This window comes from Mesorhizobium sp. CA6, assembly GCF_020165035.1.
GTDB lineage: Bacteria > Pseudomonadota > Alphaproteobacteria > Rhizobiales > Rhizobiaceae > Mesorhizobium.
Window position 1 is genome coordinate 110,506 of the sequence record NZ_JAIUHI010000012.1, and the last position, 57,671, is coordinate 168,176.

The window sequence follows — 57,671 nt, forward strand, 5'->3', positions numbered from 1 at the left end:
CGCGGCATCGGCATGGTGTTCCAGGAACTGAACCTGTTCGGCAACCTCACAGTCGCCGAGAATATCTTCGCCACCCGCGAGCTGACCAACGCCTTCCGCAAGATCGACCATAAGGCGCAGGAGCGGCGCGCTGCCGAGTTCCTCGAACAACTCGAAGCCGGCATCCGGCCGGACATGCCGGTCGAGGATCTGCGCATCGGCCAGCAGCAGCTGGTCGAGATCGCCAAGGCGGTTTCGCTCGACGCGCGCGTCCTGATCATGGACGAGCCGACCTCGGCGCTGAGTGCGGCCGAGGTCGAGATCCTGTTCAAGGTGATCGCCGATCTCAAGGCGCGCGGAGTCGCCATCGTCTACATCTCGCACCGGCTGGAAGAGCTGATCCGCATTGGCGACTACATCACCGTGCTGCGCGACGGCCGCATCACCGGCCAGGAGGAGATGAAGAACGTCGACACGCAGTGGATCGTGCGGCAGATGATCGGCTCCGACGCCAAGGATTTCGCCAAGGCCGATGGTCATCAGCCGGGCGAGGAGATCTTCCGCGCCGAGGAGATCTGCCTGCCGCGCGTCACCGGCGGATTGGCGGTCGACCATGTCTCCCTGTCGCTGCGCGCCGGCGAGATCCTAGGCATCTACGGCCTGATGGGCGCCGGGCGCAGCGAACTGTTCGACTGCATCATGGGTCGCCACGGCCAAGCCAGCGGCAGGATCTTCATCGACGGCAAGCCGGTCAAGGAGCGCGACACGACGCGGCGCATCCGGCGCGGCCTGGCGCTGATCCCGGAAGATCGTCAGCGCGAGGGCTTGGTGTCGATCCTGTCCGTCGCCAGCAACCTAACCTTGGCCAGCCTGTCGCGCTTCGTCAGCCTGTTCCACATTCGCGGCGGCGCCGAGAAGCAGGCTGTCACGCAGATGGTGCGCGAGCTGGCGATCAAGGTGGCCGACCCGGCGCAGGAGGTGTCATCACTGTCCGGCGGCAACCAGCAGAAGGTTGTGATCGGCAAGGCGCTGCTCACCGGACCGAAAGTGCTTTTGATGGACGAGCCCAGCCGCGGCATCGATGTAGGCGCCAAGGCCGATGTCTTCCGCACGATGCGCAAGCTTTCGCGCGACGGCCTGGGAATCCTCTTCGCCACTTCGGACCTCGACGAGGTGATGGCATTGTCCGACCGCATCGCGGTGATGAGCAACGGAAAATTGACGGGAATGTTCAACCGCGCCGAGGCGACGGAAGCGGCGATCGTCGCCGCATCAGCGCTTGGCCATGGCCCCGTACACGGAGAGCAAACCCGATGACCGACATCCCAGCCAAGGCTGCCGCGCCATCCGTATCGAGCGGCTCCATGCTTTTGACGCTGATGAAGCTCCGGACCTTTATCGCCCTGATCGCCGTGCTGGTGTTCTTCTCGATCGCGGCGCCGAATTTCCTCTCGGCGGGCAACCTCATCCTGATGGCCAAGCACGTGGCTCTCAACGCTTTCCTCGCCATGGGCATGACCTTTGTCATCATCACTGGCGGCATCGACCTGTCGGTCGGCTCGATTGTCGGCCTGTGCGGCATGGTTGCCGGCTATCTGGTGCTCAACGGCATCGACTTGCAGATCGGTTACACCGTCTATTTCAACGTCATCGAGATCGCGCTGATCACGCTTGGCGTCGGCATCCTGATCGGCGCCGTCAACGGGCTACTGGTCACCAGGCTCAACGTCGCGCCCTTCATCGCCACGCTCGGCACGCTCTATGTCGCGCGCGGACTGGCGCTCTTGTCGTCGGACGGCCGTACCTTCCCCAACCTCGTCGGCAAACCGGAGCTCGGCACCACCGGGTTCGGTTATCTCGGCGCCGGCAAACTGTTCGGCCTGCCGGTCTCGATCTGGATACTGGTCGTGGTGGCGCTGGGAGCGGCCTATCTCGCCCGCTATACGCCGCTCGGCCGCCACATCTTCGCCGTCGGCGGCAACGAGCGCGCCGCGCGGATCTCGGGGGTGCGGGTCAATACGGTGAAGATGTTCGTCTACATGTTCTCCGGCCTCTGCGCGGCGATCGTCGGCCTCATCATCTCGTCCGAGCTGATGGCCTCGCATCCGGCCACGGGCGAAAGCTTCGAGCTCAACGCCATTGCGGCGGCGGTGCTTGGCGGCACCTCGATGTCGGGCGGCCGCGGCACGATCGGCGGCACCATCGTCGGCGCCTTCGTCATCGGCATCCTTTCCGATGGGCTGGTGATGATGGGGGTGAGCTCGTTCTGGCAGATGGTGATCAAGGGTCTCGTCATTATCGTCGCCGTCGTTGTCGACCAGGCGCAGCGCCGGCTGCAGAGCCGCGTGACATTGATGCAGATGGCGAAGGCGGGTTGAGCATGGCTGAGTTGCGTGGAGCGCTGATCGGCTGCGGCTTCTTCGCCGTCAACCAGATGCATGGCTGGCGCGATATAGACGGCGCCTCGATCGTCGCCATCTGCGATCGCGACCCCGAGCGACTACGGATCGTCGGCGACCAGTTCGGCATCGAGCGGCGCTATGGCGATGCGGCCGCGATGTTTGCCGGCGAGACGCTCGACTTCGTCGACATCGCCACCACCGTCGGCAGCCATCGGCCGCTGGTTGAGATGGCTGCGGCCAACCGCGTGCCCGTGATCTGTCAGAAGCCGTTTGCGCCGTCGCTGGCCGACGCCAAGGCCATGGTGAAAGCCTGCGCGGATGCCGGCGTGCCGCTGATGGTGCACGAGAACTTCCGCTGGCAGTCGCCGATCCAGGCGGTGCGCGCGGTTGTCGACGGCGGTGACATCGGCAGGCCGTTCTTCGGGCGCATCTCGTTCCGCTCGGCCTATGATGTGTTTTCCGGTCAGCCTTATCTGGCGACGGGCAAGCGCTTCATCATCGAGGATCTCGGCATCCACATCCTCGACGTCGCACGCTTCCTGCTCGGCGACGTATTGAGCCTCACGGCGCGTACTGCGCGCGTCAATCCAGCCATCGCCGGCGAGGACGTGGCGACGATGCTGATGGATCATGAGGGCGGCGCAACCTCCGTGGTCGATTGCAGCTATGCGACGAAGCTTGCCACCGAGCCGTTCCCGGAGACACTGATCGAGCTTGACGGGACGGACGGCACGATCCGCCTGGCGCAGGGCTACCGCCTCACGGTCACCGGCAGGAGCGGCACCAGCGTCACCGACGTGTCGCCGCCGCTGCTTTCCTGGGCGTCGCGGCCGTGGCACAACATCCAGGAAAGCGTCGCGGCGATCCAGAAGCACTGGGTGGACTGCCTTGCCGCTGGCAAGGAACCCGCCACCACCGGCGCCGATAACCTCAAGACATTCGCGCTGGTCGAGGCCGCCTATGCCGGTGCGGCCAGCCGGCAACCGGTACGGATCAACGAGCTGCTCAAATGACCGCTGATCCGTTCCTGCTCTACGGCACGCACGCGGTCGAAGCCGAGCCTGTCAGGCTCAGCGCAGGACCGCTTAGCGCCGATTTCGTCAATGGCAATCTGCGCACCATTCGCCACGCCGGCACCGAGGTGCTGCGCGCCATCGCCTATATCGTGCGCGACCGTGACTGGGGCACTTATGAACCGGCGCTGGCGGATCTGGCCATCGAACAGAAGGACGACCATTTCTCGGTGCGCTATTCGGCAAGCTGCGAGGGGCCGGACGGAAGCAGGCTCGGCTTCCAAGCCGCGATCGACGGCCGTGCGGATGGCCGGCTCAGCTTCGATGTGACCGCCCTGCCCCAGAGCGATTTCGAGACCAACCGTTGCGGTTTCTGCATCCTGCATCCGATCGCCGACCTCGCCGGCAGCCCGGTGAAGGTCGAGCAAACGGACGGCACCATCGTAAATACCAAGCTGCCGCTGCTGATCGACCCCTGGCAGCCTTTCAAAGACATGCGCGCCATCACTCATCAGGTGCGGCCGGGCGTTAGCGCCGAATGCCTGATGGAAGGCGACATTTTCGAGATGGAAGACCAGCGTAACTGGTCGGATGCCTCCTACAAGACCTATGTGCGGCCGCTCGCTCTGCCATGGCCCTATATGCTGCCGGCCGGCCAGCCGATGCGACAGACGATCGGCCTGCGCATCACCGGTGGCTCCAAGGAGACTGCCAAGGCAATAGGCGCCGAGCCGATCCGCATCGAACCAGGCGAGACCGGCGCGAAGCTGCCCGATGTCGGCGTGGTCATTTATCCGGAAGATGTCGAGGCGGCGCAGGGCAACCTTCCGCTGCTCAAGAAGCTTGGCCCACAGCAGTTCCTCCTCTATTACGATCCGACACGCGGCCACGGCCGGGACGCCTTGCAGGCTCATGCCAGGCTCGCCGCCGCATATCCGGCCTCCACAATGCTCGAATGCGTGGTCGCCTGCGCCGGCGATCTCGAAGCAGAACTCTCGGGTGTCGCCGACATGGTGCGCCGGGCGGGCCTGCGGCTCGATGCCGTCGCTGTGTCGCCGTCTGTCGACCGGCAGTCGACGCCGCCCGGCAGCACTTGGCCAGCCTGCCCGCCGCTGCAGGACGTCTATGCAGCGGCGCGACGCGCCTTTCCAGACCTCCGTCTCGGCGGCGGCATGTTCAGCTATTTCACCGAGCTTAACCGCAAGCGCGTTCCCGCCGGCCAGCTCGATTTCATCACCCATTGCACCTGCCCGATCGTGCACGCAGCTGACGATCTCAGCGTCATGCAATCGCTGGAGGCGCTGCCCTTCATCACCCAGTCGACAAGGGCGATCTATGGGGCGAAGCCTTATCGCATCGGCCCGTCGACGATCGCCATGCGGCAGAATCCTTATGGCGGCGCCACCAAGGACAATTCAAACGGCCAGCGCATCGCAATGGCCAATCGCGATCCGCGTCATGCCGGCTTGTTCGCCGCCGCGTGGACGATCGGCTACGCCGCGCGTGTCGCGCCGGCCAAGTTGGAGATGCTGACGCTCTCCGGCTTCACCGGGCCATTCGGTGTGCTGGCGACAACCGGCGAGCCCGCCGAGGAGGGAAAGCCGCGACCGATCTTCCACGCGATCCAGGGTCTTGCCGCGCTGGCCGGCCACACGCATATCGCTATGCGCTCAACTGATGAGAACCGTGTGGCGGTGCTTGCAGGACGTTCGCCGGCTGGCGCCATCACAACTTGGCTGACAAACCTCACACCGGACAATGTCGCGGTCGATGTCTCGCCGGTTGTCGGCCAAGCGGGAGGGCCGGTCAGCGTCTGGGACGCTGCGGGCGAGCACACCCTTGAACTTAGCGCGCTTTCAGGGCGCTTCACCATGCCGGCTTACGCAATAGCCCGGATCGGCTGAGCGAGGTTACTTCTCGGAGCTCATGACATAGAGGGCGCGTGAGCGCTCGAGGTGCTTGATCATCGCCTTCTCGGCGCCGTCGGCGTCCCCCTTCTCGATGCGGCCGATGATCTCCTCGTGCTCGGTCAGCGTGAACTTTTCCTTGCCGGTCCAGATCAGCATTTCCGTATGGTATTCCTTCAGCCAGCCGAGCATCGCCTCGCTGACCGCGACATAGATCGGATTACCGGAGATCGCCGCGATCTGGGTGTGAAGCTTCATGTCGGCGGAGATGAAGGCCTCGGCATCCCCGCGCGCGCCACGTTGCTCGGCGACGGTTGCCCTGAGCCGCTGAACGTCCTCGGGCGTGGCCTTCTCCGCCGCTTCCCTGACCATGCCGCGCTCGAAGAAGATGCGCGCGCTCTTTAGATGCTCCAGCGTGTCTTTCGATGACGACAGAATGATCTTGGCCGCGCCGTCGACCTGCTTGATGATCGATTTGGCGGTGAGCTGCAGCACCTTCGCGCGCTCGCCATGCGAGATGGCGACAAGGCCCATATTGCTCAGTGCTTGCATCGCTTCACGAATCGCCGGCCGGCCGACCTCGAAGCGCTCCATCAGTTCGCGCTCGGACGGCATGTCGTCGCCCGGCTGCAATTCACCGCTAGTGATCAGCCGCTTCAGCCTGGCAAACACTTCATCGGAAAGCTTGCGTCGGACGATCGGTTCCGAACGGTTCATCGCCGCGAATCACTCCCTTGGCCCTGCTTCCAATCTAGCACCGTGACCGCAATTTCCGGAATGTCCATCGTCCTTTGGCGCCGCGCCAGCCAGGATATTGCTTGCAATGCTTATGTACTCATTATACCAGATTTTGGACCCAGGGAATTCTTTTCCTGGCATTTCGACTGGGTATTGCCGGCCATGATCACCCTCACCTATCGCATCGAGACCTCGGGGAGCATCGAGGGACTGGCGGCTAAGATCGCTAGCGACCAGTCGACCGGCACCTTCGTCGCGCTGCCGGGTGAAACCGAGGAGTTGAAGGCGCGCGTGGCGGCGCGCGTGCTGGCGATCCGGCAACTGCCGGATACGGCGCAACCTTCCATTCCCGAGGCCGGCAGCGGTCCCTTCAAGCGTGCCGATGTCGACATCGCCTTCCCCTTGGACGCGATCGGCACCGATCTCGCGGCACTGATGACGATTGCGATCGGCGGCACCTATTCGATCAGGGGCCTGTCCGGTATCCGGGTCATCGACATGAAGCTGCCGGAAGAATTCAAGGGCGCCCATCCCGGCCCGCAATTCGGTGTCTCCGGCAGTCGCAGGCTGACCGGCGTCGAAGGCCGCCCGATCATCGGCACCATTGTCAAGCCGGCGCTTGGCTTGAGGCCACACGAGACGGCCGCGATGGTGGGCGAGCTGATCGGAGCCGGCGTCGACTTCATCAAGGACGACGAGAAGCTGATGAGCCCGGCCTATTCGCCGCTGTCGGAACGGGTGAAGGCGATCATGCCGCTGATCCTCGACCACGAGCAGAAGACCGGCAAGAAGGTGATGTATGCCTTTGGCATCTCGCATGCTGATCCGGACCAGATGATGCGCAACCACGATCTGGTGCTCGAGGCCGGCGGCAATTGCGCGGTGGTCAACATCAACTCCATCGGCTTCGGCGGCATGGCTTTCCTCAGGAAGCGTTCCGGGTTGGCGCTGCATGCGCATCGCAATGGCTGGGACATCCTGACCCGCCACCCCGGCCTCGGGATGGATTTCAAGGTCTGGCAGCAGTTCTGGCGGCTGCTGGGCGTCGATCAGTTCCAGATCAATGGCATCGGCTCGAAATACTGGGAGCCGGATGACTCCTTCATCCGCTCTTTCGAGGCGGTGACGACGCCGGTGTTTTCGCCTGAGGATTGCGCGCTGCCTGTGGCCTGCTCCGGCCAATGGGGTGGACAGGCGCCGGAAACCTATCGACGCACAGGGCGCACGATCGACCTGCTTTACCTCTGCGGCGGCGGTATCGTCAGCCATCCGGACGGGCCGGGCGCCGGCGTGCGCGCCGTGCTGCAGGCCTGGCAGGCAGCGGTCGAGGGCATTCCGCTGACGGAATTTGCCAAAGCCCATGTGGAACTGGCGCGCTCGATCGAGAAGTTCGCCGACGGCAGGGCGGCCTGAGCATGCAGAACCTGCTGCTCAGCTACTACGGCGACGACCTCACGGGCTCGACCGACGTCATGGAGGCGCTGGAACTCGGCGGCGTGCCGACCGTGTTGTTTATGCACAAGCCGGATGCCGGACTGATGGCGCGCTTCGCGCATTGCCGTGCCGTCGGCCTTGCCGGCACCAGCCGCAGCGAGTCCCCGCGGTGGATGGACACGCATCTGACCGACGCCTTCTCCTGGCTGAGGTCGCTTCAAGCCGATATCTGCCATTATAAGGTCTGCTCGACCTTCGATTCCAGCCCGACGATCGGCAGCATCGGCCGGGCGATCGAGATAGGCCGCGCGGTGTTTACGCAGGATTGCGTGCCGCTGGTGGTCGGTGCGCCGCAACTCAAGCGCTACACCGCCTTCGGCCATCTCTTCGCGGCCTATCGCGACCGGTACTACCGCATCGACCGCCACCCAGTGATGAGCCGCCATCCGGCGACACCGATGGATGAATCCGATCTCCTGGTTCATCTGTCCCGCCAGACGAACCTTGCCTCGGGACTGCTCGACTTGGCGACGCTGCAATCGACATCACGGTCGGAGGCCCTGGACCGCCTTGCCGGGGACAACAGCATCGTGCTTGTCGATGTCGACAGCCGTGAAACGCAGGCGCTAGGCGGCAAGGAAATATGGCAACGCCGCAAGCCGGGCGGGTATTTTGTCGTCGGCTCCTCCGGCATCGAATATGCGTTGCTCGCTGAATGGCAGGGGAATGCATTGGCAAGCGTGAGCTTCCCGCCGCCTGGCGCCACCGACCGCATCGCGGTGGTGTCCGGCAGTTGCTCGCCGACGACGGAGCGGCAGATCCGGCATGCGATGAGCGACGGCTTCGACGGCATCGAGGTCGACCCGGTCGAACTTGTCTCCGAGCATTCCGAAAAGGCGATCGCACGCGCGGCAACGGCCGGTCGCGCCAGCCTGGAAGCCGGGCGCAGCGTCATCCTATACACGGCGCTCGGACCTACAGCCGACCGCGGCGCCGAGATCGACCGCCAGTACGGCGCCCGCCACAAGCTCGGCCGCGGGCTTGGCGAACTGCTTCGCTCATTGACCGTGGAGCAGAGATTGAAGCGCGTGATCATCGCCGGCGGCGACACGTCCAGCCATGCGCTTGGCCAGCTCGGCGTCGACGCGTTGACGGTGAGAATGCCGCTGCCGGCGTCGCCCGGCTCGCCGCTTTGCGTCGCCTATTCCAGCATCGAGGCGATCGACGGGCTGGAGGTCGCGCTGAAGGGCGGACAAGTCGGAACGGATCGCTATTTCTCGGCCATCCGTGACGGTCTCGGGGATTGATAGCCCGATGCTGCATTCGACCCGCTGCCACCAGGAGACTGACCGATGACGCAGACGCCGCAAGTCTGGATCGGCACCAGTTGGAAGATGAACAAGACGCTGGCGGACGCGCGCGCCTTCGCCGGCGGGCTGCTTGCCGGCCCGCAAGGCGATGCTCGTATCCAGCGCTTCGTCATCCCGCCCTTCACGGCAGCCCGAGAGGTCAAGGCGATGCTGAAGGATACGTCCGTCAAGGTCGGAGCCCAGAATATGCATTGGGCCGACGAAGGGGCATGGACCGGCGAGATCTCGCCGGTGATGCTGAAGGACTGCAATCTGGATATCGTCGAGCTCGGCCATTCCGAGCGCCGTGAGCATTTCGGCGAAACCGACGAAACCGTGGCCCTCAAGACGGAAGCCGCGGTGCGCCACGACCTCATTCCGCTGATCTGCATTGGCGAGACATTGGCCGAACGCGAGTCCGGCCTTGCCAGCGAGGTTCTCGCCAGCCAAGTGCGCGGCGCACTCTCCAAGCTCGGCGCCACGCAGAAGAGCGCGCCGATCCTGCTCGCCTACGAGCCGGTCTGGGCGATCGGTGCAAACGGCATTCCAGCAACCTCGGATTATGCCGACGCTCGCCAGGCGGAGATCGTCGCTACTGCCCAAGACGTGCTCGGGCGCCGTGTCCCTTGCCTCTATGGCGGTTCGGTCAATCCCGGCAATTGCGCCGAACTAATCGCATGCCCGCATATCGACGGGCTGTTCATCGGGCGCTCCGCCTGGGCTGTCGAGGGTTATTTCGACATCCTGTCCAGATGCGCCGCAACATTATGAAGGAGACGATCATGAAGCTCGCGGTTGCAGGCGACAGCGCCGGCGAAGGCTTGGCCAAGGTTCTCGCGGATTACCTGAAGGACAGGCACGAGGTGTCGGAGGTGTCGCGCACCGGGGCCGGTCCCGATCTATTCTACGCCAACCTGTCAGACCGGGTCGCGAGCGATGTGCTGGCCGGCAAATATGACCGGGCTATCCTGATCTGCGGCACCGGCATCGGCGTCTGCATCTCGGCCAACAAGGTGCCAGGCATCCGCGCGGCGCTGACCCACGATACGTATTCGGCCGAACGCGCCGCGCTGTCGAACAATGCCCAGATCATCACCATGGGCGCGCGCGTCATCGGCACAGAACTGGCGAAGTCGATCGCCGATGCCTTCCTGAAGGAGACGTTCGATCCGCAGGGGCGGTCGGCAGGCAATGTTGCCGCTATCGACCAGGTCGACGCAAAGTACAACGCCCGCTGAGACTTCGCGGCTTCATGCTTCGCGATCTTGGTTGGACCAGAAGAAGACTGTTTCCCCGCCGTCGCGAAAAACTCTAGTCTCACGATCGGAGACGATACAGGGAGACACGAATGAGCCTGACGCAGAAGCTGATCAACGACGGCAATGCCGCCGTGGACGAAATGCTGGTTGGTATCATGGCCGCGCATCCCGAGCATCTCTGGCGTCCTGACAACGCCCCGCGCGCGGTCGTTGCCAAACACGGTCCGCGTACCGGGAAGGTGGCGCTGGTCATCGGCGGCGGCTCAGGCCATGAGCCGACCTTCCTGGGCTATGTGGGCAAGGGACTGGCGGATGCCGCAGCGATCGGCAACGTCTTCGCCTCGCCGCCGCCGCAGCCGGCGGTTGACGCGGCGATCGCTGCGAGCGGCGGTGCAGGTGTCCTGTTCATGTATGGCAACTATGCCGGCGACGTGATGAACTTCGACATGGCTGCCGAATTGCTGGAGATGGAAGGCATTGAGGCACGCACGGTGCTGACCACCGACGACATCGCGTCGGCGCCGCGCGACCAGCAGCAAAAGCGCCGCGGCGTGGCCGGCAACGTGTTCATCTTCAAGGCCGCTGGTGCTGCCGCCGACATGATGATGCCGTTGGACGAGGTGGAGCGGATCGCCCGCCACGCCAACGACCGCACCTTCACCATGGGCGTGGCGCTCTCGTCCTGTTCACTGCCGCAGACGCGGAAGCCAAGCTTCGATCTTCCCGTTGGCGAGATGGAGATCGGCATGGGCATCCATGGCGAGCCTGGCGTGCGGCGCGGGCCGTTGCGTCAGGCCGACGATGTGGCCGACGAAATCATGGACGCCATCCTGGCGGAAATGAAGGCGCCGGCCGGCGATCGTGTCGCGGTGCTGGTCAACTCGCTCGGCGCGACGCCTCTGATGGAACTCTATATCCTGAACGCGCGGATCGCGGAACGCCTGAAGGCCGCCGGGCTAGTCGTCCACAAGACCCTTGTCGGCCCCTATTGCACGTCGCTCGACATGGCCGGAGCCTCGATCACCATCATGCATCTCGACGAGGAATTGCAGCGCATGATCGATCATCCTTGCGACTGCGCTATGTTCCGGAGCTGAGCGAGATGGAGTTCACGATCGGGGATTTGAGAGCCCTTCTTCGCGCCTTCTCCCAGCGGATGGCGGCCGAGCGCGACAGGCTTTGCGCGCTTGACGGGGTGATCGGCGATGCCGATCACGGCATCGCCATGGAGCAAGGCATGAAGGCTGCGGCCGATGCGGCGCAAGCGGCCGAAGGCACGCTGCAGGACGTCTTCAATGCCGCTGCCAAGGGCTTTCTCAATGCAGTCGGCGCCTCCTCAGGGCCACTCTACGCAACCGCCCTTCTGCGCGCCGGCAAGGCGGCGGGTTCACGCGCAGCCATGCCGAGAGCTGAGTTGCGGACGATTATTGTGGCGATGCGCGATGGCATCGCCCAGCGTGGCAAGGCCGAACCCGGCCAGAAGACAATGCTCGATGCCTGGGGGCCGGCCGCAGACACCGCAGTGGACGGTCAGAGTGCCGATGCCATAGTCGCAGCAGCCCAGCAGGGAGCAGAAGCGACACGCAACATGGTTGCGACTGTCGGTCGTGCCGCACGTCTCGGCGAGCGTTCTTTGGGCCACCCAGATCCGGGCTCGATTTCGGCCGCTATGCTGGTCGAAGAAATTTGCAATGCGATGAAAGCCGCTTGACCGTCCTTTAGTCGGCGATGAGCTCCCGGCGAATGGGCTGACTGGCACCGCAAGCCCAGCCGTATCTAAGCTATTGTCGTTTGTTTCTGGTTCTGAAGCGACTTCGACCTACCCGTATGGTGTCCGGCAATGTCTGCTTCCGGGAAAAGGCGAGGCGAAGATCTCTGCCCGACATCAGGCGCATAGCTGTCGTTCATATGGGAAATGTGTGATGAAGCGCGTTATCCGAACAGCGCCCATATCATAAGCCGGTGCCTTATAAACCGACCAAAAATCGAACCTAATACCCGCTTTGTCCATAAGCACCCGCAATTCGGGCTGAGGTGCGACCCAGATTCGGAAAGTTCCAGGAACCCCAGAGAAATTGGATGCCGCATCGGACTTTAAGGCCCATGGATATCGCAGCGAACGTTCGCGATGGAACGGCCAACATCGGTGGCAAGAGAACGTCCGAATGGGACTGTCGGCGGCTCCGTCGTGGGAACGAAAAAAGAAGAGAAGCAGAACGTTTGTGTGCGATTTTTGCACACGGTTTCCCGCAACTGTCTGATATCACTTAGCTATCTGCCCGATCCATCATTGGTGCTATGGCGAGCGTCGTCTGCATAAGCCTATTCAATGCTGTTTGCCCTGTCATAATCAAATCTGTCAGCGCAATATACCGCATTCTCTTTTATTTTCAGATACTTCGACGACAGGGACATAAGTCCCATTTCGAGAGGGACCATTTTCCCAAGTCACATAGTTATTAAAAAATCAATAGTCCAGTTTTAATTTTCCACAAATAAGAGTAAACATTAGCTGCTCATAATATGAGCAGTGGAGGCGTGCAGGCAGTCATGCCTGTTGGGGAGGGGCGGTTAGTATGCCCTCATCATTTATCTTCGGCGCCCGCCGTGGGCGGATTGCCGATGCGCACAGGACGCATCCCCCCAGCAATGTCTGACGGGGCAAGGAGCGGAGGATCAGCGGCGGCTCCTCCGAACCCCCTCTACCCCTCCCGAGAGTCAATTCACCACTCCAGCTTTCTTTAACGATGGCGCGTAGCGCTGGCCTGGCCAGCGGATGTGCGTCCGTGCGGCCGGTTGCCAGCGTTGGGGCTGAAATCGCGCTGCCGCATTGAAACCAGGGAGAATTTCCAATGGCACTCGATATCACAGCTCAAGACATCATCATCGACGAGACCACCGGCCCGCAGGATGACGACATCAACCCGGCCCTTCCGCCGCACAGCACCAACGACACGCTTACCTATCTCTTGGGCCTCGACGGTCCGGGAGGGCTGGCCTCACCCGAGGTCGCCTTCCAGAGCGACTTCGTGATCGCCACGGCAAATGCGGGCGAAACCATCACCTCGGTTATTCTCACGCAGAATGCCTCCGGAACTCCGTTTTCGACCACCGTCGGCGTGAACAGCGGCATCCGGACGGTCGATGGCAATTATGTCTGGCTGTTCCAAGATCAAACTCACCCAAACGTTGTGATCGGCGTCATTGGGACCTCAAACGCGGCCACCATGCCCGCCCCGACCGGCCCACTCGCCTTCTCGTTTGGGCTGGCCAGCACCAGCGCCACCAATGCAGACCTGTACCTGGTTCAGTATGTGCCGTTGTTCCATCCGGATGGAACTAACCCGAACGACCAAATCGATCTGCTCAACAAGGTGTTCGCATCGGTCACGGGAACGACCGTGCTCAATTTCAGCCAGCTCGGCGACGCCCCTCCCGGACACAACAATTGGTACATCCTCGACGCCGACGTCGCGAGCTCACAGAAGATCCTTGTCACCGCTCACGACAATGGGGTGCAGGCTGAAGTCAACGTCAGCACGCAAGGCCTGGGCGTCTCATCCCAGGATGTACGCTTCGGCCGTGAGCTTCAGATCGATCTGATAAATGGCGGCACCCAGAGCGCTGGCAAGAACTTTACCGACACGCCGCTCGCGCCCAACTACACCGACCACATCGAGAACGTCTCCGGCGCAGGTTTCTCGATCTCGCAGTCCACACCCACCAACACCGTGGCCGATATTGAGGTCCACGCCTACAACAATAACGACAACGCGAAAGGCTCCGTGTTGCCGGGTGACGACAACGATACCGAGATCAATATCACCGGAGTGACGTTCAAGCTGAACGGCGTCGCGACGACGGCCGCCGCCCTGGGCATTACAGTTGATCTCAGCGGCACCGGAATGGTCCTGCACAACGTCCGCGAGGGCGTGACTGTCGATTTCACGACCGCGGGCGGCTCGGGCGGAACGTTCGACCGATTCACCATCAAGAATATCGACACGGAGAAGGACTATTTCGACGTCAAGGAAGTGCACTTTGCTGGGAACGTGGCCAACGCCTACAACGAACAAGTCGGCTCTTTCATCAACTTCAACGACGATGGACCAAGCATTTCGACGACCGGCACCGAGCCGACGCTGACCGTTGACGAGACGATTCTTGGCACCAACGACACGAAGAGCTTTGCCGCCAACTTCAGCCCGGTCTACGGGGCAGACGGGGCGGGCACGGTGACCTACGCGCTTAGCTTTACGGCAGGTTCGACCGGACTTGTCGACACCGCGACTGGGCAGCCTGTCGTCCTCTCGCTGAGTGGCGGCGCCATCCAAGGTCGCACAGCCACGAGCAACGACCTCGTGTTCACGGTCTCTGTCGACGCTTCGGGCAACGTCACCCTCGATCAGATCCGCGCGGTGGTCCATCCCACCAGCGACCCGGACGAGAGCAAGACTCTGGCAGCCGACAATTTGATCCAACTCACCGCGACCGTCACCGACAAGGACGGTGACCACGCACCGGCCACCCTCGACATCGGCCAGAATCTCAACTTCAAGGACGACGGGCCGAGCATCTCGACGACCGGCACCGAGCCGACGCTGACTGTCGATGACACGGTTCTTACGACCAACGACACCAAGAGCTTTGCAGCGAACTTCAGCTCGGCCTTCGGGGCAGACGGAGCCGGCACGGTGACCTATGCGCTCGGCTTTACAGCGGGCTCGACCGGACTTACCGACACCTTAACCGGTCAGGCGGTCGTCCTCTCGCTCAATGGTGCCATCATCGAAGGTCGCACCGCCACAAGCAACGACCTTGTGTTCACAGTCTCCGTTAGCGGTACCGGTGGCGTCACCCTGGATCAGCTCCGGGCAGTGGTCCATCCGACCAGCGACCCGGACGAGAGCAAGACGCTGGACGCGGATAACCTGATTCAACTCACCGCGACCATCATCGACAAGGATGGCGATCAACAGGCGGCCACACTCAACATCGGCCAGAACCTCGTCTTCAAGGACGACGGGCCGACGATCACGGTGCCGTTCGACGGGGACCCCGTTACCCCAGGTATCCAGCACGAGACGCTGGCCAACACGCTCAACGCGTCGGCCACCGGGGCCTTCGGCTACGATGTTGGCGCGGATGCCCACCCAGCCGCGTTCTACGACACCACGCACTCGGACTTTGTCGACCAGGACGTCGTGGCTACCGGCATCCAGCTCAGCCTTGGTGGCAACCTCACAGGTCTTGTCCCCAACACGCAGACGCCGTTCATTAGCTCGTCCGCGACGCTTCAGTCGGAAGACGCCACCCAGGCAACGTTCAACTGGCAAATCTCGTACGACAGCGACCCGAATACGGCCGGCGACCAAACGGCCACGGCGGGCGGTACCCTAGTCTTCAACAAGGATGCTGACACCTACACCATCACCTTGAACGACGCGGTGGAGGGCTTCACCAAAGACATCCTGCACACCAATGAGCTTCTATCCAAGGAGCCCACGAGCAATGTCGGCCACCCGAACATTGTGGTGGAGAAGCTCTTCGAGGCGGACAGCACTCCCGAAACGACCGACCGGGACTTTTTCGTGCAGTTCACGGCGAACTCGGTCACCAATACCATTAAGTTCGGTCTTAACTCCACCGGCGACAGCGACAACGCGACACCCACCGACACCGCGTGGAACCCTGGCGATCTGGTCACCAACAACCACGAGGACTGGGTGTCTGCCACCCAGAGCACGAACGGGGTCGCGGGCGACACCATCCAGAAAGGCGAGTTGCTGACGCTGCGGTTCTTCGACACCAGCCCTGGCATCGGCACCGAGATCGTCACCCCCAGCCAGACGGCGGCCGACATGGCCATCAAGTTCGACGGGATCGGCACCAGTGAGGACCTGATGGTCATCCTTCAGCTCGTCAGCAGCACGGACAGTAGCGTGCATACCACGAAGGCGATCTACATCGAGAACGCCGACATCTACAAAATGGGGCAGGTGCCTACCGCATACGCAGCGGACTTCCCACTCGATAATAACGACGGCCTCATCATCATCGAGAGGAACGACTACAATGGTGTCGGCGAGAATTGGGTGATCCAAGGTGCCCAGATCATGCAGTCCGGCAACGGAATCACCGGCGACGGCACGGCGATCGACCTGAACCGAGCCACTGGCTCAGGTGGCGGCAGCTCTCAAACCACATTGGTGAACTGGGACCCGACCGACAACGACGTCTTGAAGATCGTGGACCTCGGCTTCACCTCGACGCAGACCACGACACCGGACGCGCACCTCGACTTCGGCGTCCAGATCGCGGACGCGGATGGCGACACGACAGCGGTGCAGCACATTCTGGTCGACATCGCCTGACGCCCGCCTTACGGGGGCAGCCGATGCTGCCCCCGTAACGACACCGGCCCAGGCGCCAATTCAACGCCGGGGCCGGGCACTGACAAAAGGCATCGAAGCGGGGGGTCCGTGATGCAACCAAGACCGCAATTCCAGGAAGTGATGCATCTGGCCCGCCATCAGGTGCCCGCCCTCCTTCTCTTCAGCCTGCTTACCAATCTCCTCCTGCTCGCCAGCACCGTCTACATGCTGCAGATCTACGACAGGGTGCTGTCGAGCGGGTCGATCGACACGCTGCTATGGCTTACCCTTGCCGTCATCGGCGCCATCGCCGTCTATGGCCTGCTGGAACACGCCCGCCGGATGATGCTCGGCCACATCAGCCAGTGGCTGGACGACCAGCTCAGCGTTCCGGTGATCGAACGCGCGATGGAGGCGCGCCTGGCCGGCAGCAACCTCGAAACCGGCCTGAAGGACGTGGGCGATCTGCGCGGCTTCATTGCCGGCGATGGCATACTGACTTTCCTCGACGCGCCATGGACGCCGGTCTTCCTGGCATTCATGTGGTTTCTGCATCCGGCATTGGGTGTAGTCGGCCTTGCCGGCGCCGTGCTCCTGTTCTGCGCCGCGCTCGCCAACGATTTCCTCACCCGCCGCAAAGGCCAGGATGCGGCAGCGGGGCTTCGCCGCAGCCAGGCCGCCGTCGGTCAATTTGTCGACGGCGCCGAGACATTGCGCTCGCTCGGCATGTCCGAGCCGGCGCTGCGGCGGTGGGAGCAAAACCAGCAATCGCTGATCGACATCCAGACCCGGATTTTACAGCGCACCACCATCATCGGCAGCCTGTCGCGTTCGCTGCGTCTCGCCCTTCAGGTGGCCGTGCTGGGGCTAGGCGCCTATCTCGTCCTGCGCCGCGAGCTGACGCCGGGCTCGATGATCGCGGCTTCCATCCTGCTCAGCCGCGCGCTGGCGCCGATCGAGCGCTCGATAGGCGCCTGGCGCAGTCTGGTCAGCGCGCGGACCGCGCGCCGCAACCTGATGAAGCTTTTCGCCGAGACCAGGTCGATGCAAACAGTCGGCGTCAGCCTGCCCCGCCCGCAAGGCCGGCTGATGCTCGAAAACCTGCATTATTGTGCGCCAGGGACGTCGCAGGCGCTGCTGAACGCGATAGGCTTCGGCGTCGAACCCGGCCAGACCTGCGGCGTGATTGGCCCATCCGGCTCGGGCAAGACCACGCTCTGCCGTCTCATTGTCGGCACGCTGCGGCCCTCGCTCGGCCACGTCCGGCTGGATGGCGCGGAGGTCTGGAACTGGCCTGCGGAGGAACTCGGTCAGCATATCGGATATCTGCCGCAGCAGGTCGAGCTGTTCCCTGGAACGATCGCCGAGAACATCGCCCGCCTGCGTGACGTCGACAGCGAAGCGGTCATAGCCGCGGCACAACTCGCCGGCATCCACGAGATGATCCTGCGACTGCCGAGCGGCTATCGCACCGAAGTCGGACCGCATGGGGCCCGGATATCGCGCGGCCAGCGCCAGCGCATCGCGCTGGCCCGGGCGCTATTCGGTGACCCGCCGCTGATTGTCCTCGACGAGCCGAACACCGGCCTCGACGGCGAAGGCGAAGTGGCGCTGTTCAACGTGCTCCAGCAGCTCAAGGAGCGGGGCCGCACGGTGGTCGTCATCAGCCATCAGACCAATCTTCTGCGCACTGCCGATCATATCGCCCTCATCCGCGACGGATCCCTTTCGATGTTCGGCACGCGCGACGAGGTGCTCGGCGCGCTGGCAGGCCAGTCCAGGCACATCCCGGTGCCGGCGGCCATACGGGACAAGATCGCCGCCAATGCGCCAGCAAACCGGAAGGCAGGGGAGTGAGCCATGGGCGGTGATCGATTTGGCGACTTCTCGACGATGCTGGACAGGCTGATGGATAGCTTGGGCGCGTTGGCGGACAGGCTGTCCATTTCCGCAGGCGATCTGGTCGCCGCGGCATCGATTTGGTTCCGCGGCCTGAACCAGCCGACGCGCATCACTATGATTGCGGCCGCGGGCGTGCTCGTCCTGCTGCTGGTTTCACGCTTGGTCCGGCGGTCACCTGCCCTCCGCGCCAGCGGCCGCGACCTGAACCGACGGACGCGGCCAGCGCGCATGCTGGGCTATGTGTCGGCGATCGTCTTCGTGGGCGGCACCGCCGCGTGGTCAAGCGTCGCCCTTCTGGCAAGCGCTGTCGTCGCCAACGGCGTTGTCAGCCCCGAGGGCTATCGCAAGACCGTTCAGCATCTGGAGGGCGGCATCATCGGCGCGATCCACGTAAAGGAAGGCGACAAGGTGAGCGCCGGCCAGGTGCTGATCAGCCTGAAGACGACCGACGCCCAAGGTCGCTATGACGAGTTGCAAGGCCACTATATCCGACTGTTGGCGACCGAAGCGCGCCTGGTCGCGGAGCTTGCCGGGCAGGACCGGATCACCTTCCCCAAGGAGCTGACATCGATCGACAGCGAGACGGCGCGAAAGGTGGTCGCCGAGGAACAGGCGCTGCTCGACAGCCGCCTGGCGACCCGTGCGGGGCGCACGCAAATCCTCAACAAGCGCATCGCGCAAATCCAGGAGCAAAGTACAGGATCGAGGGAGGTGATTGCCGCCGAGGCCGAGCAGCTCAGGCTGATCGACCAGGAGATCGCCTCAGCGCAGGAAATGTACAAACAGGGACTGGAGCGGCTGCCGCGGATACTGGCGCTGCAGCGGTCCCAGGCCGAGATCCGCGCCAATCAGGCGTCGAACCGCGCGCAAGTGGCACACAACGACCAGCAGATCGGCGAGACCGAGTTCCAACTCCTCAACCTGCGCCAACAGGACAGCGAGAGCGCCAATGAGGATCTCGCAAAAGTGCGAGGGGACCTGGCTGAACTGCGCAGCCAATTACCTTCGCGCCAGGATGTGCTGGCCAGGACCGACATTGTCGCACCAATCGCCGGAACGGTGATGAACCTGCGCATAACGACCGAATCGGGCGTGATCGCAAGCGGCCAGGCGCTGCTTGATATCGTTCCCAACGAGCCCAATCTGGTCATCGATTCACGCATCAAGCCGGCGGATATCGACGTGGTACATCCTGACATGCCGGCTCGCGTGGTGTTGTCGGCCTATCCGAGCCGGCATCTGCCGCAAATCCATGGCCTGCTCACATCGGTGTCGGCCGACCGGCTGACGGACGAAAAGACCGGCGAGCCTTATTTCCTCGCCAAGGTCAAAGTCGACACCGCCGATCTCGCAGAGCTGCATGACGTGCACTTGTCGCCCGGCATGCCGGCGGAGGTCATGATCCTGACGGGAGAGCACACTTTGCTCGACTATATGCTGGCCCCGGTGCAGGCTTCGCTCACACGCTCTTTCAAAGAAAACTGAGCCGACAACAGCACAGCGACGTCGACCATAAGCCGACGCCTCATCGTCGCATCTTTCAGCGCAGCCGCGGGGGCGTGACGGCGCTAGCGCCTCAGGGCGTGGACATTGTCCATCGATGCGCCGCCCAGCGGCAGCGCCATGTCGTCGTCGAGCAGCCGGGTGATGCGGGCAAAGCCGACAAAGGCTTTGCGCGCTTCCTCGGCCGACATCTTGCCCGACAGTGCCGCCGCACAGCAATTCAGGGCGCATTGATAAACCGGGCCGCGCCGTCCCGTTGGCCACTTCCGCAGGAACACCATCGCCTCGGAGACGCTATCGACTTCCTCCACAGGGTATCCCTGCCCACGCGCAATTCGCACTGGGGTAAAGAAATGCAAGCGATCCATAATTATCCTCCCGGTCGACCGCAGCGCAGTCGAACCGCAATAAACGCACGTCCCGCGAATCGGTTCCAAACAAATTTGGTTGCCGATGGAAAAAGTTCGAAACGCGGGCCCGCGCCTGACATGCGCGAAAATCAATTGGCGACTCAGCCAATGCAGGCCTGGAGCCGTCGGATAACGGCGATTCTCATTGAATATCTTTAAGGCGAAAGCCGGCAAATGGGTTGCTTGCCGGTTACCCTGCGTCAGGCTTAACCTCCGCGGTCACCGCGTGAGGGCGCGTTTGCAAAAAGGGGAACACTTGCAATGACCATTCAAGGCGCATCGCCTGACCTCTACAATGAGGATCTGGCTCCCGCAACGGTCAGGAACTGGGGACCGTTTTCGATCTTCAACGTCTGGACCTCCGACGTCCATAGCCTCTGGGGCTACTACCTGGCGGCAAGCCTGTTTCTGTTCTGCGGCGGCTTCGTCAACTTCATCATCGCCATCGGCATCGGCTCGCTGATCATCTATGCGCTGATGAATATGGTCGGCTATGCCGGCGTGAAGACCGGCGTGCCCTACCCCGTGCTTGCCCGCGCCTCCTTCGGCATCTGGGGCGCCAACGTCCCGGCGCTGGTGCGGGCGATCGTCGCCTGCTTCTGGTACGGCGCCCAGACGGCCGCGGCGTCGGGCGCGATCGTGGCGCTGCTGACGCGCCTGCAATGGTTCGACGAGTTCAACAAGAGCTCGCACCTTCTGGGACACTCGACGCTGGAGGTGATCTGCTTCGTCATCATCTGGGCGCTGCAGTTGCTGATCATCCAGAAGGGCATGGAAACCGTCCGTCGCTTCCAGGATTGGGCCGGCCCGGCCGTGTGGATCATGATGCTGATCCTGGCCATCTATCTTTGCGTGAAGTCCGGCACTTTCGCCTTCACCAGCGACATCCCGATGGATGTGCTGCTGGACAAGACCAAGGACGCCGGCGTTCCGGGCGAGCCGGGATCCTGGACCGCGCTGTTCGCGGTGGCGGCGATCTGGGTGACCTATTTCTCGGCTCTCTACCTCAACTTCTGCGATTTCGCCCGCTACGCGCCGGACAATGCGGCCCTGCGCAAGGGCAACATCTGGGGCCTGCCGGTCAACCTCATCCTGTTCTCGCTGGTCGCCGGCGTCACCACGATCGCCGCCTATGACGTCTACCATGAGGTGCTGCTGCATCCCGACCAGATCTCGGCCAAGTTCGACAGCTGGTTCCTGGCCGCTCTCGCCGCGCTGACCTTCGCGGTGGCGACGCTGGGCATCAACGTCGTGGCGAATTTCGTCTCGCCGGCGTTCGATTTCTCCAACGTCTTCCCGCGCCAGATCGACTTCAAGAAGGGCGGTTACATCGCGGCGCTGATCGCCCTGGTGCTCTATCCCTTCGCGCCATGGGAAGGCAGTGCGGCTTCCTTCGTCAACGTCATCGGCGCGACGATGGGACCGATCTTCGGCGTGATGATGGTCGACTACTACCTGATCCGCAAAAGCGAGGTCGACGTTGAAGCACTCTATCGCGAAGACGGCGAGTTCCGTTTCCAGAGCGGGTGGCATGTCAACGCCTTCATCGCTGCCGGCATCGGCGCCATCTTCTCCTCGATCCTGCCCAACTTCACCAACTGGCTGCCGTCCTGGTGGGGCGTCTATGGCTGGTTCTTCGGCGTGGCCATCGCCGGCGTCGTCTACTACGTGCTGCGCACCATGGCGCTCGGCGCAGGTGCGAAGGTGGCGAAGGCCTGAAACAAGGCAGTAGGCAGTAGGGCTTAGGCAATAGAGAATGCCACCCTACTGCCTACTGCCTACTGCCTACTGCCTACTGCCTACCATCTCCGCCAGACGGCGCACCGTGTTCCAGTTGCGCGACGTGCCGATGCCAAGGCGTTTGTGATTGGCCGCGGCAAGCAGCCGCGAGCTCGGCCGCTCACGCGAGAAGACAAGCCAGATATCGCCGTCTACCACCTGCACCAACTCGTCGTCGGCTGCATAGGGCTGGAGGGCTTCGACGGTGTCCGCCGGCAGCGGCTCGCGCATCACGCGCACCGCAACCTGATCGGCCGCGTCCGCTGATTCGCCCGGAAACGGATTGGCGGCGGCAAGCTTCAGCCAGTCCTCGGCACCGCGCACGATGATGTCGACATGCCGGCCGAAGCTTTTCTCGAACGCCCTTTCCAGCCGGCCCTCGAGCTTTGAAAGCTCGCCTGTGCGCGCCTCGAACACCAGATTGCCTGTCGCAACCAGCGTGCGGACGTTTTTCAGCCCGAGGCTTTCCGCCATGGCCTTCAGGTCGGACATGACCACCCGCCGCCCCTCGCCCAGGATGATGCTGTAGAGCAGCGCGACATAAGTTTGCATTACGGTCCGCATAGCTGGCACGCAGGCCGGAGCTAAGGCGTGCTGAGATTCAGGTCAGGCCGAGTCGAAAATGGTGGGTTCCGAGAACCGGAGCGGAACGTACTTGAAGTACGTGAGCACCGGAAGCGCAGGAAGCCGCCATTTGCAGGCCGGCCTCACCTGAATATCAGCACGCCTAGACGAGCCGCGACTGATCCACTGCAGCCGAGATAAAGCTCGCGAACAGCGGATGCGGGTCGAGCGGGCGGCTCTTCAGTTCGGGGTGATATTGCACGCCGATGAACCACGGGTGGTCAGGATATTCGACCGTCTCCGGCAGCACGCCGTCGGGCGACATGCCGGCAAACACCAGGCCGCAATCCTCGAGCCGCTGCTTGTAGTCGATGTTGACTTCGTAGCGGTGACGGTGGCGCTCGGAAATCTGCGTGTCGCCGTAAATATCCGCTATCTTCGAGCCCTTGGCGAGCTCGGCCTGATAGGCGCCAAGCCGCATCGTGCCGCCGAGATCGCCTGCGGCCCTGCGCTTCTCAAGCATATTGCCCTTCAGCCACTCGGTCATAAGGCCGACGACGGGCTCGTCGGTGGGGCCGAACTCGGTCGACGACGCATGGTCGACACCCGCCAGCGAGCGGGCCGCCTCGATGCAGGCCATCTGCATGCCGAAGCAGATGCCGAAGTAAGGCACCTTGCGCTCGCGGGCGAACTTTGCCGCCAGGATCTTGCCTTCCGAACCGCGCTCGCCGAAGCCGCCGGGAACGAGGATGCCATGCACCTTCTCCAGCCACGGCGCCGGGTCTTCCTTCTCGAAGATCTCGCTTTCGATCCAGTCGAGCTTGACCTTGACGCGATTGGCGAGGCCGCCATGCGACAGCGCCTCAATCAGCGATTTATAGGCATCCTTGAGGCCGGTGTATTTGCCGACGATGGCGATCGTCACCTCGCCTTCCGGATTGTGGATGTGGTTGGAAAGCTTCTGCCACGGCTCCATGCGGGGCTTCGGCGCCGGGTCGATACCGAAGGCCGCCAGCACTTCCGAATCGAGGCCCTCCTGGTGATAGGCCAAAGGCACGTCATAGATATGCGGCACGTCCAGCGCCTGGATGACGGCGCTTTCGCGCACGTTGCAGAACAGCGAAAGTTTCCGGCGCTCCTCCTTCGGGATCGGCCGGTCGGCGCGCACCAAAAGGATGTCGGGCGCGATGCCGATGCCGCGCAGTTCCTTGACCGAATGCTGCGTCGGCTTGGTCTTCAGTTCGCCGGCCGTCGGGATGTAGGGCATCAGGGTCAGATGCACATAGACGGCGTTGTTGCGCGGCAGGTCGTTGCCGAGCTGTCGGATCGCTTCCAGGAACGGCATCGCCTCGATGTCGCCGACCGTGCCGCCGATTTCGCACAGCACGAAATCGTAGTCGTCATTGCCGTCCAGTACGAAATGCTTGATCTCGTCGGTGACGTGCGGGATCACCTGCACGGTCGCGCCGAGATAGTCGCCGCGCCGCTCGCGCTCGATGATGTTCTTGTAGATGCGGCCGGTGGTGATGTTGTCCTGCTGGTTCGCCGAGCGCCCGGTGAATCGCTCGTAATGGCCGAGATCGAGGTCGGTCTCGGCGCCGTCATCGGTCACGAACACTTCGCCGTGCTGATACGGCGACATCGTCCCGGGATCGACATTGAGATAAGGATCGAGCTTTTTGATCCGCGCGCGATAGCCTCGCGCTTGCAGAAGAGCCCCAAGAGCTGCTGCGGCGATGCCTTTTCCGAGTGAGGAAACCACGCCGCCTGTGATGAATACATATCGCGCCATGGGAGTCATCGCTTAACGCGGCCTGATTGATTCCGCCAGAGAAAAAACCGCCGCGAAGGCTTTTTCCCAAAATGGCGACGGGGCCCGCACGGGCTTGGATTCAGTCAAAACAAAAGGGCCGGCGATGCCGGCCCTTTCGGCAGTTTGACGGAAAAGCCTTAGATAATAACAACCTTCGTGCCGATCTTGACGCGGCTGTAGAGGTCCATGACGTGCTCGTTGATCATGCGGAAGCAGCCATTGGAGGCGCTGGTTCCGATCGACTGCGGCGCGATTGTGCCGTGGATGCGCAGATGCGTGTCCTTCTTGCCGTCATAGAGATAGATGGCGCGCGCGCCGAGCGGGTTCTCGCCGCCGCCGGGCATGCCGTCCTTGTATTGGCCGTAATGCTTCGGCTCGCGCTTCTGCATGTCGAGCGTCGGTATCCAGCGCGGCCATTCCTGCTTGTCGCCGACGGCTACCGTGCCCTTGAACTGCAGGCCTTCGCGGCCGACCGCGATGGCATAGCGGCGTGCCGTGGAAAACGACTCGACGAGGTAGAGGCGGCGCGCGCTGGTGTCGATGACGATGGTGCCCGGCTCATAACCGGTGAACGTGACGTCCTGCGGCACGAATTCCGGCTTCACCTTGAACGGCCGCTTGGCGGCCTTCTTGGCCAGCGCCGAATCAAGCGCACGGGTCTCGGGCAGGTAACTGATCGAGCTCACCGACGAGCCGCCGAAGAGGCCGGCAAACAGCCCGCCGCTGCTCGTCTGCTTCTGGCCGGGCTGCTCACTGCGCAACTCGCCATTGTTGCCGGTAGCGGTGATGTTCATGACCTCAGCCGGGATAGGCTCCTCGGCTTTGACCGGCATGATCTGCGCCACCGGGTCCAGCGGCGCGATGATCTTGGTGGTCTTCTTGGCCGGTTTGGCGTCGGCGACCTCAGCCGTCGCGGCAGTGCCCTTCTTGGCGAGCCATTCCTGGCGCGCCGCGTCAGCCTTGGCCTTGGCGGCCTCGCGCATCGCCATCTTGCGAGCTTCGAGCGCCTTATCGTTTGCCGCTTGCTTGTCGGCAGCGATCTTGGCCTCGAGCTTGCCGATCTGCGCGAGATCGTCCGAGGTCGGATTTTTCTTCTTCTTGAGAAGCCTCAGCTGCGATGCGTCGCTCTTGGCGGCGGCAACGGGAATGGCATCGGTTTTCTCTACCGACGGGGAGGAGACCATAGTTGCCGGTCCGGCAAGGGCCGCGGAACCCATGCCGAGGACGGCACAGACTCCCAAAATGATGAAGCTGCGAAGCTGCATGGCGAAGATCCGATCGTTCAATGCGTGTTGCCCACGGCGTCGCCCGGCGCCCCCCAAGGACGCCAAAAGTGCCGCGCGCAATCTATAATCGATTAGCTGTCATCGCCTCAAGCTGAGGCAGGCGCCACGCCCGGTTGAATCTTCGTGATCGGGCGCGCATTTGCCGCGACTGTGTTCAAAGAACAACAGATCGCGGCAGTGCTTGTCCGGCTACTGGTTCGGAACCTGAGGGGTGACCGGCAAGGTGACGCCGTTGGTCGCCGGCGCGGTGCTCGGATTCGCGGGCGCCGGAGCAGGCGTTGTGGCCGGAGCCGGCGCTGTGGCGCCGTTGGCAAGCGGCGTGGTGCTCGTCGCACCGCCAGCCGGAGCCGCGGGAGCAGAGCCGCCGGTCGGGGCTGCGGGCTGCGAGCTGCCCACCGGTCCGTTCGATCCCGGCAGCTGGTTGAGCACGCCGTTGCCCTGGCTGGACGTTGCCGGGCGGTCGAGGATGTCGATCGGCTTTTCGCCGTAGCGGGCAAGGATCGACAGCGCCAGCGACGTCACGAAGAAGGCTGCCGCCAAGATCGCGGTGGCGCGCGTCAACGCGTTGGCGGCGCCACGAGCGGTCATGAAACCGGAACCGCCGCCGATGCCCAGGCCGCCGCCTTCGGAGCGCTGCAGCAGCACCACGCCGACGAGGGCGAGCACGACCATGAGGTGGACGACGATCAGTACGGTTTCCATAATTTATCCTGGCGAGGCCTTGCGCGAGCGCGCATACGACCGATGATTTGGAGGCGGCTCCTTACAATGCTTTGGCGGCATTTCCAAGCCCGTGGCCGGGAATATGGGAACCAATGCGGCCATTACAACGATTTAGCCCACGCGAGCCCGGGAGACGGCTAGGGTGTGTTGAGATTCAGGTCAGGCCGAGCCGAGAACGGTGGTTTCCGAGAACCGGAGCGGAGCGTACTAAAGTACGTGAGCACCGGAAGCGCAGGAAACCATCGTTCGCAGGCCGGCATCACCTGAATATCAACGCAGGCTAAGCCATGTTCATATAAGCTTCCGCTATGGCCAGGAAGTCGGCTGCCTTCAGGCTGGCGCCGCCGACCAGCGCGCCGTCGACATTGTCGACGCCGAGCAGTTCCACCGCGTTGGAAGGCTTGACCGAGCCGCCGTAAAGAATGCGCGTCCTGGCCGCGGCATCGCCGAGCAGCGCGGTCAGCTTGCCCCGGATATGCGCATGCGCCTCGGCGACATCGGCGGCGGTCGGCGTCAGGCCGGTGCCGATCGCCCAGACCGGCTCGTAGGCGATAATGGTGTTGGCGGCGGTGGCGCTCGCCGGCACGGAACCGTCAAGCTGGCGCGACAGGACGTCAAGGGTGGCGCCCGCCTCCCGCTCGGCGCGCGTCTCGCCGATGCAGATGATGGCCACCAGCCCAGCCCGCCAGGCTGCCGACGCCTTGGCATGGACCATTGCATCGTCGTCGCCGAACAGCTCGCGGCGCTCGGAATGACCGACGATGACGTGGCTTGCGCCGGCATCCTTGAGCATCTCGGCCGAAATCTCGCCCGTGAAGGCGCCGCTCTCCTTGGGATGGCAATCCTCTCCACCGGCACGCACCGGCGTGCGCGACAGGATCTCGGCGGCGCGCTGCAGCAAGGTCGCCGGCACGCACACGACCGCTTCGGTCTCCGCGTCGAGCCCGCTCATGAACCCGTTGCCTATCGACCGCAGCTCGTTGAGCGAGGCGCTGGTGCCGTTCATTTTCCAATTGCCGGCGACAAGCGGGCGGATTCCAGGGGTCATGGGGCGCGTTCTCCGAGCGACATTAAGCAGCGCCCTCACTACCAAAATCAGGTCACAAAGCAATCGACAGTGGGCCGGAAGGGCGCTATTGCGCTTGTTTCAGACTCGGCGCACGCGAAAATGCGCAAAAATCGGAAGTATGCATGCTTGGTATATTGAGAAGCGCGGCAGGCACCTGGGTCGCGAAGGCGTTGCTGTCCTTGCTGGTGGTGAGTTTCCTCGCCTGGGGCGCGACTACGCGCATGGTGGGTGGTGTGCTGGGCGGCCATCACGCGGTGATCACGGCCGGCGGCACGGAGGTCTCGATCAACGAGTACCGCCTCGCTTACGACCGCCAGCTCAGCCTTCTGTCGCAGCAATATGGCCAGCGCGTCACCCACGAACAGGCCAAGCTGCTCGGTGTCGACAATCAGGTGCTGGCGCAACTCGTTTCGGGCGCAGTGCTCGACGAACAGGCGCGCAAGCTGGGGCTCGGCCTCTCCAAGGATCGGCTGGCCGAACTGACGCGCGAGGATCCGGCCTTCAAAGGCCCCGGCGGCCAGTTCGATCGCCGCACCTTCGAGTATCTGCTGCGCCAGCTCGGCATGCGGCCCGAGGACTATCTCAGAAACCGCTCGCAGGTGGCCGTGCGCCAGCAGATCGTCGAGGCGATCTCCGACGGCCTCAAGGTTCCGCAGACTTTCCTGAAGGCGGTTTCTCTCTATCGCGGCGAGGATCGCACGATCGACTATGTCGTGCTGCCCAAGACGCTGGTGCAGCCGATCGAGGCGCCGTCCGACAGCGCCCTCAAAACCTATTTCGACGCCAACAAGAAGAACTATGCCGCGCCGGAATACCGCAAGTTCTCCTATGTCCGGCTGGAGCCGCAAGACATCATGGATCCGTCCGCGGTGACAGACCAGCAGATCAGCGAGGACTACAACAAGAACATCGCGCGCTACACGACGCCCGAGATGCGCACCATCGAGCAGCTGGTGTTCAAGACGCCGGATGCGGCCAAGGCCGCTTTGGATTCGTTGAAGGCCGGCGCGACCTTCGACAAGCTCGTCACCGCCGAAGGCAAGACGCAGGCCGACACGCTGCTCGGCACGCTGGCCAAGGACAAGATCGCCGACAAGGCGGTGGCCGATGCCGCCTTCTCGCTCAATGCCAACGAGGTGAGCCAGGTCGTCCAGGGCGCCTTCGGTCCCGTGCTGTTGCGCGTCACCGAGATCAAGCCGCAGGTGGTGAAGCCGCTGTCGGAAGTGTCCGGCCAGATCCGCAAGGACCTGGCGCTCGGCGAGGCAAGCCGCATCCTGCTCGATGTGCATGACAGCTACGAGGACACCCGCGCATCGGGCGCCTCGCTGGCCCAGGCCGCCGAGAAGTTGAAGCTCAAGGTCGTCACCATCGATGCCATCGACCGTACCGGCCAGCGGCCGGACGGCACGATCGTCAACGACCTGCCGGAATCGGCCGAGCTGATCAAGTCGGTGTTCGCGGCGGAGCCCAATACCGAGAACGAAGGCCTGACGACTGCCGGCAACGGTTTCGTCTTCTACGAAGTGCAGTCGGTCACGCCGGCGCGCGACCGCACGCTGGATGAAGTCCGCAAGAAGGTCGTCGCCGACTGGACGGAGGCCGAGACCGACAAGCGGCTCGACGCCAAGGCTCAGGAGCTGGAGAAGCGCCTCAAGGCAGGCACCGCGCTCGACGTCATCGCCGGCGAGCTCAAGCTCGACAAGCAGACCAAGCGCGGCCTGAAGCGCGAAGCCGACGATGCCGATTTCGGCAAGGAAGGCGCCGCGGCCATGTTCGGCGTCGGTGAAGGCGGTACCGGTTTGATCCCCTCGCCCACCGGCGACGGCCAGATCCTGTTCAAGGTCGCCGAGGTCTTCGAGCCGGCGGGCGCCGATGGCAGCGCGGTGCCGGACGACGCGCAGAAATCCTTCGGCGCCGGCATGTCCGACGATCTGCTCGACCAGCTGGTGGCGCAGTTGCAGTCGCAATATGACGTTCGCATCGATCCGAACGCGGTTTCGCAAGCACAGACACGATGAGCGCTCTCAAGACACACATAGCCAAGGTCGCATCGGGCACCGCGCTTTCCTTCGAGGAGGCGCGCGAGGCGTTCGACATCATCATGTCGGGCGACGCGACGCCCGGCCAGATCGGCGGCTTCCTGATGGCGCTGCGCGTGCGCGGCGAGACGGTGGGCGAGATTTCCGGCGCGGTCGCCACGATGCGCGCCAAGATGCTGCGCGTCGAGGCGCCGCAAGGCGCGATCGACATCGTCGGCACCGGCGGCGACAATTCGCATTCGGTCAACATCTCGACCGCTTCGGCCTTCGTCATTGCCGCGGCCGGCGTGCCGGTCGCCAAGCATGGCAATCGCGGCCTGTCGTCGCTGACCGGCTCCGCCGATGTGCTGACGGCGCTGGGCGTTAGAATAGATATCCCGCCGGAGACGATCGGACGCTGCATCCATGAGGCCGGCGTCGGCTTCATGTTCGCGCCGGCGCATCATCCGGCGATGAAGCATGTCGGGCCGACCCGCGTCGAGCTCGGCACGCGCACCATCTTCAACCTGCTCGGACCGCTGTCGAACCCCGCCGGCGTCAGCCGCCAGATGGTTGGCGTCTTCCTGCCGGAGTGGATCATGCCCGTGGCCGAGACGCTCAAGGCGCTGGGCGCCGATCACGCCTGGGTCGTCCATGGCGACGGCTATGACGAGATAACCACCACCGGCGAGACCCAGGTGGCGGAGCTCGCCGGCGGCGAGATTCGCAGCTTTACCTTGACGCCGGAAGCCGTTGGCCTGAAGCGGCACACAAAAGAAGAGCTGCGCGGCGGCGACGCGGCCTACAACGCCAAGGAATTGCGCGATATGCTTGGCGGAGCCGCCGGCGCTTATCGCGATACGGTGCTGATGAATGCCGGCGCCGGGCTGGTTGTGGCCGGCAAGGTGACGACGCTGGCCGACGGCATCGCGGCGGCGGCGCAAGCGATCGACAGCGGCCGCGCGCTTGCGGTGCTCGACAAGCTCATCGAGATTTCGAACGGATAGACCCCTTGTCCGATATCCTGCGCAAGATCGAAGCCTACAAGCGTGAAGAGATTGCCGCGGCGAAGCTCGCCGTGTCGTTCGCCGAGATCAAGACGAAAGCCGGGGACGCCGAGCCGCCGCGCGGCTTCCTTGCCGCGCTGGAAGCCAAGCGCCGAGACGGCGGTTTCGCGCTGATCGCCGAAATCAAGAAGGCCAGCCCTTCCAGGGGCCTGATCCGGGCCGATTTCGATCCGCCGTCATTGGCACAGGCCTACCAGAAAGGTGGCGCCGCCTGCCTTTCGGTGCTTACCGACGCCCCGTCTTTCCAGGGCGCTCCCGAATTCCTGACGGCCGCTCGGGCAGCGGTGCGCCTGCCGGCTCTGCGCAAGGATTTCCTGTTCGATCCCTACCAGGTCTACGAAGCACGCGCCTGGGGCGCCGACGCGATCCTGATCATCATGGCGAGCGTCGACGACGCGCTTGCCAGGGACCTTGAAGCGACCGCCTTCGAGCTCGGCATGGACGCTCTGGTCGAAGTGCATGACGAAAAGGAAATGCAACGCGCGCTTCGCCTTTCGTCGAGGCTGATCGGCATCAACAACCGCGATCTCAGAACCTTTGAAACCAGCCTCGACGTTTCGGAGCGGCTGGCGGCCATGGTGCCGGCGGATCGGCTGCTGGTCAGCGAGAGCGGCATCTTCACGCATCAGGACTGCCGCCGGCTGGAGAAGAGCAAGATCGGCACCTTCCTGGTCGGCGAGAGCCTGATGCGGCAGGCCGACGTGGCCGCCGCCACGCAACTGCTGCTCACCGGCAAGGCGCGTGCCGAGGCCATTTGAGGATGGCCTCCCTTACTCATCTTGGCGCTAAAGGCGAAGCTAATATGGTCGACGTCGGCGACAAGGCCGAGACGACGCGCACGGCAGTCGCTGAAGGGTTCGTCTCCATGCAGCCGGAAACGCTGGAGATGATCCTGGCCGGCGACGCCAAGAAAGGCGACGTATTGGGGACTGCCCGTATCGCCGGCATCATGGCCGCAAAGAAGACGCACGAACTGATCCCGCTCTGCCATCCGCTGCTTCTGACCAAAGTTGGCGTCGAGATCGAGCCGGACCATTCCTTGCCAGGTCTCAAGGTCACCGCGCTCGCCCGCGTCACCGGCAAGACGGGCGTGGAGATGGAGGCGCTGACCGCCGCTTCGGTAGCCTGCCTCACCATCTACGACATGGCCAAGGCAGCGGACCGCGGGATGGTGATTTCCGGCGTCCGGCTGGTCGAGAAGACCGGCGGCAAATCAGGCGACTACAAGGCAGGTTCATAATGGCCTTGCTCCCGGTCACCGAGGCGCTCGAACGCCTGCTCGACGGCGTGACGGCTCTGCCGGGCGAGCGCGTTCCGCTGGCTGACGCGGCGGGCCGGGTGCTGGCCGAGCCGGTGGTCGCGCTGCGCACGCAGCCACCTTTCGATGCCTCCGCGATGGACGGCTATGCCGCGCGCTTCTCCGATGTCGCCTCGGCGCCGGCGCTACTCGAGGTCATCGGCATGGCGCCTGCCGGGCGCGGTTTCTCCGGAACCGTCGGGGAAGGCCAGGCCGTGCGCATCTTCACCGGAGCGCCGTTGCCGGAGGGCGCCGACACGGTCGTCATCCAGGAAAACGTCCGCGATCTCTGCAATGGCAGGATCGAAGTGACGGAGCCGACCGCGGAAGGACGCAATGTGCGTCGCCGCGGGCTCGACTTCGGCCAGGGCGACGTGCTGCTCGAAAAGGGCCGCGTTCTCGATGCGGCGGCCCTTTCGCTGGCGGCCTCGGCCAACCACCCAGCCCTGAACGTCGTGCGCCGGCCGCTGGTCGCGATCATCGCCACCGGCGACGAATTGCTGCCCCCGGGCAGCGCGCTCGGCCCCGGCCAGATCATTTCGTCGAATGCCTACGGCGTTGGAGCCGCCGCCCAGTCGGTCGGCGCGCTCGCGCTCGATCTCGGCATCGCCGCCGACCGCCAGGAGGCGATTGCCGCGCTGGTCCGGAAAGCGGTCGAGGCGGACGCCGATGTCATCGTCACGCTCGGCGGCGCCTCGGTCGGCGACCACGACCTCGTCCATAGCGTGCTGACCGGCGAAGGCATGCAGCTCGATTTCTGGAAAATCGCCATGCGCCCCGGCAAACCACTGATGTTTGGCCGGCTTGGCCATATCCGCTGCATCGGCCTGCCCGGCAATCCGGTGGCAAGCATTGTCTGCTCGCAACTCTTCCTGAAACCGCTGCTTGCCCGGCTCGGTGGCCGCGATCACCATCAGGATATGCGAACGGCCCGGCTTGGCACCGCGATGCGGGCCAACGACCTTAGGCAGGACTATGTGCGCGCCGTCGTGCGCGAGGACGCCGGCACCTTGGTCGCGATACCTTTCGGAATCCAGGACTCCTCGATGCTGCGGATGCTCGCCGACGCCAACGGCCTGATCGTGCGCGAGCCCTTTGCGCCGGCGGCGGAAGCCGGCGCTGAATGCAGCGTGCTCATGCTGCGCTAGGCGTCGACGAAGTCGATCCTGATACGTCGACGAAGTCGATCGTAACCCTTATTCGTCCACCAGCGTACGGGTCAGGGGATGATCCGGGTCGGCGAGGCCATCGACAATGTTGAAATGATGTCGGTCCGGCTCGACCACTGAACGGGTGGAGGCGCCGAGCCCGGTCCAGATGTTGGCGAGCAACGCGCTCTGGCGCAGGAATTCCGCACGCTCGCCGCCGCCGGCCCAGCAGGTGATGCAGGCTCCCTGTCGAGGCCGCAACAATGCCGGGCTTTCGCTCCGCGCTTCCGGCTCGTCGATGTTCAGGGTCTCGTTCAGCGCTGTGAACATCAGCGGCCGAAGGTCGTGCAGGCCTGAAATCGAAACGACCTTGCGTATGCGCCGCGCCACATCGGATGATAGCGGTGAGACCGTGGTCACCATTCGGCTCGCGAGATGCCCGCCGGCCGAGTGCCCGGTCAGCATCAGCGGACCATCGACCATGGCCGCCGCCTTCTCGATCGCTGCCGCGGCCTCGCCGACTATGCCGCTGATCCTGGTCTGCGGGCACAGCGTGTAGGAGGGCATGGCGACGGCAAAGCCGCGGCCGAGCGCGCCTCCAGCCAGATGCGACCAGGAGCTCTTGTCCGACTCCATCCAATAGCCGCCGTGGATGAACACAACGAGCCCCTTTGGCGCCGCAGACGGGAGAAACAGGTCGAAGCGATTGCGCGGCGCTTCGCCGTAGATAACATCGAGCCGCGCCCTGCCCTCTGACTGCAGCCTTTCGCGGAATGCCCGCGCCGGCCCATCCCACGCCGCCGGCCAGCGGTCGCCGCCGGCGATATTGGCGCCATTTGCATAAGCGTCATCCCAGTCGACAATACGATGTCCCAGCAACGGTATCTCCGCGATCAGATCATTTGTTCGGCATCGCCGATTTAAAGTCAGGTAACGGTTGTTTTGACGGCAAAGCGCGCGTCTTGCCAGACGCCAGTGCGCAGGATGTCCTGCAGCACCTCGACTGCATTCCAGACATCGCGGTAGCCGACATAAAGCGGCGTGAAGCCGAAACGAATGGTGGATGGCGCGCGGAAATCGCCGATCACGCCGCGCTCGATTAAGGCACGCATCACCTGGTAGCCATGCGGATGTGCGAACGAGACCTGGCTGCCGCGCTCGGCGCCTGAGCGCGGGCTCTCCAGCTCAAGACCGAAGCCGCCGCATCTGGCCTCGACAAGCCGGATGAACAGGTCCGTCAGCGCGACGCTTTTTCTCCGCACGGCCCTCATGTCGACATCGTTCCAGAGATCCAGCGCCCCTTTCAGCGCGCGCATCGACAGCACCGGCTGCGTTCCGCACAGGAACCGCCGGATGCCCGTGCCCGCAGCGTAGCCCTGCTCGAACGCGAAAGGCCGGGCATGGCCCCACCAGCCGCTGAGCGGCTGGCGAATGTCGCGGTGATGGCGGTTCGCGGCGTAGATGAAGGCTGGCGAGCCCGGCCCGCCATTGAGATACTTGTAGGTGCAGCCGATGGCGAAATCGGCATTCGAGCCGTCGAGATCCACCGGCAGCGCACCCGCCGTGTGGCAGAGGTCCCAGACGATCAGCGCACCGGCTTCATGAGCCTTGCGGGTGAGCGCCGCCATGTCGCGCAGCCGGCCGGATTTGTAGTTGACGTGGTTGACCAGGATGACCGCGACGCGATCGTCAACCAGTTCCTCAATCGTCGGGGCATCTGCGCATTCGAGCCGCAGCACCGTGCCGGACCGCGTCGATGCGACCCCTTCCGCCATGTAGAGGTCGGTCGGAAAGCTGTCGCCCTCGGCAACAATCACCGAACGCTCGGGCCGCATTGCAAGTGCCGCATGCAGGACCTTGTAGATATTGATCGAAGTCGTGTCGCAAACGACCGTCTGGCCGGGTTTCGCGCCGATCAGCCGTCCTAGCTGGTCACCTAGCTCGATGGGCATATCGAACCAGCCGGCGGTGTTCCAGGCGCGGATGAGATCCCGCGCCCATTCCTGCCTCGTGGCAGTCTCGATCTCGCTGAAGGCGTCGATCGAAGCAGCGCCCAGCGAATTGCCGTCGAGATATAGGACGCCTTCCGGCAAGACGAAGCGATCGCGCGTCGCGCGCAGCGGATCCGCGGCATCCATCGCCTCGACTTCGGCGAGATCAGGAATTCCCCTCATTGTGCTGCCGCCTCCATTTCGATCTGGCCAAGGGGGTTGTCTCACCACCCTCGGCGACAGGGCAAGAACCTTTGGTCCTATGTTAGCTGGTCCATAGACGGCGAAGACTGCGGATCGGAACTTCGCCAAGGTTGGCATTTTGGGTTCGTTTCGTTCACGGTGCCACGCGCTTACGGTACGAGCCGACGTGATCCCAACCACGGCTTCGTGATCGTGTCGGGTTGTATTTCAGCTTAAGGGGAACTCCAAAATCGAGCGGAATCAATGCCGCTGCCCCAGGAGGGGCAGCCGGCCGTCACCGGATGCGACATTGTTTCGGCAGCCTTAACAAATTCACTAAACTTTAAACGGTTGCGGAACACAACTGGAACAGATAGTGTTTGTTCTGGGTTTGTTTTTCTGATTCTGGTTTCAGAACCCGTGGGGGCCGCCGATGCTGACGCGCAAACAACATGAACTCCTGATGTTCATCCATGAACGCCTGAAGGAGAGCGGGATTCCTCCATCATTCGATGAGATGAAGGAGGCGCTCGACCTTGCCTCCAAGTCCGGCATCCACCGGCTGATCACGGCGCTGGAAGAACGCGGCTTCATTCGCCGGCTGCCGAATCGGGCGCGCGCGCTGGAAGTGCTGCGCCTGCCCGACTCGATCGCGCCTGGCCTGAATGCCGCGAAGAAGTTTTCGCCGAGCGTCATCCAGGGCGGCCAAGGCAATCTCAGTCGCCAGATCAAGCCGACGACTCCATCACGCACCCCGACGCCAAGCAATGACGACGAGGCCGCGGCGGCCGTATCCATTCCGGTGATGGGCCGCATCGCCGCCGGCGTGCCGATTGACGCCATCCAGCACCAGACGCATTCGATCTCGGTGCCGCCGGACATGATCATGGGCGGCGAGCATTACGCGTTGGAGGTCAAGGGCGACTCGATGATCGAGGCCGGCATCTTCGACGGCGACACCGTCATCATCCGCAATGCGAACACGGCAAGCCCGGGTGAGATCGTGGTGGCGCTGGTCGACGATGAGGAGGCGACGCTTAAGCGTTTCCGCCGCAAGGGTGCCTCGATCGCGCTCGAGGCCGCCAACCCGGCCTATGAGACCCGGATCTTCGGACCGGATCGGGTCAAGGTTCAGGGCAAGCTCGTCGGACTTATCCGCCGCTACTGAGCAGAACTGCCCGGCCTTCTTCGCCCGAACGACAATCTATTGGGCCGGTGCGGCGGCTGGTTTTTCCGGCTGCTTATAGGGCGCCAGTCCCCTCGCCTCGCGCGTGTATTTCCGCTGCTCGTGCCAGGGTCGGTATGGTTCTACGACCGCGTAGCGGACGGTTGGCCGCGCGGTTGCCGATTGCGGATCGAAGAAAACGGCGGCGCTGCCGTCGCGCGCCAGCTGCCGCTTGGTGACGACGAGCACACGCGGATCGCGGCACGGGTTATAGGCCGTGGCGTCGTTGATGACGATGAGGTCGGCGAAGCCGCAGGCCGGCCGGGCGGTGTCGCGGGTCTCGGCGAGCGCGACGATCGCGCCGGAAGGATGCCGACCGATGCAGAGATCGCCGCTGCAATAGAAGGGCGAGCCGGGCGGCAGGTCGGCGGGATCGGCAATGTCCAGCGTATCTTTGGCGAACCTTTCTGGCGGCACGATCTCCTCGGCTTTCAGCGCCCGTTTCCAGTTGTCGGTGGTGAACTCGTTGGAGCGTTCGCGATTGACGGCAAGCTCGCCGCCGCCGATCGGCATCGCCACCAGATGCGCATCCTCCGAGATAAGCACGTCCGGTGTGCGGACGTGCGGAATGGCCAGCAGCGCAGCGAGCGCGAAAGGTACGGCGGCAAGCCTCAGCCAAGTGGTAGCCATGGTCGCGATGACCAGCGCGACCGTCGCCAGCAGCACCGACTGGATCGAGATCAGCCCCACGGCGTCGACCGGTGAGCGCTCGGAAATCCATGCCGAAATGGCGATCATCGCCGTCAGGCCTTTGCCCATGACAAAGAGGAAGGGACCGTCTAAGCCGAAGGGCATGGCCAGCGCGCTCAGCACGGCGAACGGCATGACGACCAATGAGACGATCGGCATGACCGCCAGATTGGCCAGCAGGCTGAGCGGCGACACCCGCTGGAAGTGCCAGATGGCAAACAACAATGTTGCGCTGCCCGCGATGAGCGACGTCACGGCGGCGCCACCCGCTCCAATCGCCAGTTTTCGCGATAAGAACCCGAGAAACGAACGCTTTGCCGGCGGCGCGGTCGTTTTGCCGGCGCGATAGTCGGCAAAGCCGGCATAGGCGCCGACCAGGGCGGCGGTGGCGGCGAAGGACATCTGGAAGCTCGGGCCGACCACTTCATGCGGCGAGACCAGGATGACGGCGATGGCAGAGATCGCCAGGTTGCGCATGGTCAGCGCCGCGCGGTCGAAAAGCACGGCGACCAGCATCACGCCAAGCATGATGAAGCTTCGCTCGGCCGCCACCACGATGCCGGAGATCACGAGATAGGCGGCGATCGACGCCAGCGCGATGCCAGCGGCATATTTCTTCACCGGCCGGCGCGACGAGAAGTCCGGAAACAGCGCGAAGGCGCCGCGCAAAAGCACCATGATCGTGCCGGCGACCAGCGCCATATGCAGGCCGGAGATCGAAATGATGTGGTAGATGCCGGTCCGTCGCATCGACTCGTTGATGGCTTCCGGAATGCCAGCACGAACGCCGACGATCAGCGCCGCCGCGATCTCGCCCTCGGAACCGCCGATGCTGCTCCTGATGTGGTCGGCAATCCCCTCGCGAGCATTTTCTATGGCCGATGCCACGCGCGCGCCAAACGGCACCTCCGTTGGCGCACTCGGGGTCGGCGCGACAAGTTTCGGATAGCCCAGGAAAAAGCCGCTGGCGCCTATGCCGGCAAAATAGCTGTCGAAGGAAAAGTCGTAGCTGTCCGGCCGAACAGGACCTGTCGGCGGCAGCAGCTTGGCATAGCCGGTCAGCATCGACCCGGCCGACATGTCGGACGGGATCCTGCGCGCCGACAGCCTGATGCGGTCCGGCGCGTAGCGCAGCTTCGGACGCTCCGTGGATATCAGATCTATGGTGAGCCGGACACGGCCGTTGGCCATCGCCTCGGCGGTGACGAGGCGGCCCGTCAGCCGTGTCTGGATTTCGGAACCCAGCATCGGGGTCGCCATCCGCCAGGTCTCCACCTTGGCCGCAAGAAAGCCCAAGGCGCAGAAAAACGCCGCCATGAAGACAAGGTGCGTTCTGTGCCGGGAACGCGAGACCGCCGCGCAGACCGCCATCAGGGCGACCGCCGCAAGCGGCCTGTAGAGGTCCGGCTCGGCGCTCAGCGAGAAGTAACAGATCACGCCGGCTGCCAGGAACACCGGCACCAGCAGGAAGCCCACGCCACGGTCAAGCTCGATCTCCATGGCGACGGCGATGCCTCGGCGCAACGCAGGAAGCGAAGCGCGGCCAAGCTGTTTGCGGATTCGGCCTACGGTGTCTATTGACGAGGCTGGCTGAAGCGCACCGGCACCGGGCGGCAGAAGCCCGGCTGGTAGACGGAGTTCCGGAAGCGAAACCGGCGCTTCTTCCGCAGGCGCGGCATGGGCAAACATCAGGCGCTCGCTGACGCCAGCTGTCGTTTCCCCGCCCTCCCTCACGCCCCGGCCACGTCCAGCCATCGGGTCTGCCCCTTGCGCCCCAGACCGCCTATGCTACATGAACGCCGGTCGCGTGGAAGTCTGCGCGAAACATGCATTTTTCAGCGCTTCCTCGAGAGTTCCATGTCCGACAAGGTCGTCACCCGTTTTGCCCCCTCGCCTACAGGCTACCTGCATATCGGCGGGGCGCGCACGGCGCTGTTCAACTGGCTCTATGCCAAGCACACCGGCGGCACGATGCTGCTGCGCATCGAGGATACCGATCGCGAGCGCTCCACCGAAGCCGCTACGGCTGCCATTCTCGACGGGCTGACCTGGCTTGGCCTCTCCTGGGATGGCGAAGCCGTCTCGCAGTTCGAGCGCGCGCAGCGTCACCGCGAAGTGGCGGAGCAGCTCGTGCGCATGGGCAAGGCTTATTACAGCTATGAGACGCCGGCGGAGCTGGAGGCGATGCGCGAGGCCGCACGTGCCAAGGGCCTGCCGCCGCGTTACAACGGCCATTGGCGCGACCGCGGCCCATCCGAGGCGCCCGCAGGCGTCAAGGGCGCGATCCGCATCAAGGCACCGACCGAGGGCGTGACGATCGTCAACGACCGCGTGCAGGGCGAGGTGCGCTTCCCCAACAAGGATCTCGACGACTTCATCATCCTGCGCTCCGATGGCGTCCCAACCTACATGCATGCCGTCGTCGTCGACGATCACGACATGGGCGTCACCCACATCATCCGCGGCGACGATCACCTGACCAATGCCGCGCGCCAGACAGTGATCTACAACGCCATGGGCTGGGATGTGCCGTCGATGTCGCACATCCCGCTGATCCACGGCGCCGACGGCGCCAAGCTGTCGAAGCGGCACGGCGCGCTCGGCGTCGAGGCATATCGCGCCATGGGCTACCTGCCCGAGGCTCTGCTCAACTATCTGGCCAGGCTCGGCTGGAGCCATGGCGACGACGAGGTGATGTCGATTAAGGACATGATCGCCTGGTTCGACATCGGCGACGTCAACAAGGGCGCGGCCCGCTTCGACTTCGCCAAGCTCGAGGCGCTGAACGGCATCCATATGCGCAAGATGGACGACCGGGCGCTGTTCGACATCTTCGTCGCCACCTTGCCCTATCTCGAAGGCGGCCCGGCGCTCGCGGCAAAGCTCGATGACCGGCGCAAGGCGCAACTGCTTGCCGCCATGCCCGGCCTCAAGGAGCGGGCAAAGACGCTTGTGGAACTGGTCGACGGCGCGGCGTTCCTGTTCGTCGAGCGGCCGTTGCCGTTGGACGAGAAGGCGGCGGGCTTGCTCAACGCGGATGCGCGCGCGATTCTGCGCGGCGCGCATGGTGCATTGTCTTCTGTTCAGGGCGACTGGAACGCCGCCTCGGCCGAGGCTTCGATCCGCGACTTCGCGCAGGCCGGCGGGCACAAGCTGGGCGCCGTGGCGCAGCCCCTGAGAGCCGCGCTGACCGGCCGCACCACCTCGCCCGGCGTGTTCGACGTGCTTGCCGTGCTGGGCCGTCAGGAAAGCCTGGCGCGCATTGGAGATCAAATCGATTAGGAGCGAGCTGGCCCAAGAAGATTGGCATTGAAAGGTATGTTTCGCAGTGCAACATTGGGCTTGGCCCAATCTGGCACGCACCTCCTAAAATGCGGTGGCGAGTTCGCGCATTCCGGTGACTTCGACGTGTCGTTTGCAGGAATTGCCTTGCCGGCATGAGGAACAAAAGGAGTTGAGAATGAGCGAAGCTGCGACAAAACCGGAACCGGGCAGCAAAAAGCGCGAGTCGGCCGCCAGGCTTGAGCTCGCCGGCAAGATGCACGAACTAAAGGTGCGAAGCGGAACGGTCGGGCCGGACGTCATCGACATCGGTTCGCTCTACAGCACCACCGGCGCCTTCACTTACGATCCCGGCTTCACCTCCACCGCGAGCTGCGAATCGGGGATCACCTTCATCGATGGCGATGCCGGCATCCTGCTGCATCGCGGCTTCCCGATCGATCAGCTCGCCGAGCACGGCGACTTCCTCGAGGTCTGCTATCTGCTGCTCTACGGCGAGTTGCCGACCAAGGCGCAGAAGGACGACTTCGATTATCGCGTGACGCGCCACACGATGGTGCATGAGCAGATGTCGCGCTTCTTCACCGGCTTCCGCCGCGACGCGCATCCGATGGCGGTGATGTGCGGCGTGGTCGGCGCGCTGTCGGCCTTCTATCACGACTCGACCGACATCTCGGACCCCTATCAGCGCATGGTCGCCTCGATGCGCCTGATCGCCAAGATGCCGACGATCGCGGCGATGGCCTATAAGTACCATATTGGCCAACCCTTCATTTACCCGAAGAACGATCTCGGCTTCGCGGCCAACTTCCTGCACATGTGCTTTGCCGTGCCGTGCGAGGAATACAAGATCAATCCGGTGCTGGCGCGCGCCATGGACCGCATCTTCATCCTGCACGCCGACCACGAGCAGAACGCTTCGACCTCGACCGTGCGCCTGGCCGGCTCGTCGGGCGCCAACCCGTTCGCCTGCATCGCCGCCGGCATCGCCTGCCTGTGGGGTCCGGCGCATGGCGGCGCCAACGAAGCGGCCCTCAACATGCTGGGCGAGATCGGCCATGTCGATCACATCCCCGAGTTCATCGCCCGCGCCAAGGACAAGAACGACCCGTTCCGGCTGATGGGCTTCGGGCACCGCGTCTACAAGAACTATGATCCGCGCGCCAAGATCATGCAGAAGACCGCGCATGAGGTGCTGGGCGAGCTCGGCATCAAGGACGATCCTCTGCTCGACATCGCGATGGAGCTGGAAAAGATCGCGCTGACCGACGAGTATTTCATCGAAAAGAAGCTCTACCCGAATGTCGACTTCTATTCCGGCATCACGCTGAAGGCGCTGGGCTTCCCCACCACGATGTTCACCGTGCTGTTCGCGGTCGCCCGCACCGTCGGCTGGATCGCGCAGTGGAAGGAAATGATCGAGGATCCGCACCAGAAGATCGGCCGGCCGCGCCAGCTCTACACCGGCGCTACGGAACGCGATTACGTGCCGATTGCGAAAAGGTAATTGAGCGAATAGCGAAATAGCAAGTAGCGAATAGGGGAAACGGGCGAAGCCGACACAGCCCTATTCGCTATTCGCTACTCCCTATTCACTCTCTTTATGCACCCCATCACCACCTCGGCGGCGATCTCGCCCGAGGGCCGATCGGTCGCCATGCGCCGGGCAATCTCGGCAAAGCCCGCCTTTTGCCAGGCGCGCATGCCGGTGTCGGCAAACAGGGCTTCCAGCTGCCGCGCCAGGTTCTCCGGCCGGACATACTGATCGTAGAATTCCGGCACCAGCGCGCGATCGGATATCAAATTGGGCAGCAGCGCCGACCACGTCGTCACCATATGCTGCAGAAGCTGGCGCGCGATCGGGTCGAGCTTGTAGCAGGAAACCATCGGAACGCCCGCGAGCGCCAGTTCCAGCGAAACCGTCCCAGACGCGATCAACGCCGCGTCGGCCTTGCCGAAGGCCTGCCATTTGCGGTCCGGCTCGGTGATGATTTCCGGCTTGTCGTCCCAGCTCGCGACCGAGGCCTTCACCAGCTCGGCGACATGCGGCACCGTCGGCAACAGCAAGCGCAGGCGGTGGCCGCGCTGGCGCAGCGCCGACATCGCCTTGCCGAAGGGCTCGATCAGCCGCCGCACCTCGCCGCGGCGCGAGCCGGGCAGCACCAGCACCGTCTTGACGCGGTCGTCGGCGAGATCGCGCGGCTGGCTCTGCGCCTTGGCGGCGCCAAGCACGCCCGGATCCTGCGTCAACCGGTGGCCGACATAAGTGCCCGGCGGTCCGCCAAGACGAGCGAGCGCCTTCACCTCGAACGGCAGGATACAGAGGATGTGATCGACATAGGGCTTCATCGCCACCGCCCTGCCCGGCCGCCAGGCCCATACGCTCGGGCAGACATAATGGACGATCGGAATGGCCGGTGCCGTTGCGCGGATCTTCTTTGCGACACGCAGCGAAAAGTCCGGACTGTCGATGGTGATCAGGCAATCGGGCCGCTCGGCCGCGATCATCGCCGCCGTCTGGCTGATGCGGCGCATCAGCCGCGGCAGGTCGCGCAGCACCGCGCTGAAGCCCATCAGCGCGATCTCGCCGCCATCGAAGAGTGGGGTCAGCCCCAGTTGCTGCAGGTGGCGGCCACCAATGCCGACGAGCTGCACCTTGCGGCCCGTCGTGCGCTCGAGCGCCCGCACGATGTCGGCGCCAAGCAGATCGCCGGATTCCTCGCCGGCGACGATCGCGAGCTTGAGCGGCTTGTCAGCGACCATTAGCCGGCTCCCCATTGGACGCCTCCATGGCGGGCAGGCCGATGATGAACAGGCCGAGAGCATTGGCGCGCGCCAGCGTTTCCGGACCTTCGAGAATTAGGGCGTGGCCGGCTTCCAGCGCAATGCCGGCCAGCCCGGCGGCGTGTGCGGCTTCGATCGTCTGCGGGCCGATGGAGGGCAAGTCGGCGCGCAGCTCCTGCCCAGGCTTGGCGCATTTGACCAGTACGCCGCGCGCCTTGCCGGCCAGCCTGCCGTGGCTGCGCAATTCCCGCGTTCTGTCGAGCAGGCCGGCAGTGCCCTCGATGCCTTCCAGCGCGATGGCTCGACCTCCTATCGCAATCGCCGCCTGGCCGATATCGAGCGCGCCAATGGCTTTGGCGGCGGCGCGCCCGGCTTTGATGTCGCGCCAGTCGGATTGGTTTGGACGAGCCGCCGTCAACGTGCCTTCGCCGGCCGTCAGTTCGGGAACGACCTCATGCGCGCCGACCACCGCAATGCCCCGATCTTCAAGGCTTCGGGTCAACACTTTCAGCAAGCCGTCGTCGCCGCGTCTCAGCGCTCTGATCACGGAACGTATTATGGCCAGCAAGCCAAGTGTCGGTCGAATCTTGCTCAAACGCGGCCTGCGCTTGATTTCGCCGGCAAGAACGAGATGCGTGATCCCATTGCGCTTCAACAAGGGAAGCAGCAGGCCGATATCTTCCAGTGCCAGCGTCTGCCGCTCGTAGGCGGAAAAGTCCGCCTCGCGGTCGACCTCACCCTCGGCGATGATCACGAAGGGCACAAAACCTTGCTTGAGCAGACCATCGGCAACTTCGACGGGCAGGCTGCCCCCACCGGCGATGATGCCGACCCTGGAGCCCGGCGCGAGTACGAGCCCTGCCTTGGCCGGCTCAGCCCTCGTCATCGCCGCTGTCGTCGTCGCCGTCGCCCTTGAGCGATGGGACGGCAAAGTGCCGTTTGCCGCGACTTGTGATGAAATCGATGATCTTCATGGCCGTTGGCGACCCGGCGAACTCGGCCTTGGCGAGTTCCACATTCTCGCCGACGGTGCGGGAACGATCGAAGATCGTCCTATAAGCCTTGCGCAGCAGGTAGATTTCGGAACGCGGCAGGCCGGAGCGCTTGAGACCTATGATGTTCAGCCCACGCAGCTTGGCGCGGTTGCCGGCGGCGATGGCATAAGGAATGACGTCGCCAACGACCGCCGCGCAGCCGCCGATGAACACATTATCGCCGAGGCGCACGAATTGATGAACGGCGGTCAGGCCGCCGATATAGACGTTGTCGCCGATCTCGCAATGTCCGCCCAGCGTCGCGCCATTGGCGAAGGTGGCGTTCTTGCCGACGACGCAATCATGGGCGATGTGGGCATAGGCGAGGAAGTTGCCGTTGTCGCCGACAGTCGTCTCGCCACGGCTGGTGTCGGTGCCGACATGCATTGTGACGCCTTCACGAATGGTGCAGTTCGCTCCGATGACCAGAGTAGTGCGACCGCCCTTGTGCTTGGTGTTTTGCGGCGGCGCGCCGAGCGTCGCCATCGGATAGACCTTTGTCCCCGCCCCGATGGACGTGGCGCCCATCACCGACACATGGCTGACCAGTTCGACGCGGTCGCCGAGGATCGAATCGGCGCTGACATGGCAGAAGGGTCCGATACGGACGCCTTCGCCGAGCTTGGCTCCTTCTTCGACGACCGAGGAAGGATGGATGGATGTCGCGACTTTCATGAGCATTTCGAACCGTCAGCCGGTAACCATCATGGCCGAAACCTCGGCTTCGGCGGCTTTCGCGCCGTCAACCATCGCCTCGCAGGCGAATTTCAGCAGGTTGCCGCGTTTTTTGATCTTCTTGACGTGGATCCTGAGCTGATCGCCTGGAACGACCGGCTTGCGGAATTTCGCGTTGTCGATGGTCATGAAATAAACCAGCGACGGCTTCTCGGTGTTGAGGCTGCGAATGCAGATCGCGCCTGCGGTCTGGGCCATCGCCTCGATGATGAGCACGCCGGGCATGACTGGCTGCTGGGGAAAGTGGCCCTGGAAATGCGGCTCGTTGATGGTCACGTTCTTGATGCCGACTGCGGACTCGTCGCCGTCTATGTCGACGATGCGATCGATCAGCAGGAACGGATAGCGGTGCGGCAGGAGCTTCATAAGCCCCATGATGTCGACCGCGTCGAGTGAAGTTGCCACCGTATCAGCCATTTCCGTCGCCTTGCTTGCGCGTCCTGGCCATCCTGCGCAGCATCGCTATCTCGCGCATGGCTTCCGCCATGGGTTGCGCCGGGTAACCTCCCCAGACCTCGCCTGCCGGCACGTTGTTCATGAATCCACTTCTCGCAGCAAGCTTGGCTCCTGGCCCGATGGTCAGATGATCGGCGAGGCCGACACCGCCGCCCATGGTGACATTGTCGCCGACGACGACGGAACCGGAAATACCCGAAAGCCCAGCTATAATGCAATTGCGGCCGATGCGAACATTGTGGGCGATCTGCACCAGATTGTCGATCTTGGTGCCCTGGCCGATGACGGTGTCGGACATCGCGCCGCGGTCGACAGTCGAATTGGAGCCGATCTCGACATCGTCCTGGATGATGACGCGGCCGATCTGCGGCACGCGTTCAGGCCCTTTGGCGCCGCCGACAAAGCCGAAACCATCCTGGCCGATCCTGGCGCCGCCATGGATGATGACGCGGTTGCCGATAAGCGCATATTGAATGCTGACGCCGGGGCCGATGAAGCCGTCGCGGCCGATCTGGCAGGAACGGCCGACAACGGCGTGGGGCGCAACGACCGTGCCGCTGCCGATGGATACGCCGGCACCGATCACGGCGCCTGCCTCTACGATCGCCCCGTCCTCGATATGCGCGGATGGATCGATAAACGCATGGGGCGATATGCCGGTTTCTCCGGTCAATGGCCCCGGAGTCGCAGCCTGCGGAAACAACAGGCGCCCGACCATCGCGAAAGCTTGTTGCGGGCGCGGATGCATCAGCACCGCGATGCCCGGCGGCGCCTTGCTAGCGAAATCGGCGGGGCATAGCACCGCGGCCGCCCTGAGCGACGGCATCAAGGCGAAATTGCGCTTGCCGTCGACAAAGACGAGCGCGCCGTTGCCACCCTCGTTGGCGGGAGCCAGCGCCTCGATGGCAATTTCGGCCTGATCGGAATCGAACAGGCTGGCGCCGGTCAGATTCGCGACCTCGCCAGCCGTGTACCGGCGTGAAGGCGCGAAGAACACCGGATCGGTCATTCCAGAAGTAATATCCAGCTGGGTTGGATCGGTCCACTCCGGGCCGTCATCCGGCCCGGAACCATCGCAACCACAAAGTTAGAAGCGGGTCGCGATACCGAAGTTGAATTCCTGAACGTTGTCAGTCGACTCTTTCTTGACCGGGATCGCATAGTCGATACGAATCGGGCCGAACGGCGAAGCCCACATTAGGCCGAGACCGACAGAAGCACGAAGCTTCATGCCGGTTGAGGACGAGTCGACACCGACAAGCTTGTTGCCATAAAGCGTCGCTGCATCCGCAAAGACAGCGCCCCGCAGGCCGAAGCTCTCCGGAATTACGGGCAGCGGGAACTGCGCTTCAGCCGAGGCATTGAAGTAGGTCGTGCCACCGAGATGGTCGCCGCTGCCTCCGCTAGCCACGGGGCCAATACCGCCATACTCGAAACCACGGATCATGCGGTCGTTGCTCTGGAAATAGTCAAAGACACGCAGATCGTTGCTGCCATAGGCCGCAAGATAGCCCGCGCCGCCCGAAACCAGACCGACCAGATCAAGCTGCTCTGACAAGGTCTGGTAAACACTGGCGCGCCCGGTCACCTTCACCCACTTGGCATCGCCGCCAAGACCGGCAAACTCGGTCGTGCCGGTGACGTACAGACCCTCATGCGGGTTTTTCATGTCGTCGATGGTGTTGTAAACCAATCCAAGGCTGACCGAGGACTTGAGCCACGGACTCTCGGCAATGCCAGCCTGGATTGCCGGAGACACGTCGCATTTTGCAGGGTCCAGCGCGCCGCCGGTTAAGCAATTGTCCGGATAGGAATACTTTTCCTGGGAGATGTTATAAGCCAGCTGCGTCGAGACGCTGCCAGTGATCGGCAGGCCGAAGCGGACGGTCGCCCCAGTAACGTCTGTATCGTAGTGGCTGTATTCCCGGGTCGACTTGTAGATGTCGAAGCCGGCCGCGATGCGCCGTCCGAGAAAATACGGCTCAGTGAAGGAAACAGCAAAGTCGCGCGAATGCTTGCCGCCGCCAGCCGACAGCTTGATGTACTGGCCGCGCCCGAGGAAGTTACGCTCCGTGATCGAACCTTCGATCGACGGGCCGGGCGTGTCGCCGCCAGTGGAATAACCAGCGCCGACTGAGAATTCGCCGGTCGACTTCTCGACCACGGTGACCACCAGCACGACCTGGTCCGGCGCCGAGCCGGGGACGGTCGAAATGTCGACAGACTGGAAATAATCAAGGGCTTCCAGCCGCTTCTTCGCGCGCTGGATGAGAACCTGGTTGAAGGCATCGCCTTCACTGACGTCGAATTCGCGACGGATGACATAGTCGCGCGTGCGGTCGTTGCCGCGGATTTCGATGCGCTCGACATAGGCCTTGGTGCCCTGGTCGATGGTGTAGACGACCGAAATGGTGTGGTTCTCGAAATTGCGGTCGCCGCGCGGCGTCACCTGGGCGAAGGCGTAGCCCGAACCCGCGACCTTCTCGGTCAACGCGACGATCGAATCCTCGACGTCCTTGGCATTGTAGACGTCGCCCTTGTGGGTTTCGACCGCCGATTCCAGCGACTTCGAATCGACTTCCGGGATAGTGCTTTCCACGCTGACGTCGCCGAACGTATAGCGATCGCCTTCCTGCACGGTGATGGTGACCGTGTATTTGTTGGTGGCGTCGTCAAGCTCGCCGACGGCCGAGACGACCTGGAAGTCGGCATAGCCGTGATTGTAGTAGAAGCGGCGCAGCAGCTCCTGGTCGGCGCGCAGCTTGTCCTCGTCATAGACGTCGTCGCGCAGCACGAAGGACAGCCAGGACGAGCGCTTGGTGTTGATGACGTCCGACAGGCGGCGGCTGGAATAAGCGTGGTTGCCGACGAAGTTGATCGCCGCGATCTGGGTGCGGCCGCCTTCGTTGATGTTGAAGACAACGTTCACGCGATTGTCGCCGAGATCCATGACCTGCGTGGTCACCGCGGCGTCGTCGCGGCCAATGCGCTTGTAAGCCGTCTTGATCGCCTCGACATCGGCGTCCAGCGCCTGCTGCGAGAAGGTTGCACGCGGCTTCAGCTGGATACCCATCTGAAGCGCGTTGTCCTTGATCTTCTTGTTGCCCTGGAACAGGACCTGGTTGACGACCTTGTATTCGGAAACCTTGACGACCAGGCTCGAACCGACCTGGTTGATCTGAACGTCCGAGAACAGACCTGTGCCGAACAGCGCCTTGACGGCGTCGTCGATATCGGAGCTGGAGAAAGGCTTGCCCGGCTTGATCGAAATGTAATTGCGGATGGTTTCCGCATCGACGCGCTGGTTGCCGCTGACCTCGACACGCGAAATGACCGCGGCCTCGGCCACCGACGTGGCGGCGAACTGCACTGCGAGCGCGCCTGGCACGACCAGAGCGGCGGACAAAGCCGCCGCGGAAGCGGCGCTCAGAAACTTGGATGCTGCCTTCATCGGGCTTTTGTACCTTTTTCTCGTAGTCCCCACGGCGAGAAAACCGGACGTGCGGTATTTTCCCTTACCGTATTAACCGGATTTTCCCTACACGCAAGGCTCCCGGTTAATTTGTATTTACTTAACCGTACCGCGTGGCTTTCGCGTCACGCATATCCCCACGCATGGTAAACGGCATCTCAATATGACCGAAGCTGAAGCCAAATTTCTTCATGATTTCAGCATCCAAACAGATCGTTCCAAAATACGAAGCCCATGAATCCGAGCACCAGGAACAACCCGGTCCGGTAGGCCATCTCCATCGTTCGCTCCGAAACGGGCCGCCTGATGACGGCCTCCACGCCGTAGAACAACAGGTGGCCGCCGTCGAGGGGGGGAATCGGCAGCAGATTGAGAAATCCTATTCCGACTGACAGAAATGCAACAAGCTGCACCAGCCACTCGAAGCCGAGCTTGGCTGCCTGGCCCGACATCTTCGCGATCTTGATCGGACCGCCCAACTGGCATTTGTCCTCGCGTCCAAGCGCAAAGCGTTGCAGGAACTGGCCGGTGCGCTCGATCACGTGCCCGGTTTCCTCGACCGCCGCCACCACGGCGCCGGCCGGCGTGTAGGAGATCAGCCGCGGCTGGCCGAGCTCGGCGTTGTTGACGACGCCGATGACCGCGACCTTGACCTTGTTGCCCAGCGCATCCTGTTGCTCCATGGGCTCCGGCGCGGCCGTAACGTCGATTTCCTTGCCGTCGCGCAGCATGGTGAAGGTGATGGCGTCGCCAGCCCGGCCTGAAACCAGCCGCTGCACGTCGGCGAAGGTCTCTACCTTGCTGCCATCGACTTTGACGAATCGGTCGCCCGGCCGGATTCCGGCTTTTTCCGCCGGGCTGCCGGCGGTCACCTCGGCCACCATCGGCTCCAGGACCGGACGGCCATAGAGGGAAAACAGCACCGCGAATACGGCGATCGTCAGCAGGAAATTGAACAGCGGCCCCGCAACGACGGTAGCGGCGCGCTTCCAAATCGGTTGCGTGTGGAAGGCGACCTCGCGCTCGGCATCCGTCAGCGATTCGATCTCCTCCGTGCTCGGCTGGCTCGACGTCGCATTCATGTCGCCGACGAATTTGACGTAGCCGCCAAGCGGAATGGCGCAAAGCTTCCAGCGCGTGCCGCGGCGGTCGTAAAAGCCGAAGAGCTCGGGGCCGAAGCCGATGGAAAAAGCCTTCACGCCGATGCCGCACCAGCGGCCGATCAGATAGTGGCCCATCTCGTGGACGAACACGACGACGGTCAGCACGAACAAAAACGGCACGAGCGTGCCAAGGACGAAGCCTTGCGTGCTGAAAACCGCGTGAAAGATGTCGTTCAAGTCATGCCCTCAAATTCGCCCGCACACGACATTCCACCGCGACTGTGGCATCAATCCGGGCGAATCGGTGGCGCGCGCCATTTTTCGCCTTACTGCTGTGTCGTTCAGTTTGGAAAAAGCCCCAATGCCGGATGCTCGGCGCCCGCCGCGACCCAGCCCATGACGTACAGTGCGAACGCGGCCGCGACAAGCCCGTCCACCCTGTCCATGACCCCGCCATGGCCGGGAATGAGATTGCTCGAATCCTTGGCGCCGTGCCGGCGCTTGACCCATGATTCGAACAGGTCGCCGGCTTGCGAAACGATCGACAGAGCAAGCGCCACCAGGCCAAGCTGAACGAGATTGCCGGCGCCGGCTGCGATTGAGAGCAAAACTCCGGCGATAACGCCGCCGACGGCGCCGCCCAGCGCGCCGCTCTGCGTCTTGCCGGGCGAGATTGACGGCGCGAGCTTCGGGCCGCCGACCGCGCGGCCGACGAAATAGGCAGCTATGTCGGTTGCCCAGACCACGGCGAACAGGAAGAGAATCGCAATCAGCCCGGAATGATTGTCGTCACGGAGATAGGCGAGCGAAAAGCCGGATAGTGCTGCGTAGGCCACCCCCGAGGCTTCCCACGGCGCGGCCCCCTTGGTCCGAGCGACAATGGCCGCGACCGCCACCAGGATCGCGACGAGGAGCAGCAGCCACAAGGCCGGCAGGCCGGCGATCAGGGCGCCGACGAAGATCAGAATCAGTGCTTCGGGCAGGAAGCCGAGCGCCGCGCCGCTCCCGGCGCGCGCCATGCGCGTCCATTCATAGAAGATCAGCGCCGCTATTGCGGCGCAGAACAGCCGGAACGGCAATCCGCCGAGCCAGGTGAGCGCAAGCGTCAGAGCCGCCATCACGATTGCCGAGATGACGCGCTGCTGGAGGTTGCTCATGGGTGCGGCGCCTAAAGCGCGACATCGCGGGCGGCGAGCCCGCCAAAGCGTCGTTCGCGGCCGGCAAAGTCGCGCAAGGCGTCGGCCAGGTGCTCGCGGCTGAAGTCCGGCCAATAGCAAGGCAGGAAAACGAGCTCGCTATAGGCAGCCTGCCAGAGAAGGAAGTTCGACAGCCTGAGCTCGCCGCTGGTCCTGATCACCAGCTCGGGATCGGGAATGCCCTTTGTGTCGAGCGATGCGGCAAAGCTTTCGGCCGTGATCGCCTCGCTCGCCATGTCGCCGCGCGCGACGGCCTCCGCCAGCTTGCGCGCTGTGCGCACGATCTCGTCGCGGCCGCCGTAGTTGAAGGCGATGACCAGTGTCAGCGCCCCATTGCCGGCGGTCAGCGATTCGGCTTCCTGCAGCAGCCCCCGGATATCGGACTGCAGCCCCTCTTTGTCGCCGATCACCCTCACCCGCACGCCGTTCTGATGCAGTTCGGCGAGATCGCGGCGGATGAACAGCTTCAAAAGCCCCATGAGGTCGCTGACCTCGGATTTCGGCCGCGACCAGTTCTCGGAGGAAAAGGCGTAGACGGTCAGGTAGGAGATGCCGAGCTCGGGTGCGGCGCGCACCGTCTTGCGCAGGGCCTCGACGCCGGCGCGGTGTCCGGCAAGGCGCGGCAGGCCGCGCGCCTTGGCCCAGCGTCCGTTTCCATCCATGATGATCGCGACATGCGCGGGGGTTGCCATGGTCTCGCTTTCGAGCCGGAAAACCCCGACCCTAAACCTGCATGATTTCAGCTTCCTTATCGGAAAGCAGGTGATCGATGGTGCTGATCATCTCGTCGGTCAGCTTCTGGACCTGGTCGGACCGCTTGCGCTGATCGTCCTCGCTGATGGTGCCGTCCTTCTCAGCCTTCTTGAGAAAATCCATGCCGTCGCGGCGGACATGGCGCACCGCGACGCGTGCGTTCTCGGCATAGCCATGCGAGATCTTGACCAGTTCCTTGCGGCGCTGCTCGTTGAGCTCCGGCAGCGGGATCCTGAGATTGGTGCCGTCGACGATCGGATTGAAGCCCAGGTTGGCTTCGCGGATAGCGCGGTCGACCGCGCTGACCATCGACTTGTCCCAGACCGAGACCGAAATCATGCGCGGCTCCGGCACCGTCACGTTGGCCACCTGGTTGATCGGCATCGTCGTGCCGTAGGCCTGGACCTGGACGGCGTCGAGCAGGTTGCTGGAGGCTCGGCCGGTGCGCAGCGACGCCAGGTCGTGCTTGAAGGCGGCGATCGCCCCGTCCATGCGTCGCTTCAGGTCTTCGAACTCGCCACTCATGATCATCTCCTCGACCCGTTCGCCGGGTTCACTGCTTATGCCGTCGTGCCGTCCGCGGTACCGTTCAACGGATGCCGGCCTCGCCTATTTGTCCGCGACGACCGTGCAATGGCCGCCGCCCCTTAGAATATCGCCGAAACCACCTTTTTCGTGGATCGAATAGACGATTATCGGAATGTTGTTTTCACGCGCAAGTGCAATCGCGGCGGTGTCCATGATCGCAAGCCCGCGTTTGATGACTTCGGCGTGGCTGATGCGGTCGAAACGGACGGCGTTCGGGTCCTTCTTGGGGTCGGCCGAATAGACCCCGTCGACCTGCGTGCCCTTGAACAGCGCATCGGCGCCGATTTCGGCGGCCCGCAGGGCCGCGGCCGAATCGGTGGTGAAGAACGGATTACCGGTGCCGCCGGCGAATATGACTACCTTGCCCTGGTTCATATAGGCTGTCGCCTGGCGTTGGGAAAAGCTCTCGCAAAGTTCCGGCATGGCGATCGCCGAAAGCACGACGGCATCGACGCCGATCTTGTTGAGCGAGGTGCGCAGCGCCAGCGAGTTGATGACGGTGGCGAGCATGCCCATGTGATCGCCGGTGACCCGGTCGCCGCCTTTGGAGGCCACAGCCACGCCGCGAAAAATATTGCCGCCGCCGATGACGACACCCACTTCGACGCCCAGCGCGCGCGCCTCGGCAATGTCGGCGGCGATGCGGTCGACAACGGAGACATCGATGCCGAAATGCTGCTCGCCCATCAACGCTTCGCCGGAAGCCTTCAGCACGACACGTCGATAGAGGGGCTTCACCGTCATCTCATTCCTCGAATATCTCGGCGCGGCAATTTTGGAGGCAAAACCGCCCCCGCTTCATCCGGCGATGCTGTCATGACGGGTTGACCCGATACACGAAGGGCGCGGCGATGTCACGCCGCGCCCTCGTGCAAAATTCCAGGCTTTTTCGGTCAGTTGCCGCCTCTTTGATCAACGGCTGGAGACGCTGACCGCCTCGCCTTCGATCATGACCGCGGGCGAATAATCGGCCGGCTTGTCGCCGGTCACGGCGCCGCCGGTCACCCGGACCTGGATCTCGGAGCCGAAATAGGAATGCGGGAACGGCGCCGGCATGGCGCTGACCTTTTCCAGCCGCGCGCGAAGCTCGGCGGGAATCGAAAAATCGAGCGCGCCGAGATTGTCCTGCAGCTGAGTGAGCTTCGTCGCTCCAAGGATGACGGAAGCGATGCCTGGCTGCGTCGCCACCCAGCTGAGCGCAACCTGGGCCATGCTGCGGCCGAGCTCGGCCGCCACCTTCTCGAGTTCCGCCACGATCGCCCAGTTGCGATCGCTGAACTTCTGGAAGCCGGGATGCGTGGTGTTGCGGAAACCGTCGAGCCGCCCGGCCCTTCCGGCTTGCGTCGGCTTGTATTTGCCGCTGAGGAGCCCGCTGGCCAGCGGACTCCACACCATGATGCCGGCGCCATGACGGGTGCCGAAAGGCACATATTCATGTTCGATGGCGCGCTCGGCGAGCGAATATTCGAGCTGCAGCGCCGAGACCGGCTCGTAGCTGCGCAGTTCGGCGATCGCCTGGGCGCGGCCGGCATACCAGGCCGGCACGTCGGAGAGGCCGATATGGCGCACCTTGCCGGCGCGAACGAGGTCGTCCAGCGTGCGCAGCACCTCCTCGGCCGGAGTAATCCTGTCCCAGACATGCAGAAGATAAAGGTCGATGTACTCGGTGCCGAGCCGTTTCAGTGAGGCTTCCACAGCCCGCATGATGTTCTTGCGGCCGTTGCCGCCGGCATTCGGATTGCCGGCCTCGGAATTCATGGTGAATTTGGTGGCGATCACCGCCGTGTCGCGCAGGCCGCGCTCGGCGACGAACTCGCCGAGCCAGGTCTCGGCGGTACCGCCGGTATAGAGGTCGGCCGTGTCGAAGAAGTTGCCGCCCGCTTCGACATAGGCGTCGAACATCGCGCGAGCTGTGTCCCTGTCCGCGCCCCAGCCCCATTCGGTGCCGAAGGTCATGGTGCCGAGCGCCAGCCGGCTGACGCGCAGGCCGCTGTTGCCAAGCGTGTAGTAGGTCATGGTCATGGGTGGTCTCCCGATCCTGAACTGAATTCCTGCCGGTCACTGGCCGGGGGTGGCCTTGACCCAGGGATTGCCGCGCTCATGCGTCATGCGGAAGGTGAAGCCGTCGACCTTCCAGCCGGAGGCCGAGCGTGTCAGGTGGTGCTCATAGGTGCCCCAGACTTCCCAGAGCGGATCGCCATTGCCTTCCATCCGGTTCCAGGCATAGCCATTGGAGCGGACAGTCGCGGCATCGGCTTCGAGCACGACCTGATGGTTGGTGCGCAGATGCAGGCTGGTCTTGCTGCCCTTGAGGTTGCCCGCCCAGGCGCCGATCAGGTCGTCGGACGCGATGTTGGCTGCGGGCTGGCCGGACAGGCTGCTGAAATCGGCGGTGACACGCTCGGCGAAATAGCTGCGCGCCAGCTTCCAGTCCTGTGCATCCACCGCGCGGTCGATGGCGTCGGCGATGCGGATGACGGCGCGCTCGTCGGCAAGGGCCTGCCAGCCGGCCGGTTCGGCACCGCCGGCATCGACCGGCGCCAGCACTATTCCTGCGGCAAAAGTTACATGTCTCAACGCGTTCATTTCGTCTCTCCTTGGCCATCAGCCCGCCGCCGATGTGTTGACGCCAATATGAGCCGGTTCAGGGACATCGATAAGATTGCATTGTTCGCAAAGACTGTGCGATATCACTCATGAATGGATCGCGATCTGCTCACACACCTTCCGGTCATTGTCGCCGTGGCCCGGCGCGGCGGCTTCGCGCTTGCCGCGGCTGAACTCGGCATGAGCCCGTCTGCCGTCAGCCATGCGGTGCGGCTGGTGGAGGAGCGCATCGGCCAGCCGCTCTTTGCGCGCACGACGCGCAGCGTCTCGCTGACCGAGGCAGGCAAAGCGCTGGTGGAGACTGCGGGCCCTGCCCTGCAGGACATCGCCGAGCGGATGGACCGCATTCGAGGCGTGAAGGGAAGGCCCGCCGGCCTGCTCAGGATCAACGCCTCCAACATAGCGATCCCCCTGGCGGTGACGCCGGTGGTCGCGGCGATGGCGGAACGCTTTCCCGACGTGACGGTCGAGATCGTTGCCGATCAGGGACTCATCGATATCGTCGGGGAAGGGTTTGACGCCGGCATCCGGCTGGGTGAAATGATCGCGCAGGACATGGTCACCGTCAGGATGACGCCACCGTTCAAAGCCGTGATCGTTGCTTCTCCCGCCTATGTCGCAAAGCGCGGGCGTCCGCGCGACGTGGCCGATCTCGCCAATCACAACTGCATCGGCTACCGGCTGGTTCGGTCAGGCGCGCTTTACCGCTGGGACCTGAACGACAACGGCAAGGATGTCGTTGTCGAGACGCGCGGCACGACCGTCGTCACAGATTCGCTTGGCGCCGTCGATCTGGCGCTGGCCGGCGTCGGGCTCGCCTACGTCTTCGAGCCGCTGGTGCGCGCCGACCTTGCCGCCGGGCGCCTCGTCCAGATCCTGCCGAAGACAGCGATCGAAGAGCCCGGGCTCTTCCTTTATTTCCCGCGCCGCGCGTCGATGGCGCCGAAGCTCAGGGCCTTTATCGATACCGCACAAGAAATCGGCCGGGCGTCCATGCGGACACCCGGCCGAATCGCCTGAGCTCGTGAGCTCGTCACCTTAAGGAAACGCCGCGCGCTCCCCTCGGATCGGAGCTATTTCTTGACCGCGGCCGCGACTTCCGCCGCGAAATCGGTCGTTTCCTTCTCGATGCCTTCGCCCAGCGCAAAGCGCAGATAGGAGGTGATCTTCGCCGGAGCGCCGATCTCCTTCTCGGCATCCTTCAGCGCCTTCTCGACGGTGATGTCGGGATTGAGCACGAAGGCCTGCTTCAAAAGCACCACCTCTTCGTAGAACTTGCGCAGGCGGCCCTCGACCATCTTCTCGATGATGGCTTCCGGCTTGCCCGACTGGCGCGCCTGGTCGGAGAAGATCGCCTTCTCGCGCTCGATCAGCGCCGGGTCGACCTCTTCGGCCGTCAGCGCCACCGGGTTGGTGGCGGCGACGTGCATGGCAACCTGGCGGGCAAAGGCGTTCGCGGCATGCTCGTTGCCGGTGGTCTCGATCGCGACCAGCACGCCGAGCTTGCCCAGCCCATCGGCAACCGCATTGTGGACATAGGTCGCCACCACGCCATGCGGCACGGTGAGCTTGGCCGAACGGCGGAAATTGATGTTCTCGCCGATGGTGCCGACCGCGTCCTTGACGGTCTCGGTGACCGTCTTGTCGGAGCCCGGATACTTGGCGGCGGCAACCGCTTCGGTTGCGCCATAGGCGAGCGCGACCTTCGCGACATTGCGGACCAGTTGCTGAAACTGCTCGTTGCGGGCGACGAAGTCGGTCTCGGAATTGACCTCGACGATGGCGGCTTCACGCACGCCGGCGTCGACGCCGATCAGGCCCTCGGCGGCAGTGCGCCCGGCCTTCTTGTCGGCCTTGGAGATACCCTTCTTGCGCAGCCAGTCGACGGCCGCTTCCATGTCGCCGTTGGTCTCGTTCAACGCCGCCTTGCAGTCCATCATGCCCGCGCCGGTCAAGTCGCGGAGTTCTTTGACCTGTGCAGCCGAAATGCTCATTGTCGCCTCTTTGTCTCAAATGCGCCGACGCACCAACCGGGACTCGGGTGATGCGCTCGGCAAAAGCGCTTTAGCGCGCCAACTTATTGGAAAGATGAAGGCCGGGCTCCGGCCTTCCTTATCAAGCTTCCGGAGCTTCTGCAGCCGGAGCGTCGAGCGCCGGCTCGACCGGAGCCTCCGCCGAAGCGCCGATGTCGACGCCGAGCGCGCCCTGCTGACGGGCGATGCCGTCGATGGCGGCCTTGGCGATCAGATCGCAATAGAGCTGAATGGCGCGGGCCGCGTCGTCATTGCCGGGGATCGGGAAGTCGATCTTGTCCGGGTCGCAGTTCGAATCGATGATGGCCACGACCGGGATGCCGAGGCGCTTGGCCTCGAGGATGGCGATCGCTTCCTTGTTGGTGTCGATGACGAACATCAGGTCCGGCGTCGAGCCCATGTCCTTGATGCCGCCGAGAGCCTTGTTGAGCTTCTCGCGCTCGCGGTCGAGGTTCAGGCGCTCCTTCTTGGTGAGGCCCTGGGCCTCGCCGGAGAGCGTCTCGTC

Annotated in this window: 48 protein-coding genes (2 of these 48 only partly in view); 23 read left to right on the forward strand and 25 right to left on the reverse strand. The window is 63.6% G+C overall.

What is annotated here, in order from left to right:
* The 4 genes in view from LB526_RS19255 to LB526_RS19270 are tightly spaced (at most 2 nt apart) and all read left to right on the forward strand, a layout consistent with a single transcriptional unit that may run on beyond the window.
* Positions 1 to 1,296: the 3' portion of a sugar ABC transporter ATP-binding protein gene (locus LB526_RS19255; protein WP_224629246.1), read on the forward strand. 246 nt of this gene lie to the left of the window's left edge; 1,296 of the gene's 1,542 nt are visible here — the last part of the coding sequence; its start codon lies off the left edge, out of view; the stop codon is at positions 1,294 to 1,296.
* Entirely contained in the window at positions 1,293 to 2,357 is a 1,065-nt protein-coding gene (locus LB526_RS19260; protein ID WP_224629247.1) for an ABC transporter permease, read from the forward strand. The genes LB526_RS19255 and LB526_RS19260 overlap by 4 nt, the downstream gene beginning before the upstream one ends.
* Positions 2,358 to 2,359: 2 nt before the next feature.
* The gene (locus LB526_RS19265; protein WP_224629250.1) at positions 2,360 to 3,394 is read left to right on the forward strand and encodes a Gfo/Idh/MocA family protein; all 1,035 of its coding nucleotides are present in this window, start codon (positions 2,360 to 2,362) and stop codon (positions 3,392 to 3,394) included.
* Entirely contained in the window at positions 3,391 to 5,298 is a 1,908-nt protein-coding gene (locus LB526_RS19270; RefSeq protein ID WP_224629251.1) for a hypothetical protein, read from the forward strand. Before LB526_RS19265 ends, LB526_RS19270 begins: the two co-directional genes overlap by 4 nt.
* 6 nt (positions 5,299 to 5,304) lie before the next feature.
* Here LB526_RS19270 and LB526_RS19275 read toward each other — a convergent pair whose 3' ends face one another.
* Positions 5,305 to 6,018, reverse strand: coding sequence for a transcriptional regulator NanR (locus tag LB526_RS19275; protein WP_224629252.1), 714 nt, complete (start codon positions 6,016 to 6,018; stop codon positions 5,305 to 5,307).
* 183 nt (positions 6,019 to 6,201) lie between these two features.
* Between LB526_RS19275 and oiaX the strand changes: the two genes are divergently transcribed.
* From oiaX to LB526_RS19320, 9 genes are all read left to right on the forward strand, one after another.
* Entirely contained in the window at positions 6,202 to 7,452 is a 1,251-nt protein-coding gene (oiaX, locus tag LB526_RS19280) for a 3-oxo-isoapionate-4-phosphate decarboxylase OiaX (RefSeq protein WP_224629253.1), read from the forward strand.
* Positions 7,453 to 7,454: 2 nt separating this feature from the next.
* The gene (locus LB526_RS19285; RefSeq protein ID WP_224629256.1) at positions 7,455 to 8,780 is read left to right on the forward strand and encodes a four-carbon acid sugar kinase family protein; all 1,326 of its coding nucleotides are present in this window, start codon (positions 7,455 to 7,457) and stop codon (positions 8,778 to 8,780) included.
* A gap of 45 nt (positions 8,781 to 8,825) precedes the next feature.
* Positions 8,826 to 9,593 (forward strand): triose-phosphate isomerase, encoded by a 768-nt coding sequence (locus tag LB526_RS19290; RefSeq protein ID WP_224629257.1) that lies wholly within the window; start codon positions 8,826 to 8,828, stop codon positions 9,591 to 9,593.
* Positions 9,594 to 9,604: 11 nt separating this feature from the next.
* The gene (locus tag LB526_RS19295) at positions 9,605 to 10,060 is read left to right on the forward strand and encodes an RpiB/LacA/LacB family sugar-phosphate isomerase (protein ID WP_224629259.1); all 456 of its coding nucleotides are present in this window, start codon (positions 9,605 to 9,607) and stop codon (positions 10,058 to 10,060) included.
* 110 nt (positions 10,061 to 10,170) lie between these two features.
* A complete protein-coding gene (locus LB526_RS19300; protein WP_224629261.1) occupies positions 10,171 to 11,178 on the forward strand; it encodes a dihydroxyacetone kinase subunit DhaK in 1,008 nt (335 codons plus the stop codon).
* A 5-nt stretch (positions 11,179 to 11,183) separates the two neighbouring features.
* The gene (gene dhaL / locus LB526_RS19305) at positions 11,184 to 11,792 is read left to right on the forward strand and encodes a dihydroxyacetone kinase subunit DhaL (RefSeq protein WP_224629263.1); all 609 of its coding nucleotides are present in this window, start codon (positions 11,184 to 11,186) and stop codon (positions 11,790 to 11,792) included.
* Between the two features lie 1,141 nt (positions 11,793 to 12,933).
* Positions 12,934 to 16,455, forward strand: a complete 3,522-nt coding sequence (locus tag LB526_RS19310) for a DUF5801 repeats-in-toxin domain-containing protein (RefSeq protein WP_224629265.1) — start codon at positions 12,934 to 12,936, stop codon at positions 16,453 to 16,455.
* Positions 16,456 to 16,566: 111 nt separating this feature from the next.
* Entirely contained in the window at positions 16,567 to 18,312 is a 1,746-nt protein-coding gene (locus LB526_RS19315; RefSeq protein WP_224629343.1) for a type I secretion system permease/ATPase, read from the forward strand.
* A gap of 3 nt (positions 18,313 to 18,315) precedes the next feature.
* Positions 18,316 to 19,842, forward strand: coding sequence for an HlyD family type I secretion periplasmic adaptor subunit (locus LB526_RS19320; protein ID WP_224629267.1), 1,527 nt, complete (start codon positions 18,316 to 18,318; stop codon positions 19,840 to 19,842).
* Between the two features lie 83 nt (positions 19,843 to 19,925).
* On the opposite strand, the gene LB526_RS19325 is transcribed toward LB526_RS19320, so the two are convergent.
* Positions 19,926 to 20,228, reverse strand: a complete 303-nt coding sequence (locus LB526_RS19325; protein WP_095765383.1) for a DUF982 domain-containing protein — start codon at positions 20,226 to 20,228, stop codon at positions 19,926 to 19,928.
* A gap of 303 nt (positions 20,229 to 20,531) precedes the next feature.
* Between LB526_RS19325 and LB526_RS19330 the strand changes: the two genes are divergently transcribed.
* Complete coding sequence (locus LB526_RS19330; protein ID WP_224629268.1) at positions 20,532 to 21,989, forward strand: NCS1 family nucleobase:cation symporter-1; 1,458 nt, start codon at positions 20,532 to 20,534, stop codon at positions 21,987 to 21,989.
* Between the two features lie 66 nt (positions 21,990 to 22,055).
* Here LB526_RS19330 and LB526_RS19335 read toward each other — a convergent pair whose 3' ends face one another.
* The 5 genes from LB526_RS19335 to tpiA all read right to left on the reverse strand — a co-directional run bounded on the left by LB526_RS19335 (position 22,056) and on the right by tpiA (position 27,483).
* A complete protein-coding gene (locus LB526_RS19335; protein WP_224629270.1) occupies positions 22,056 to 22,601 on the reverse strand; it encodes a DUF1697 domain-containing protein in 546 nt (181 codons plus the stop codon).
* A gap of 175 nt (positions 22,602 to 22,776) precedes the next feature.
* On the reverse strand, positions 22,777 to 24,414 hold the full coding sequence (locus LB526_RS19340; protein WP_140542386.1) for a CTP synthase: 1,638 nt from the start codon (positions 24,412 to 24,414) through the stop codon (positions 22,777 to 22,779).
* A gap of 149 nt (positions 24,415 to 24,563) precedes the next feature.
* Positions 24,564 to 25,691, reverse strand: a complete 1,128-nt coding sequence (locus LB526_RS19345; RefSeq protein WP_224629272.1) for a L,D-transpeptidase — start codon at positions 25,689 to 25,691, stop codon at positions 24,564 to 24,566.
* A gap of 210 nt (positions 25,692 to 25,901) precedes the next feature.
* A complete protein-coding gene (secG, locus tag LB526_RS19350) occupies positions 25,902 to 26,414 on the reverse strand; it encodes a preprotein translocase subunit SecG (RefSeq protein WP_224528672.1) in 513 nt (170 codons plus the stop codon).
* Positions 26,415 to 26,715: 301 nt separating this feature from the next.
* Positions 26,716 to 27,483, reverse strand: coding sequence for a triose-phosphate isomerase (gene tpiA, locus LB526_RS19355; RefSeq protein WP_224544481.1), 768 nt, complete (start codon positions 27,481 to 27,483; stop codon positions 26,716 to 26,718).
* A gap of 143 nt (positions 27,484 to 27,626) precedes the next feature.
* On the opposite strand from tpiA, the gene LB526_RS19360 reads away from it, so the two are divergent.
* Genes LB526_RS19360 through glp form a run of 5 tightly spaced genes read left to right on the forward strand, consistent with a single transcriptional unit; the run spans position 27,627 to position 33,034 of the window.
* On the forward strand, positions 27,627 to 29,522 hold the full coding sequence (locus LB526_RS19360; RefSeq protein ID WP_224544480.1) for a peptidylprolyl isomerase: 1,896 nt from the start codon (positions 27,627 to 27,629) through the stop codon (positions 29,520 to 29,522).
* Positions 29,519 to 30,529, forward strand: a complete 1,011-nt coding sequence (trpD, locus tag LB526_RS19365; RefSeq protein ID WP_095765376.1) for an anthranilate phosphoribosyltransferase — start codon at positions 29,519 to 29,521, stop codon at positions 30,527 to 30,529. The genes LB526_RS19360 and trpD overlap by 4 nt, the downstream gene beginning before the upstream one ends.
* Before the next feature lie 5 nt (positions 30,530 to 30,534).
* Positions 30,535 to 31,347: an indole-3-glycerol phosphate synthase TrpC gene (gene trpC, locus LB526_RS19370; RefSeq protein WP_224544479.1), complete on the forward strand. Its 813-nt coding sequence runs from the start codon at positions 30,535 to 30,537 to the stop codon at positions 31,345 to 31,347.
* A 2-nt stretch (positions 31,348 to 31,349) separates the two neighbouring features.
* Complete coding sequence (gene moaC / locus LB526_RS19375; protein WP_095765374.1) at positions 31,350 to 31,829, forward strand: cyclic pyranopterin monophosphate synthase MoaC; 480 nt, start codon at positions 31,350 to 31,352, stop codon at positions 31,827 to 31,829.
* Positions 31,829 to 33,034, forward strand: coding sequence for a gephyrin-like molybdotransferase Glp (gene glp / locus LB526_RS19380; protein ID WP_224544478.1), 1,206 nt, complete (start codon positions 31,829 to 31,831; stop codon positions 33,032 to 33,034). The genes moaC and glp overlap by 1 nt, the downstream gene beginning before the upstream one ends.
* Before the next feature lie 48 nt (positions 33,035 to 33,082).
* Here the strand turns inward: glp and LB526_RS19385 are convergent, their stop codons facing one another.
* Both LB526_RS19385 and kynU read right to left on the reverse strand, forming a co-directional pair.
* The gene (locus tag LB526_RS19385) at positions 33,083 to 33,913 is read right to left on the reverse strand and encodes an alpha/beta hydrolase (RefSeq protein ID WP_224544477.1); all 831 of its coding nucleotides are present in this window, start codon (positions 33,911 to 33,913) and stop codon (positions 33,083 to 33,085) included.
* Between the two features lie 47 nt (positions 33,914 to 33,960).
* Complete coding sequence (kynU, locus tag LB526_RS19390; protein WP_224544476.1) at positions 33,961 to 35,208, reverse strand: kynureninase; 1,248 nt, start codon at positions 35,206 to 35,208, stop codon at positions 33,961 to 33,963.
* A 433-nt stretch (positions 35,209 to 35,641) separates the two neighbouring features.
* Here kynU and lexA point away from each other — a divergent pair, with 433 nt between their 5' ends.
* Entirely contained in the window at positions 35,642 to 36,376 is a 735-nt protein-coding gene (gene lexA / locus LB526_RS19395; protein WP_224544475.1) for a transcriptional repressor LexA, read from the forward strand.
* Between the two features lie 36 nt (positions 36,377 to 36,412).
* Here lexA and LB526_RS19400 read toward each other — a convergent pair whose 3' ends face one another.
* Entirely contained in the window at positions 36,413 to 38,878 is a 2,466-nt protein-coding gene (locus LB526_RS19400) for a ComEC/Rec2 family competence protein (protein WP_224544474.1), read from the reverse strand.
* A 102-nt stretch (positions 38,879 to 38,980) separates the two neighbouring features.
* On the opposite strand from LB526_RS19400, the gene gltX reads away from it, so the two are divergent.
* Positions 38,981 to 40,405 carry a glutamate--tRNA ligase gene (gene gltX / locus LB526_RS19405; protein WP_224629274.1) on the forward strand — a complete coding sequence of 475 codons (1,425 nt, stop codon included), beginning with the start codon at positions 38,981 to 38,983 and terminating at the stop codon, positions 40,403 to 40,405.
* Between the two features lie 178 nt (positions 40,406 to 40,583).
* Positions 40,584 to 41,912 carry a citrate synthase gene (gene gltA / locus LB526_RS19410; protein ID WP_224528714.1) on the forward strand — a complete coding sequence of 443 codons (1,329 nt, stop codon included), beginning with the start codon at positions 40,584 to 40,586 and terminating at the stop codon, positions 41,910 to 41,912.
* Between the two features lie 74 nt (positions 41,913 to 41,986).
* On the opposite strand, the gene lpxB is transcribed toward gltA, so the two are convergent.
* The 13 genes from lpxB to LB526_RS19475 all read right to left on the reverse strand — a co-directional run bounded on the left by lpxB (position 41,987) and on the right by LB526_RS19475 (position 55,112).
* Entirely contained in the window at positions 41,987 to 43,168 is a 1,182-nt protein-coding gene (lpxB, locus tag LB526_RS19415; protein WP_224528716.1) for a lipid-A-disaccharide synthase, read from the reverse strand.
* Complete coding sequence (locus LB526_RS19420) at positions 43,158 to 44,075, reverse strand: LpxI family protein (RefSeq protein WP_224528725.1); 918 nt, start codon at positions 44,073 to 44,075, stop codon at positions 43,158 to 43,160. The genes lpxB and LB526_RS19420 overlap by 11 nt, the downstream gene beginning before the upstream one ends.
* Complete coding sequence (lpxA, locus tag LB526_RS19425; protein ID WP_140841295.1) at positions 44,062 to 44,898, reverse strand: acyl-ACP--UDP-N-acetylglucosamine O-acyltransferase; 837 nt, start codon at positions 44,896 to 44,898, stop codon at positions 44,062 to 44,064. The genes LB526_RS19420 and lpxA overlap by 14 nt, the downstream gene beginning before the upstream one ends.
* Positions 44,899 to 44,913: 15 nt before the next feature.
* On the reverse strand, positions 44,914 to 45,375 hold the full coding sequence (fabZ, locus tag LB526_RS19430; protein ID WP_095765364.1) for a 3-hydroxyacyl-ACP dehydratase FabZ: 462 nt from the start codon (positions 45,373 to 45,375) through the stop codon (positions 44,914 to 44,916).
* Positions 45,368 to 46,423 (reverse strand): UDP-3-O-(3-hydroxymyristoyl)glucosamine N-acyltransferase, encoded by a 1,056-nt coding sequence (lpxD, locus tag LB526_RS19435; RefSeq protein WP_224528731.1) that lies wholly within the window; start codon positions 46,421 to 46,423, stop codon positions 45,368 to 45,370. Before lpxD ends, fabZ begins: the two co-directional genes overlap by 8 nt.
* A 78-nt stretch (positions 46,424 to 46,501) precedes the next feature.
* Positions 46,502 to 48,865 carry an outer membrane protein assembly factor BamA gene (gene bamA, locus LB526_RS19440; protein ID WP_224544473.1) on the reverse strand — a complete coding sequence of 788 codons (2,364 nt, stop codon included), beginning with the start codon at positions 48,863 to 48,865 and terminating at the stop codon, positions 46,502 to 46,504.
* A 218-nt stretch (positions 48,866 to 49,083) separates the two neighbouring features.
* Positions 49,084 to 50,226 carry an RIP metalloprotease RseP gene (gene rseP, locus LB526_RS19445; protein WP_140841291.1) on the reverse strand — a complete coding sequence of 381 codons (1,143 nt, stop codon included), beginning with the start codon at positions 50,224 to 50,226 and terminating at the stop codon, positions 49,084 to 49,086.
* A 104-nt stretch (positions 50,227 to 50,330) separates the two neighbouring features.
* Positions 50,331 to 51,146, reverse strand: a complete 816-nt coding sequence (locus tag LB526_RS19450) for a phosphatidate cytidylyltransferase (protein WP_224629276.1) — start codon at positions 51,144 to 51,146, stop codon at positions 50,331 to 50,333.
* An 11-nt stretch (positions 51,147 to 51,157) separates the two neighbouring features.
* Entirely contained in the window at positions 51,158 to 51,877 is a 720-nt protein-coding gene (locus LB526_RS19455; protein WP_224629278.1) for an isoprenyl transferase, read from the reverse strand.
* 31 nt (positions 51,878 to 51,908) lie between these two features.
* Positions 51,909 to 52,463 (reverse strand): ribosome recycling factor, encoded by a 555-nt coding sequence (frr, locus tag LB526_RS19460; protein ID WP_095765618.1) that lies wholly within the window; start codon positions 52,461 to 52,463, stop codon positions 51,909 to 51,911.
* 84 nt (positions 52,464 to 52,547) lie between these two features.
* Positions 52,548 to 53,270: a UMP kinase gene (pyrH, locus tag LB526_RS19465; RefSeq protein ID WP_095765617.1), complete on the reverse strand. Its 723-nt coding sequence runs from the start codon at positions 53,268 to 53,270 to the stop codon at positions 52,548 to 52,550.
* 168 nt (positions 53,271 to 53,438) lie between these two features.
* Positions 53,439 to 54,548: an aldo/keto reductase gene (locus LB526_RS19470; RefSeq protein WP_224629279.1), complete on the reverse strand. Its 1,110-nt coding sequence runs from the start codon at positions 54,546 to 54,548 to the stop codon at positions 53,439 to 53,441.
* Positions 54,549 to 54,584: 36 nt separating this feature from the next.
* Positions 54,585 to 55,112 carry a nuclear transport factor 2 family protein gene (locus tag LB526_RS19475; protein ID WP_140627843.1) on the reverse strand — a complete coding sequence of 176 codons (528 nt, stop codon included), beginning with the start codon at positions 55,110 to 55,112 and terminating at the stop codon, positions 54,585 to 54,587.
* A gap of 114 nt (positions 55,113 to 55,226) precedes the next feature.
* Here LB526_RS19475 and LB526_RS19480 point away from each other — a divergent pair, with 114 nt between their 5' ends.
* The gene (locus LB526_RS19480) at positions 55,227 to 56,153 is read left to right on the forward strand and encodes a LysR family transcriptional regulator (RefSeq protein WP_224629284.1); all 927 of its coding nucleotides are present in this window, start codon (positions 55,227 to 55,229) and stop codon (positions 56,151 to 56,153) included.
* A 53-nt stretch (positions 56,154 to 56,206) separates the two neighbouring features.
* Here LB526_RS19480 and tsf read toward each other — a convergent pair whose 3' ends face one another.
* Both tsf and rpsB read right to left on the reverse strand, forming a co-directional pair.
* The gene (gene tsf / locus LB526_RS19485; RefSeq protein ID WP_140841281.1) at positions 56,207 to 57,127 is read right to left on the reverse strand and encodes a translation elongation factor Ts; all 921 of its coding nucleotides are present in this window, start codon (positions 57,125 to 57,127) and stop codon (positions 56,207 to 56,209) included.
* Positions 57,128 to 57,248: 121 nt separating this feature from the next.
* Positions 57,249 to 57,671: the 3' portion of a 30S ribosomal protein S2 gene (gene rpsB / locus LB526_RS19490; protein ID WP_095765354.1), read on the reverse strand. It continues 357 nt past the right edge of the window; 423 of the gene's 780 nt are visible here — the last part of the coding sequence; the start codon falls outside the window, past its right edge; its stop codon occupies positions 57,249 to 57,251.

Bases quoted from the DNA above. Each gene is read 5' to 3' on its own strand.
- LB526_RS19260 (WP_224629247.1), top strand. From the start codon at position 1,293: ATGACCGACATCCCAGCCAAGGCTGCCGCGCCATCCGTATCGAGCGGC.
- LB526_RS19265 (WP_224629250.1), top strand. From the start codon at position 2,360: ATGGCTGAGTTGCGTGGAGCGCTGATCGGCTGCGGCTTCTTCGCCGTC.
- LB526_RS19270 (WP_224629251.1), top strand. From the start codon at position 3,391: ATGACCGCTGATCCGTTCCTGCTCTACGGCACGCACGCGGTCGAAGCC.
- LB526_RS19275 (WP_224629252.1), bottom strand. From the start codon at position 6,018: ATGAACCGTTCGGAACCGATCGTCCGACGCAAGCTTTCCGATGAAGTG.
- oiaX (WP_224629253.1), top strand. From the start codon at position 6,202: ATGATCACCCTCACCTATCGCATCGAGACCTCGGGGAGCATCGAGGGA.
- LB526_RS19285 (WP_224629256.1), top strand. From the start codon at position 7,455: ATGCAGAACCTGCTGCTCAGCTACTACGGCGACGACCTCACGGGCTCG.
- LB526_RS19290 (WP_224629257.1), top strand. From the start codon at position 8,826: ATGACGCAGACGCCGCAAGTCTGGATCGGCACCAGTTGGAAGATGAAC.
- LB526_RS19295 (WP_224629259.1), top strand. From the start codon at position 9,605: ATGAAGCTCGCGGTTGCAGGCGACAGCGCCGGCGAAGGCTTGGCCAAG.
- LB526_RS19300 (WP_224629261.1), top strand. From the start codon at position 10,171: ATGAGCCTGACGCAGAAGCTGATCAACGACGGCAATGCCGCCGTGGAC.
- dhaL (WP_224629263.1), top strand. From the start codon at position 11,184: ATGGAGTTCACGATCGGGGATTTGAGAGCCCTTCTTCGCGCCTTCTCC.
- LB526_RS19310 (WP_224629265.1), top strand. From the start codon at position 12,934: ATGGCACTCGATATCACAGCTCAAGACATCATCATCGACGAGACCACC.
- LB526_RS19315 (WP_224629343.1), top strand. From the start codon at position 16,567: ATGCAACCAAGACCGCAATTCCAGGAAGTGATGCATCTGGCCCGCCAT.
- LB526_RS19320 (WP_224629267.1), top strand. From the start codon at position 18,316: ATGGGCGGTGATCGATTTGGCGACTTCTCGACGATGCTGGACAGGCTG.
- LB526_RS19325 (WP_095765383.1), bottom strand. From the start codon at position 20,228: ATGGATCGCTTGCATTTCTTTACCCCAGTGCGAATTGCGCGTGGGCAG.
- LB526_RS19330 (WP_224629268.1), top strand. From the start codon at position 20,532: ATGACCATTCAAGGCGCATCGCCTGACCTCTACAATGAGGATCTGGCT.
- LB526_RS19335 (WP_224629270.1), bottom strand. From the start codon at position 22,601: ATGCAAACTTATGTCGCGCTGCTCTACAGCATCATCCTGGGCGAGGGG.
- LB526_RS19340 (WP_140542386.1), bottom strand. From the start codon at position 24,414: ATGACTCCCATGGCGCGATATGTATTCATCACAGGCGGCGTGGTTTCC.
- LB526_RS19345 (WP_224629272.1), bottom strand. From the start codon at position 25,691: ATGCAGCTTCGCAGCTTCATCATTTTGGGAGTCTGTGCCGTCCTCGGC.
- secG (WP_224528672.1), bottom strand. From the start codon at position 26,414: ATGGAAACCGTACTGATCGTCGTCCACCTCATGGTCGTGCTCGCCCTC.
- tpiA (WP_224544481.1), bottom strand. From the start codon at position 27,483: ATGACCCCTGGAATCCGCCCGCTTGTCGCCGGCAATTGGAAAATGAAC.
- LB526_RS19360 (WP_224544480.1), top strand. From the start codon at position 27,627: ATGCTTGGTATATTGAGAAGCGCGGCAGGCACCTGGGTCGCGAAGGCG.
- trpD (WP_095765376.1), top strand. From the start codon at position 29,519: ATGAGCGCTCTCAAGACACACATAGCCAAGGTCGCATCGGGCACCGCG.
- moaC (WP_095765374.1), top strand. From the start codon at position 31,350: ATGGCCTCCCTTACTCATCTTGGCGCTAAAGGCGAAGCTAATATGGTC.
- glp (WP_224544478.1), top strand. From the start codon at position 31,829: ATGGCCTTGCTCCCGGTCACCGAGGCGCTCGAACGCCTGCTCGACGGC.
- kynU (WP_224544476.1), bottom strand. From the start codon at position 35,208: ATGAGGGGAATTCCTGATCTCGCCGAAGTCGAGGCGATGGATGCCGCG.
- lexA (WP_224544475.1), top strand. From the start codon at position 35,642: ATGCTGACGCGCAAACAACATGAACTCCTGATGTTCATCCATGAACGC.
- LB526_RS19400 (WP_224544474.1), bottom strand. From the start codon at position 38,878: ATGGCTGGACGTGGCCGGGGCGTGAGGGAGGGCGGGGAAACGACAGCT.
- gltX (WP_224629274.1), top strand. From the start codon at position 38,981: ATGTCCGACAAGGTCGTCACCCGTTTTGCCCCCTCGCCTACAGGCTAC.
- gltA (WP_224528714.1), top strand. From the start codon at position 40,584: ATGAGCGAAGCTGCGACAAAACCGGAACCGGGCAGCAAAAAGCGCGAG.
- lpxB (WP_224528716.1), bottom strand. From the start codon at position 43,168: ATGGTCGCTGACAAGCCGCTCAAGCTCGCGATCGTCGCCGGCGAGGAA.
- LB526_RS19420 (WP_224528725.1), bottom strand. From the start codon at position 44,075: ATGACGAGGGCTGAGCCGGCCAAGGCAGGGCTCGTACTCGCGCCGGGC.
- lpxA (WP_140841295.1), bottom strand. From the start codon at position 44,898: ATGAAAGTCGCGACATCCATCCATCCTTCCTCGGTCGTCGAAGAAGGA.
- fabZ (WP_095765364.1), bottom strand. From the start codon at position 45,375: ATGGCTGATACGGTGGCAACTTCACTCGACGCGGTCGACATCATGGGG.
- lpxD (WP_224528731.1), bottom strand. From the start codon at position 46,423: ATGACCGATCCGGTGTTCTTCGCGCCTTCACGCCGGTACACGGCTGGC.
- bamA (WP_224544473.1), bottom strand. From the start codon at position 48,865: ATGAAGGCAGCATCCAAGTTTCTGAGCGCCGCTTCCGCGGCGGCTTTG.
- LB526_RS19450 (WP_224629276.1), bottom strand. From the start codon at position 51,146: ATGAGCAACCTCCAGCAGCGCGTCATCTCGGCAATCGTGATGGCGGCT.
- LB526_RS19455 (WP_224629278.1), bottom strand. From the start codon at position 51,877: ATGGCAACCCCCGCGCATGTCGCGATCATCATGGATGGAAACGGACGC.
- frr (WP_095765618.1), bottom strand. From the start codon at position 52,463: ATGAGTGGCGAGTTCGAAGACCTGAAGCGACGCATGGACGGGGCGATC.
- pyrH (WP_095765617.1), bottom strand. From the start codon at position 53,270: ATGACGGTGAAGCCCCTCTATCGACGTGTCGTGCTGAAGGCTTCCGGC.
- LB526_RS19470 (WP_224629279.1), bottom strand. From the start codon at position 54,548: ATGACCATGACCTACTACACGCTTGGCAACAGCGGCCTGCGCGTCAGC.
- LB526_RS19475 (WP_140627843.1), bottom strand. From the start codon at position 55,112: ATGAACGCGTTGAGACATGTAACTTTTGCCGCAGGAATAGTGCTGGCG.
- LB526_RS19480 (WP_224629284.1), top strand. From the start codon at position 55,227: ATGGATCGCGATCTGCTCACACACCTTCCGGTCATTGTCGCCGTGGCC.
- tsf (WP_140841281.1), bottom strand. From the start codon at position 57,127: ATGAGCATTTCGGCTGCACAGGTCAAAGAACTCCGCGACTTGACCGGC.